Here is a 57,671-nt window from a genome sequence, read left to right as displayed (position 1 = left end):
TGGAGCAGAGGAGTTAGCTGTGAGAATTCGAGAAGCACACCCTAGTGCAAAGGTTTCTATTAGCTACTTCGGCCCGGTGATCGGTACTCATTTAGGAGCGGGTAGTTTAGGTGTTGCATGGAATAAATTTAATTAAGCATCTTAAGAGGTTGTTCTATCATTGGGGTAGGACAGCCTTTTTTATGGAACCAATTGAACGGGGAGCCTCCTTTTGCTATTCGTCAGGTAAGGATCACTTAAAAAACCTCCTAATGATAGAATCTCCCTTCATAAAATACTATGAAAATACGAATATAATCACTTATAATCAACAACCCCTATTAATTATAAGCTAGTCTTGTCATCTAGAGTGAAATAGTAGAAGTATTATAACTCTGAAAGCAGGTGAAATACATTGCACAGTCTGATTGGAAGGAGGCTTTTGCAGTCGGAAATTCCATTCGATGATGACCAGATTGCTCGTTTCATAAAAAAAGGCATGCTAATTAATGAGAGAGCTCTTGTGGATCGTGGCTCAATAACGTGTCTCCGTTGTGGTAATCAAGATCCACATTTATTCGCAAGTCATTTTTGTGCCAAATGTCAAAAGATGTGTACGTATTGTCGTCATTGCCTACTGTTAGGGAAGATAAGCGAGTGTCAAATGCTTTACCGTTGGAATGGCCCAGAGCTATCGTTTCCACAGCATGAACACCCGTTGCAATGGGAGGGGAAGTTATCGAGTGCACAGAAGCGTGCATCAGATGCCGTTGCCAAAACGGTCCAGGAACAGAAGCAATTATTATTATGGGCCGTTTGTGGTGCAGGGAAAACAGAAGTGCTTTTTGAAGGGATAGCCCGGGCACTTTCTGCTGGTAAACGAGTGCTAGTCGCGACACCAAGGACCGATGTAGTGAAAGAGCTCTTTCCACGCTTCAAAAAAAGCTTTCCCCGTGTAACGATCACTGCTTTGTACGGTGGTAATCGCCATCGACGTTTTGATGCACAGTTTGTTGTGGCGACAACCCATCAAGTGATGCGCTATTATAAAGCGTTTGATTGGATTGTTGTTGATGAAGTTGATGCTTTTCCTTTTTCCTTTGATAAGAGTCTCCGTTATGCGATCAATGAAGCTAAAAAAGAAACCTCCTCGCTTATTTATTTAAGTGCAACCCCAAGCAAAGAATGGTTACGATCCCCCGATATTGAACAAATGAAAATTCCTAAAAGATACCATGGCTATCCATTGCCCATTCCAAAATTTAAATGGTGTGGTAATTGGCTGAAATCGGTTAAGAAAGGTCATTTACCAAAACCAATTCGTAATTGGTTAACAGCTAAGCTGAAGCAGCAGAAGCAAGTACTTCTATTTGTTCCTTCGATTCACATTCTTCGCACTCTTTCAGAAGTACTCCAATCCAATTCGTTTCAGCATGATACCGTTCATGCTGCTGACAACCGTCGTCATGCTCTTATCACAGATTTCCGTGAACAGAAAAGTTCGCTATTAGTAACGACTACAATTTTAGAACGAGGCGTGACGTTTCCCGACGTACAAGTTGGTGTCGTTGGTGCCGAACAAGATATATTTACAGAGGCAGCCCTTGTCCAAATTGCTGGTCGTGTTGGTCGTCATCGTGATTGGCCGGATGGAGATGTCATCTTTTTCCATTATGGTGTTTCTCTTGAAATGCGTCGAGCTTATACACATATAAATTTGATGAACCGAGAAGGAGGCTTTTAATGCGTTGTTTATGTTGTCATCAAACGTTTTATTCATTGCCAAGCTGGGCAAATGTACTGTTTTTGCAGGATGAAGAGCATGTTTGCTCAGAGTGTGAACAACAGCTTTTACCACTTGATGAAAAGGATCAATGTGTAAGCTGTAGTCGTTCATTAAGTCGCTTAAGATCAGAATTTCGAAAGGGGAAGCAATGTTTAGATTGTTGGCGTTGGGAGCAGGCTGGTGAAACAAAAGGTTTACTTGAAAAAAATGTGTCTTTGTATGAATATAACCCTTTTATAAAAGAATGGCTAACGGTTTATAAGTTTCGCGGTGATGCAATTGTTGCCACTTACTTTTCGAAAAAGCTATTAGCCGTTTATCGCAAGCACTATTTTGGTCATCTAGTGATTCCAATTCCGTTAAGTGCGGAGCGTTTAATGGCGAGAGGTTTTAATCAAGCTCAATTACTAATCGAGAATTGGAGAAATAGTGCCGATGTCCTTTCGCGGATAGAAGGTGAGAAGCAAAGTAAAAAAATCGAAAGGAGAGAATAGTCCAAGCTAGAAATCAACCTTTCCGTTTGAAAGTAGGGACGTGCCAGTTGGTCTGTAATCGCTCAATTATTCTTGTTGATGACATATATACAACGGGGGCGACTGTCCGTCAAGCGGCACGTCTTTTAAAAGAAGCAGGTGCTACACAGGTATCGTCATTAACGATTGCGAGATGACGATATAAGAGCGTCGTCTTTGTTCCTTGAATGAAAGAAGGTAACAGCAGACGACGCATTTACTTATTAAAGATGATAAATAGAAAAACTATAAGGCTCTAAAGTAACAGATTTAGATAAAGATACCGTTTCATTTGTCCATAGGTTCGTTCGTTGCTGCCCATTGAACTCAACTGGTAATGCAACTTCAACACTAGTATCATTCCTGTTTAATAGAAACAAAATTTGTTGTTTTTTGTACATGATAACATCGCTTTTTGCTGGTTCATAATAAAAATGTAAGTCTTGATCCGTACGAAAGGCTTTGTACTTAGCCCTTAATGAGATAAGCTGTTTCATAAATGCAAGCATATCTTGATCCTGCTTCTTTTCATCCCATTCCATACATTTTCGGCAACCGGGGTCTTGTTCACCGGTCATGGCGATTTCATCACCGTAATAAATACAAGGTGTACCGGTCATTGAAAACAATAATAGCATTTGAAGCTTAACGATATCTTTGTTTCCTTTACTAACCGTTAAAATACGTGGTGTATCATGGCTACCTAGTAGGTTAAACTGAACTTCATTTACCGTTATTGGATATGAGTTTCTTACAGATTGAATCGAGTGAATCAGCTCTTCAGAAGTAATACGCTGATGGGCAAAATAGTCGATAATGGCTGATGTGAATCGATAATTCATCACAGCATCGAACTGATCGCCTTGCAGCCATGGCATTGAATCATGCCAAATCTCTCCTAGAATGTAGACATCACGTTTAATAGAGTGAACTTCTTTTCTGAATTCGTGCCAAAATGAATGGTCAACTTCATTTGCGACATCGAGACGCCAGCCGTCGATATCAAATTCTTCGATCCAATAACGAGCTACTTTTAATAAATAATCTTTTACTTCGTCATTTTCTGTGTTGAGTTTAGGCATTGACGGAACATAAGAAAATGTATCATAGTTTGCTGGACTCGTAGTTTGAACCGGGAAATCATGAATATGGAACCAATCTTTATAAGGAGAGCTTTCTCCATTTTTCAAAACATCTTGGAATGGTGGGAAATAGAATCCACTATGATTAAATACGGCATCAAGCATCACATATATACCACGCTTATGACATTCCTGAACGAGTTTTTTGAAAGTCTCCTTATCACCAAATTGGGGATCGATTTCTAAATAGTCAATTGTGTCATATTTATGATTTGAGAACGCTTTAAATATTGGTGTGAAATATATCCCTGTGATCCCTAAATCGTGTAGATAGTCAAGGTGATCGATAACTCCTTGAAAATCACCACCAAAGAAATTGCTTGGTGTCGGGTTAGCTGAGCCCCATTCAAGTGTATCTTTAGGATTAAGTGACGGGTCGCCGTTAGCAAAACGTTCAGGGAAGATTTGATACCAAACGGTGTCCTTAACCCAATTAGGAGGAGAAAATACATCGACACGGTTTAAGAATGGGAAACAAAAATAGTAGCTAGCGTCTTTAGGAGCTTTCGTATAAAATCCTTTCTCTGTATAAAAAAGTGTTTCTTCCTTACTACTCAGCTTGAAACCATAACGCATGCGGCGGTGTTTTGGTTGAACCCGGGCGATCCAGTAATCATATAATTCATCGCTTCCGTTATGCTTCATCTCTTTTTCGGATGAAATCCAGCATTGTTCATCTGGGTTAAAATCATATGGATCACCAAAGATCAATATAATATGATCAAGTTCATCCTTTTTAGTTCGTATGCGGATATGAAGAGTTTGATCATCTGCCGCATAGGCATACTCGTTTTTTGGCCGATGGTAAATCGCTTCTTTTAACATAACATCACGCTCCTATTATGAAATTAGTTAGAAATCTCTCTTTATCATAAACATACCTTTATAAAATAAGCTTGTCAATCGTTTGCGCGTTATGAAAGTAAGGAGGGATTTATCAAATTTTATTACAATGAAAAAAAAGTATTGATTAATGAATGAACAGACTATATAATGAGTGTAATCAATCGAGTGCAATCGCTTTCACTATTCGACGCTTCTTGTTTGATTTTTTTATTATCGTTTATGCAAACGATTGCTCTCTTTTGCACTACCTTTCCTTCAGCATATAAAGTCAATGATTACAAACACTATAAGATAGTTTGAAGGAAAAAGTGAAATAATCAAAATTATAGGGGGAATAAGGAGATGTTAAGAAAAAACAAATGGTTAATGATGATCGCTGTCTTTGCTCTAATCGGATTATTAGCAGCGTGTGGTCCTGATCGAGATGAGGAGCCAACTCCAGCACCAGAGGATAGTGGTGAGGAAACAACGGGTGATGGGGAAGCTACTGCTGATAAGCCAGAAGTTTTGACGATGTGGGTAAATGATGAAGAATCACAGTTAGATGCATATGAAGAGATTGTTGCTCGTTATGAAGAGGAAACAGGAATAACGGTAGAAATTACACCGTTTTCAATGCTCGATCAAATCGATGCTCTATCATTAGATGGCCCTGCTGGTACAGGACCTGACCTGTTTTTCCAGCCTCATGACCGTCTAGGTGAAGTTTACTTACAAGGGCTTGCTGCTGAGCTGAACTTAACAACAGAGCAATTAGAAGGTTATACGGAAGGAGCTATTGATGCATTTTCTTATGAAGGTGGTCAATATGGAATCCCTGCTGTAACAGAGACGTATGGTCTGTTTTATAATAAAGCACTTGTTCCTGAAGCTCCAGAAACAATGGATGATTTAATGGATATAGCTGAAGAGTTAACGAACGCATCAAATGATGAGTATGGTTTCCTAATGGAAGCAGGAAACTTCTATTTTAACTACCCGTTCTTAACAGCTACAGGTGGGTATGTGTTTGGAGAAAATGCTGATGGATCTCTAAATGCCGATGATATCGGTTTAGCGACCGATCCTGTTGTTGAAGGAGCAGAGATGATCCAGTCTTGGTATGAGAATAACTATATTCCTCAAGGTATTAATATGGATATTATTAATGGATTATTCCAAGATGGAAAAGTAGGTGCTGTTGTAACAGGTCCATGGGCAATTCCTGATTATCATAACGCGATTGGTGATGATCTTGGTGTTGCACCACTTCCAACAATCGATGGCGAACCATTAAACTCGTTCTCAGGTGTAAAGGGTTGGTTAGTTTCCGAATATAGTGAGAACAAAGAGTGGGCTACAGACTTAGCGTTATTTATTACAAATACTGAAAACTCGTTTACGTATTATGAAACTGCAGGGGAATTACCTGCCCGTACAGATGTTGAAATTGACGATGAGTATCGTGCACCGATTTTAGAGCAAGCAGAATTTGCGATTCCGATGCCGAACATTCCTGAAATGTCACAAGTTTGGGAACCGATCGCTGATGCCTTTGAGTTTATTTCGCAAGGTGATGATGCTCGAGAAGTATTAGAAGAAGCGGTTGAAGATATCGAACTACAAATTTCTTCAATGGGTTCAGCTCAATAAGATCGCTCTCGTATTGGGTTTGATCTAAAGGGGACCTTTTATCCCCTTTAGGCAAGCTTCAATCTTTTAGCAGGAGGAAGCTCAAAATGGCTAAAAAGCAAGATCAAAAAAACGTCGGCAAAAGTCAGCAACATCATAATCCAAAAGTTGCGACATTACTTTCGATTATTCCTGGCTTTGGACAAATATATAATAAGAGATATGTCAAAGGTGCAGTCTTATTTATTCTCTTTGCTGCTTTTTTTATTGTGTTTATGCAATTTTTAGAGATGGGTTATTGGGGATTAATGACACTCGGTACTCACCCTGGTTTAGATGATTCACGTGTTCTTCTGTCTCAAGGGATTTTGTCGCTTATTCTAACGGGTTTTGCTGTGACCTTTTATGTGGCGAATATGATGGATGCGTACAAGGACGCAAAGAGAATACAAGAAGGTTGGACCGTAACGTCGCTTCGAGAAGGGTTTCGGAACGCATGGGATAAAGGCTTCCCTTATGTAATTGTTGGACCAGGCCTTTTATTACTCATCTTTGTAGTTGTGTTTCCGTTACTATTTATGTTTTTCTTGGCCTTTACAAATTACAACTTATACAATGCACCACCACGTAACGTCTTAGATTGGGTCGGATTCCAAAATTTTATAGATCTCGTTCGAATACCGATTTGGCGAGATACGTTTTTCTCGGTGTTAGCTTGGACGTTAATTTGGACGTTTGTTGCAACAACATTACAAATTGCACTCGCTCTCTTTTTGGCATTAATCGTCAATGATCCGCGTGTCAAATTCAAGCGTTTGATACGTACGGTATTTATTTTGCCTTGGGCTGTTCCGGCATTTGTAACGATATTAATTTTTGCGGCGATATTCAACGATAACTTTGGTGCGATTAACCGTGATATTTTAACTCCTTTATTCGGATCGGGGCTTCCGTGGATGACTGACCCGATGTGGGCGAAGGTTGCTTTAATTATGATTCAGACTTGGCTTGGGTTTCCATTTGTTTTTGCCCTCTTTACAGGTATATTGCAAAGTATTTCGTCGGATTGGTATGAAGCTGCAGATATGGATGGTGCATCACGGTTTCAGAAGTTTTCTAATATTACATTGCCTCACATTCTATTTGCGACCGCACCGTTACTGATCATGCAATATGCAGGGAACTTTAATAACTTTAATATTATTTACTTGTTTAACCAAGGTGGGCCACCGGTACGGGGGCAGAATGCTGGAGGTACAGATATTTTAATTTCATGGGTGTATGGCTTAACGTTTGAAACGCAGAATTATAATATGGCTGCAGCAATATCAATAATAATTGGGTTAATGGTTGCTACATTCGCTTTCTTCCAGTTCCGTCGTACTCGTTCCTTTAAAGAAGAGGGGGAAATCTAATGTCACGTAAGCTGAAAAATAGGCTAGAATTAGTCGGGATTTACTTTGTTATCATTGTTATGTTTATTGTTATTGGGTATCCGTTGCTCTGGACAATCGGACTTTCCTTAAACCCGGGGACAAGTTTATATGGTGCAAGTATGTTTCCGGAAAATTGGTCGTTGGATCATTACCGCTGGTTGTTTTTTGACCCGCGCAGCAACTATTTAACATGGTATAAGAATACGTTAATCGTCGCGACTGCAACGTCGTTTCTATCAGTTGTGTTTGTTACGTTAACTGCATATGCATTTTCGCGCTATCGTTTTGTCGGAAGAAAAAATGGCTTGTACACGTTTTTAATACTACAAATGTTTCCTGTATTAATGGCGATGGTGGCGTTATATATTCTTTTGAATACAGTGAATTTACTAGATACTTTAACTGGTCTGATCATCATTTATGCTGGTGGAGCGATCCCAATGAATGCCTTCTTAGTTAAAGGGTATTTTGATACGATTCCTCGAGAGCTTGATGAATCGGCAAAAATCGATGGAGCCGGGCATTTTCGTATTTTATTTACAATTATGCTCCCTTTAGCTAAGCCGATTATAGCCGTTGTCGCTTTATTTAATTTTATGTCACCATTTATGGACTTTATTTTACCGCGAATTATATTAAGAAGTCCGGAAAACTATACGCTGGCACTTGGTCTCTTTAACTTTGTTAATGATCAATTTGCCAATAACTTTACCCGTTTTGCAGCCGGAGCAATCTTAATTGCAGTCCCAATTGCGGCAATATTCCTATTTTTACAACGGTACTTGATCTCTGGATTAACAGCAGGTGCGACGAAGGGATAATTAAAAGAAGGGGGATGGGAGAAGAAGTCCTATCCCTTTTTTATGGGAAGTACGATTACAATGAAGGAAATCACTTTGAATAAGCTCATAAGAGGGTTGACTAAATGAAAATCAGAGGTCACTATCTTTTTATTGAGTTTAGTGGGGGACATCGTTAAAATAAGTTTACAAGTTGAATGTGAAGGAGGTTGGTACGAATGGCGATTACGATCAAGGAAGTCGCTAAACGGGCCAATGTTGCACCGTCTACGGTATCCCGTGTGATAGCTAATAGTTCGAGGATAAGTGAAAAAACGAAGGAACGTGTGCGGGACGCGATGAAGGAGTTAGGCTATCATCCAAATTATAACGCTAGGAGTTTGGCGAATAAAAGTACAAAGACAATCGGAATTGTGATGCCAAATTCAGCTAAAATATCATTTCAAAATCCTTTTTTCCCAGAAGTTATTCGGGGAATAAGTATGAAAGCATATCAATCTGGATACGGTTTGTATTTATCGACAGGTCATACAGAAGATGAAATTCTTGAAGAAGTTAAGCAAATGGTCTTTGGTGGGCGTGTTGACGGAATTGTCCTCCTTTATTCGCGCGTGAATGATAAGGTGATGCCATTTTTAATAGAGCAAGAGTTTCCGTTTGTTCTAATTGGTCGCCCTTATCAAGTGGATGAGAATTTAGTAACCTACGTTAACAATGATAATTTTAAGGCAGCTAAGCTTGTTACGGAATATTTACTGTTACTAGGTCATGAGAAAATTGGATTTATCGGAGGGAACTTAGAGTTTGTTGTGACGATTGACCATATGAAAGGGTATGAGCAAGCATTAACTAATGCCAATATTCCAATCAATGAAAGCTATAAAGTTTATCATGATGAATTAAAAGAAGGTGGACAAGATGCCGTCATTGAATTAATGTCGAATGAACACCCACCAACAGCTTTAATTGTAGCCGATGATATTATGACATTTGGTGTCATTCGGATGCTCGAAGATATGAATATGAAGGTACCTGATGATATGTCGATTGTCAGCTTTAATAATGTTATGATCTCAGAACTATCGTCGCCGCCAATGACAACGGTTGATATTCATATTTATGATCTCGGCTTTAAAGCAACGGAATTATTAATGCATAAGCTGGAAGATTCGAAAAAAGAAGTCCAGCATATTATTATTCCGCATAAATTAGTGAAGCGTCAGACGTGTAAGCTCGATATGCATACTCCAAAAGTTTAACTACTTTTGGAGTTTTTGTATTTTTGTTATTGCAGTAATGATGATCTTCGTATGACAATTTCAGGAGGTAACACAATTTTTCGATTATTTCTTTCGGTATTTCCCTCGATTTTATCCACTAACATTTGAATGCCTAAATAGCCAAAATCATAGGCTGGTTGTACAGCCACTGTATAAAAATCGTTGATTGGTTCAAATCCATCAAAGCAAACAAAGGCCATCTCTTTCGGGATGTTCATACCCTTTTCCCTGAGCTTTTTCACCATCGTAGCAGCAATAAAGTTATTAGCGGCAAAAATTGCAGTCGGTTTACGGTCTGGAGGTAGTGCTAGTAGCCTATCGATGATCGTTGTTTCCGATTGTTGTTTATAATCCGTTTCAAAAATAAGTTCTTCATCAATCGGGATTTGGTAAAACTTTAGTGATTCTATGTACGCCTTTTTTCTTTCCCGTGCAGTTGATATGTAAGATGGCCCATTGATTAAGGCTATTTTTTTATGGCCATTTTCAAAAAGATGGTCCATTAACTTTCGTGTTCCTTCGTGGTTATTACCAAGCACAATATCTGAATCTACGCCTTCGATTTCCCGGTCAAGCATGACAAAGGGAATCCGATTTTTGATCAGCTTCTGTATGTTTTTCTTTGAATCATCGCCAGAAGGGGCAATTAAAACACCATCAACTCGTGATTCTAAAAGCATTTGTATATATTTTGATTCCTTTTCAATATCCTCGTCACTATTGCTGAATATAACTTGATAACCAAGCTGGAGTGCTTTATCTTCCGCACCACGTGCGACTTTCGTGAAAAAAGGGTTATTAATATCAGTAATTAATAATGAAAGTATCTTCGTTGATTTAGAAATGAGACTTTGTGCAGATTTATTAGGAATATAATTTAACGTTTCAATTGCTTTTTCTACTTTTTCCTTCGTTGATTTGCTAATAGGGCCCTTTTGATTAATAACACGTGATACGGTCATTGGTGATACATCGGCTAACTTAGCTACATCATAAATAGTTGCCATAAAATACGTCCTTTCTAAATACCGCTTATGACCTTATGGTGAATGTTTCACCCAAATGAAATTCCCATAATTAAAATGAAACGGAGGTCACAATCATTAACATCCTGTGTTCATATTAATTCATTCATTTGTATCAAAATGTTCATCAAATAACCTAACATACGTTCTATTAGGAGTCAATGATATATGATTGTCCAAGTAGCTTTACGATTTATTAGATGATAAATCTATAGTTGACAAAAAAACGGCGTTTGTTATTTTTGTGTTATCGGTAACATAATAATAACAAAACAGTTTGATAGAAATCAATGAAGTTTTTGTTTTAGAGAAGAACTAAGTGTGTTCAAGTTTGGAGAAACAGGCACGGCGTTTCTCGTTACGTTCATGAAATAAGAAGTTGTAATAGCTCGTATCGTACTTAAAAAAAAGTTAAGAGTATTTCTAATTGTAAGCGTTTAATAAAGGAGGGAATAGAATGGTAGATAACGTGTTTAATGCTGGCATAGCCTGTATCGTGATGAATGAAAAGGATAATGTAGTGACTTTATTAAAAGATGTTAAGAAGGGGGAAGAAATTAGCTTCTCCATTAATGAAGTAGAGCGGACATTGTCCGTTAAAGAAGATGTAAGATTCGGTCATAAGCTTGCCCTAAAAGAGATTCTAGCAAGGGAGACTATTTATAAGTATGGTGAAGCGATTGGCATAGCAGCAAAAACGATAAATGTAGGGGAACATGTTCATGTTCACAACCTTCTCGGAGTGCGTGGAAATGGAGAAATGAACATGAAAGGAAGGGAATAGGAAATGACAACATTTAAAGGTTACCGTCGACAAGACGGAAAAGTAGGTATTCGCAATCATTTATTACTATTACCAACCGTAGTATGTGCCAATCAAGTCGTTAATCGTATTCAACAGCAGATTCCAGGTGCCGTCGCGATTCCTCATCAGCACGGTTGTAGTCAGGTTGGAGAGGATAAGGACCAAACACATAACGTGCTCGTCGGAATGGGGAAAAACCCGAATGTTGGGGCCGTTCTTGTTGTTAGTTTAGGTTGTGAAGTAATGAATGCTGAGCAAATACGTGACGAAATTGCTGAAACGGGGAAACCAGTTGTTTGGATTGATATTCAAGATGAAGGGGGATCGGTCAATACGATCAAAAAAGGAGTGGAACTGGCTCGTGAACTCAATCAACAAATTTCCACTATTCCTGTCGAAGAATTTCCTTTATCTGAATTAGCCGTAGGTGTGAAGTGTGGTGGATCAGATGCAACCTCTGGGTTGTGTAGCAATCCTGCTCTCGGAAAAACATCTGACCGTATCATTGAAAATGGCGGAAGTATTATTATGGGTGAAACGACAGAGGTAATTGGAGCAGAGCATATTTTAGCAAAGAAGGCTGTCAACGAGCAAGTAAGTCAAAAGCTATTCGCATCGATTAAAAGGTTTGAGAACGAAATTGAGCGTATGGGTGTAGATATGCGAGGTGGCAATCCTAGTCCAGGTAACATTGAGGGAGGACTGTCAAGTATAGAAGAAAAATCATTAGGCTGCATTAGTAAAGCAGGAACAGCTCCATTAAAAGGCGTGTTTGAATATGCCGACCCCATTCCAGGGAAAGGATTTTATTTTATGGATTCACCTGGTAATGATATCGAATGTGTGTCGGGAATGGCTGCAGCAGGTGTGCAGGTCGTTTGCTTCACGACAGGGCGGGGGACACCAACCGGAAATCCAATTGTCCCAGTTATAAAAATAACGGGAAATGAATTAGCAGCCAAAAATATGGCGGATAATATTGATGTTGATACGAGCTCGGTATTAAGAGGGGAAGAAACATTAACGCAAGCTGGAGAACGAATTTTTAAAGAAATTGTTGAGGTCGCATCTGGTAAAGAAACTAAGGCTGAAATTCTCGGTCATCAAGAGTTTAGTATTAATCGTATCGGGATTAGTTTATAAGGGGAGGAGAGAGTGTATGAGTCGCCTATTAAATAGAACAGCATTAGTGACTGGTGGTAGTCGTGGGATAGGAAAAGCGATTGTGTTAAGACTAGCAGAAGAAGGTGCTAATGTCGCCATTAACTACCATTCAGACCGTTCGCAAAAAAGTGCAGAGGAAGTCAAACGAGAAGTTGAACAACTCGGTAGAAAAGCAGTCGTTGTAAAAGCTGATGTTGGTAAAAAAGTAGAAGTAGAGCAAATGATGGATAAAGTTGAGAGAGAATTAGGAGAGGTTGAAATTTTAGTTAATAATGCTGGAATTGCACCGTTTGAACCGTTTATGAAAGTGACGGAGGAAACGTGGGATCGAACGTACAATACAAACGTAAAATCGATTTTTCTCGCATCGCAGCTAGTTGCTAAGAAAATGATCCCAAAACGGTACGGCAAAATTATAAACATATTATCGACAGCTAGTTTAATGGTTACGAGTCCAGTTATTCCACATTATCAATCTTCAAAAGCAGCTGGACATATGTTAACAAAAGGAATGGCCATTGAGTTAGGACCTTACAATATAAATGTTAACGCTGTAGGGCCAAGTACTGTTGATACAGACATGTGTACCGATTTTTTAGCGGATCCGCAAATTCGGAAGAAAGAAGAGGAAGCAAATCCGATGAAGAGGTTAGGAACTGCTAAGCAAATTGGTGATTCTGTTGTTTTTCTCGCATCGGATGAAGCAGAGCAAATAAACGGTCATTTGCTTATGGTTGATGGAGGATTAACTGTAAAAGCAGCTCAACCAGAAGATCATCTAGAAAGGAGTGAGTAGATGAGATTAAAGGAGAAAGTGATATTAATTACCGGTGCAGGCTCGGGTATAGGAAAAAGTACCGCACTATTATTTGCAAAAGAAGGCGGAACAGTGATTGTCAATGATTTACATGTTGAAAACGGTATGCAAACGGTAGAAGAAATTCGTTCTCTAAATGGTGCTGCACATTTTATTCAAGCTGATGTGACGGATGAAGATTCAGTTAAATCAATGGTATTAGAGGCCATTGGAAAATATGCTAGAATTGATGTTTTGTTTAATAATGCTGGGATTAGTGGTGTCGGGAAGCTCCATGAAATGGACATAGATGCATGGAATAAGACAATCAATGTAAACATAAACGGTGTTATGCTTCCAAGTAAATATGTGTTGCCACATATGATGGAGCAAAAACGTGGTTCGATTATTAACATGTCATCTTGTATTGCTGAAATAGGTCTTGCAAGTCGTGCATCATATTCGACGACAAAGGGGGCCATTTTGGCTTTAACGAAGTCAATGCAAGTTGATTATGCTGCATATAACATCCGAGTTAATGCCATTTTACCGGGAACAATATTTACCCCCTTTGTTGAGAATTATTTGAAAACATCGTACGATGATCCAAAGGAAGCAATTAATAAGATTAAAACACGTCAATTAAGTGGAGAACTAGGAAAACCGGAGGATGTAGCGTATGCAGCACTCTTTCTCGCGTCGGATGAATCTAAATTCATGATGGGATCACCGCTATATATTGATGGTGGAGTCGTGTTCGGGAAAGATGCTTAAAATTTACTATTAGGAGGAAGAAACAATGAAACTAGTAACTTTTATGAAGGACGATCATCTAGCTTTAGGTGTTAAATTAGAAGGGGGAATTCTCGATCTTGAAGCGGCATTAAAACAGCAGCCAAACGAAGACGTTCCTACTAGCATGATGGAAGTGATAAATAAGGGGAGTGAAGCGATTTTAGCAATTGAAACTTACATAAATCGTTTATCAAATCCTGCTTTGTTAAGTGAAAATAAGATAGAATGGGGTCCTTGTGTAACAGAACCAAATAAAATCATTTGTGTCGGATTAAATTATCGAAAACATGCCGATGAAACGAATGCCCCATATCCGGAAGTACCGATTTTATTTAATAAATTTAATAATACGTTAACAGGGCATCAAAAGAAAATAGCGATTCCTAAAGTAACGGAAAAGCTCGATTACGAAGTGGAATTAGGCGTTGTTATTGGGAAGGAAGCTAAATACGTTAAAAAAGACGATGCTCTAGATTACGTATTTGGCTATTGCACAGCGAATGATTTGTCTGCTAGAGACCTACAATTAAGAACTCAACAATGGCTACTAGGTAAGACGTGTGACGATTTCAGCCCAATTGGACCGTATTTGGTGACTGCTGATGAAATTGAAAACCCAAACAATTTAGCTGTCAAAACCATTGTTAATGGAGAGGTAAGGCAGGATTCGAATACGTCTGATATGATTTTTTATGTTGATGAAATCGTCAGCTATATTTCTCAACATATGACATTAACACCAGGGGACATTATTTTGACGGGAACACCAGAAGGAGTAGTACTAGGTTACCCGAAAGAAAAACAAGTTTATATTCAACCTGGAGATGTTGTAACAGTTGAAATTGAAAACTTAGGAACACTTACGAATCAATTTGTAGAAGAAAAATAATGAAGAACAGTCAAGCTTGGTTAGTCGTACTGACCAAGCTTTTCGTTTAAAGATATGAGGGGAGAGGGATTTAAATGAGAATCGATGCTCACCAGCATTATTGGCAGGTTGATCGTGGCGATTATGACTGGATTACGCCGGACATGAGTGCACTTTACCGGGATTTCCTCCCAGCTGATTTAGAACCAATATTGAAAAAGCATAATATAGATTATACGATTGTAGTCCAAGCAGCTCCTACGTTAGAGGAGACAGAGTTTATGCTACAATTAAGTGAAAACGTAGACACGATCATTGGTGTAGTTGGTTGGCTTAATCTTGAAAATGACAACTATAAAGAGCAGTATGAAAAGTTTTGTAAACATCCGAAGTTTGTTGGCTTTCGTGTTATGATTCAAGAAATGGAGGATGCATCCACTATCTTAAGTGAACAATACATCAAAGCTTTAACATACTTTGCCGATTGTGATGTACCAATTGACTTGTTAGTAGAGCACGAGCAGCTTGAAGTGTTAGTTCGTTTGCTCGAGAAAATCCCTCATTTAAGAGGAGTGATAGATCACATTGGCAAACCAAACATTGCATCTGGCGAAATGGACAATTGGAAAAGGAGTATGAACAAGCTAGCTTCATTTGAGCAGATGTATTGTAAGCTTTCTGGGATGATAACCGAAGCTGATTATCATAGCTGGCAAACGCATGAATTTGTACCTTATATTGATTTTATCATGAATACGTTTGGAGTAAATCGTGTTATGTTTGGAAGTGACTGGCCGGTTTGCCATTTAGCAGGAACGTATGATGATGTTGTGAATATTCTCAATAATGCTTTATCTAACTCGTTACTAGATGAGGATGAGAAGTTACTTTTTGGGTATAACGCAAAGGTTTTCTATAAATTGTAAATAATAGAGAGGAAGATCCGAATACCAAAATCTAACGGTTATTCGGATTTTTCCCTCTTTTCCACCCTCTTTTTGCTACCTTTTTAGAAAATTATAGTTGAAAAAGAAATAGTTTCATAGTATCGTTTTATTAAGAGGAAAACGTTTGCATAAATTAATTTGAAGAGGTACTAATATCTCAGTAAATTGCTGGATTTTTTTTAGTTCTCCGTGCAAACGTTTCCACAAAAAGGAGGATGATCAAAAGGTGAAAAGAAAAATGATGTCAGTATTTCTTACCTTTGTGCTTCTGTTTAGTATGTTTACAGGCTATATCCCTATGTCAGCACAAAGTGAAAGTCCGGTTATCCATGATGACCGAACGGTGGAATTTTACTTGGAAGCAAATCATGCAGAACGAGTGCGAGTAGCTGGTAGTTTCACTGAATGGCAAGAACATGCCATCGAAATGGAGCCACTTGGCAATGGGGGATGGCTAGCGAAGACAGAATCGTTAATACCTGAAGTATATGAATATAAATATATTGTCAATGACGATGAGTGGATTGTCGACCCGATAAATGAGGAACAACGCAATGGAAATAGCGTCTTCGTCGTTCCTGGGCTAAACCTAGAGCAGATCCCAGCTCAATTAACAATCGGGAGTGATCAGTCTCTAATCGTTACGAATGTATCGACTAATGGAGAAATCACTGAACCAGATGGGGTAAATTGGTCTTTAGCTGAGTTTGTTGCTGGTATTGAGCTTCAAGGTTCAACATTACGTATCACTGAAGAAGCGGAAGTCGGTTCTATCGTGACACTTGTGGCAGAATTTGAGGGATCCAATGCAACGAAAGAGATCGAAATCATCGATCAACTATATTCTTATACGATTCATTACCATCGCATAAATAATGAATTGTCAGGTTGGAACGATTTATGGATTTATAATAGTGGATATGACCCGAATGCATATTCGTTTGTCGAAACGTTAGGAGATGAATATCATTTTGCTACGGGGACGTTTGCCTTCCCTGAAAATGAAATCGAGGTAATCCCGCGCAAAGGGAACTGGGAAGCTCAAGATGTCAATCGAGTTATTTCCATACCAGACGGGGCGTCTGAAGTTGAGGCGTGGCTCATTGAAGGAGATCCAAACATTTACAATAGTGAAGAAGAGGCGATTGCAGCATTGACTCAAACAACGCCTGTTGAGCGGTATATTCGTTTCGTTTATGACCGTAAAGATCGAAAATATGATGGCTGGAATCTTTGGGTGTGGGGAACTGGAAAGCAGGACGATCAAATTAATTTTACCGATTGGTTTGGGGAATTAGCGGTAGCGAACATTGAGGTAAGTGCCACAACTGATCGGGTTGGATTTATTTTAAGAGATTCGGAGGATTGGGATACAGCCCAAAAGGATGTTGACCCTGATCGTTTTATTCAAGTAAATCAAATTGACCCTATTACGAAGGTTTTTGTTAAAAGTGGTGAAGTAGAATTTCATACAGTTCCTGAGGTGACGGGCCCTATCGTAGCAAATGGCGATGTAACGTTTTATTACCGTGATCCTGACTTGTATTTGACAGATCAAATGGATACGATTGAACAGGTTGAACTAGCGATATTCGGTGAACGTTATAAAATGTCATATGAAGAGGCTAACGAGCGTTTCACTTTTGAATACGAAGGATCTTACATGGTTCACATGAGTATACATTTTTTGTCACAATTGGTGGACAAGAGTATGAGGTGACAGATCCATATAATACGGTTGACGGCAAATCGGTCGTAGTGTATGTACCTTCAGAAGTCGAGTTAACTGGAGAAGTTTACCCGAAAGCGATTAATTATAACGAAAATGCCGTTCTTAGTGTTCATATTGAAAAGGACGAAGAGTTATCGTTACGTGAACTATACGTTGATTTACGTGAAGTAGGTGGACCGGAAAAAATGCTAATTGATCTCGAATTAGAGGAAATCACGATAGCTGTCGATCATTCATCTACTGCTGGCTTGAAAGCGCTACCGTTAACAGCTATTGATCAATTTGGCAATGCTCATTATGGTGAGGCAGAGGTTGAAGTGAAGACAAGACAGTTTGTCGGTGATGCTGATTTTGATTGGGATGAAGCAAGAATTTACTTTATGCTAACAGATCGCTTTTTTGATGGTGATTCAGCGAATAATGATCCATATGGAATCGGTTATGATAGAGGGAAACCAGGAACGTATCAAGGTGGCGATTTTAAAGGAATTACGGATAAGCTAGATTATTTAGACGAACTAGGCATTAATACGATATGGATAAATCCGATCGTGGAAAATATCCGTTACGACGTACGTCATGAACATACGGATACACCTTACTATGCGTATCATGGCTATTGGGCGAGCAACTTTGAGGAATTAAACCCACACTTTGGGACGATGGAAGATTTCCATGAATTAATCGATGAAGCACATGAGCGTGGAATGAAGATTATGGTGGACGTTGTACTTAATCATACGGGGTATGGATTGAAGCCAGACGATGCCCATCTTGAAGAAACAATTCCACATTTTCCAACAAATGTAGATCGCAACCGTTTTGCAGGAATGCTCCGTGATGGTGGGACAGATACTGTTCAAGGTGAGCTAGCAGGCTTACCTGACTTTTTAACGGAAGTTCCAGAAGTGCGTGCACAAATCATTCAATGGCAAGTAGATTGGATTGAAAAATCTCGGACAGAAAAAGGAAATACAATAGATTATTTCCGTGTAGATACTGTAAAGCATGTTGAAGATACAACTTGGATGGCATTTAAAAATGAATTAACGAGAGCGATGCCTGAATTTAAGATGATTGGGGAGTCATGGGGGGCGGGTCCACATGATGATCATGGTTATCTACAATCAGGGATGATGGATTCGTTGCTAGATTTTGATTTTTAAATATCAAGCTTTTGATTTTGTCGAAGGTGAAATTGAACGTGTTCAAGCTAATTTAGAACAACGAAATCGTGCCATTTCTAATGGAGCAACGTTAGGGCAATTTCTTGGTAGTCATGATGAGGCAGGATTTTTATATTCTGTTGATGATGATGAAGGAAAGCTGAAGCTTGCTGCTGCCTTGCAAATGACTGCAAAGGGACAGCCTGTCATTTATTACGGGGAAGAGATTGGGTTATCAGGACCAGATAATTACCCTTATTATGAAAATCGCTATAATTTTGATTGGGAGTTAGTAGAGGATAATGAGATACTTGAACACTATCAAACGTTATTAAATATCCGTGCAGATATTCACAGCTATTTTCTAAAGGACACCGTTCGATGGTAGCTGGTAGTGACGAAGAAGGATATCTCGTTTTCGAGCGTTCCTTTGAAGGGGACTCAGTTGTCATTGGTTTAAATACGAATGAGGAAGTAAGTGAGGTAACATTTGCGACGCCATTTACGGAAAAGGCTGTTGATCTATACTCTGGGGCTGTTATTGAGGTTGAAAATGGCCAAGTAACCGTAGATCTACCGAGTATGGCTGATGGGGGAACGGTCATTTTGGCACAATTTGATCAAGAGATTGATCAGCCAAAACAGCCTACGCCAGGACAACCTAAACCAGAAGGGGATCAAGAAAAGCGAACACCTCCTGTAAATAATAATAATGACGTTGATAAAGATAAAATTAAAGATCAACCAACAACAAGCCCTGTAAAAGAAACAGATGAAACGCATCTAGAGGTCATAGGAGAGACGGATGAAGGCGAAGTGCTACCTATTACCGCGACAAATGTATATCAATGGCTTTTAGTGGGTATGTTTCTAGTAGCAATAGGTATTACGATCATGGGAATGAAAAAAGAATGACGAAGGCGTAAATGGAGTGAACGTCCAAGAGGTTACGGAGCCCTTGGACGTTTATAAAATGTAGATCATTTCGGAGGAGTTAGGCTCAGATCAATGTAATCGTTAAAACGTTTAAGTGAGAAACTAAAATAATTGCACATTAAGTGCAATCGATTGCACTATTCGATCAAATGTGCTATTTTATAAGACATAAGGAAAACGTGAGGCGTTTTTTAAGGTGAGCTTTTTACTGGCTTTATCTGTAAGCGTATTCGCTAAGCTGTAGGAAAAATTGCCGCTAACGTTTTAGAGGGGGATGTCTTATGAATAGAACATGGTGGAAAGAAGCAGTTGCCTATCAAATTTACCCTAGAAGCTTCAACGATTCGAATGGTGATGGAATTGGCGATCTAAAAGGGATCATCGAGAAATTAGATTATTTAAAGGAGTTAGGAATTGATGTTATTTGGATCTGTCCAATGTACCGTTCTCCTAATGATGATAATGGTTATGATATAAGTGATTATCAAGATATTATGGAAGATTTCGGGACGATGGATGATTTCGATCAACTTTTAAAGGCCGTCCATGAACGTGGAATGAAGCTAATCTTAGATTTAGTTATTAATCATACATCAGATGAACACCCATGGTTTATTGAATCACGTTCATCAAAAGATAATCCGTATCGTGATTATTATATTTGGCACCCTGGTAAAGACGGAAAGGAACCAAATAATTGGGAATCGATATTTGGAGGGTCAGCATGGGAGTATGATGAAAAGACAAAGGAATATTATATGCATGTCTTTTCTCGTAAACAGCCTGACTTAAATTGGGAAAACGAAGAAGTTCGCCATGCACTATATGAAATGGTTAATTGGTGGCTTGATAAGGGAATTGACGGTTTCCGAGTTGATGCGATTTCGCATATTAAGAAAGTACCAGGTTTCCCAGATTTGCCGAATCCTGAAATGAAGAAATACGTGCCTTCCTTTGAAGGGCATATGAATCGAGAAGGTATTCAGTCATTTCTTGAAGAGTTGAATCGTGAAACGTTTGCGAAATATGACATTATGACAGTTGGAGAGGCAAATGGTGTCCATGTTGATCAGGCAGATCAATGGGTCGGCGAAGAAAATGGCTACTTTAATATGATTTTTCAATTTGAGCATTTAAGTCTTTGGGGCAAAAGTGCGACAGGTGGATTAGATTTACCGACTTTAAAGGAGACGTTAACTAGATGGCAAGAAGGCTTAGAGGGGCTCGGCTGGAATGCACTATTCTTAGAAAATCACGATCAGCCTCGTTCGGTTTCAACGTGGGGCAATGATAAGGCATACCGCATCCAATCGGCGAAGTCGTTAGCTGCTCTTTACTTCTTTATGAAAGGTACACCTTTTATTTATCAAGGACAAGAAATTGGGATGACAAATGTTCAATTTGATTCTATTGATGATTACAATGATGTTGCAATTAAAAATCTATACCACAATGAGCTTGAATATGGAAAGTCACATGAAGAGATCATGCAAGTTATATGGAAAAACGGACGTGATAATTCACGAACGCCAATGCAGTGGAGTAGTGAAAGTAATGCCGGTTTTACAACAGGAACCCCTTGGTTAAAGGTGAATCCAAATTACAAGGAAATCAATGTTGAAAATGAAAAACAGAACCCAAACTCAATCTACCACTTTTACAAAAATATGATCGAATTGAGAAAGCAATCTGAAGCATTGACTTATGGAACGTACGAATTAGTGGCGAAAGATCATCCAAGCGTTTACGCATATACTCGGAAAACGACGGATGAGAAAATTTTAGTATTATGTCATTTGTTTGAAGGTGAGACTGAATTAGAATTACCTGATTCGTGGAAAGATCGTGAACGGGAACTGTTGCTTCATAATTATGAAGTAATGGAAGCAGGGTCACGAATAAAGCTTAGACCGTATGAAACGAGGTATATCGCTTGAAATAAAGACGGATTTCAGCCTCTCTTTTATGAGTTTTTACAAGTAAATGTTTACTACGGAAGGCTTACGTTTAGTAGGCTAGTTATCCGTATCTCAAGCTGTCTAAGGAGGCCTGATTACAGGCTTTTCGAGACAGCTTTATTTTGTTTTAGGCAACGGGTAAAATCGATCATGTCAATACAGTACACTTTTTTCGTCAATAGAGTAAGTGTTCAGATATGTGAGACGCCCTATAATTAGTTGTATGAAAGCGATTACAAAGCGAGGGCGGTGATGCAAATGAATACAGAAATAAAAACAAGTCAGCCGAATACGAACGGGCCAGTTGTGCACCGAAACATCATGACCAAAGCAAAATGGGAAAAGGTGTTATCTTATATGGCATTCGTAGGACCTGCACTTCTCTTCTTCGTCGTTATTCAAATAATTCCATTTTCATGGGGTCTATTATTCCTTTACATCCTGGAATGGCATTAGCTCAACAATAGAATGGGTTGGATTTGAAAATTATAAACGGATCTTTACGAATGATCAACGTTTCTTTGATTCTTTTCTATTTACGACGAAATTTATGTTTGCGGCAGTAGCGATTAGTAACTTAATTGGGTTTTCTTTAGCCTTGTTATTGAATACAGCAATCAAATCTAAAAATATTTTACGTACGGCCTTTTTCTTACCGAATGTAATCGGGGGGTTATTATTAGGATTCATTTGGCAATTTATTTTTGTTCGTGGTTTTGCGGCAATTGGTGAACTGACTGGAATTTCATTTTTTCAGCTAGCGTGGCTCGGTGATTCGACGACAGCGTTCTGGGGAATTGTCATCGTTTTCGCCTGGCAAATTAGTGGCTATATGATGGTTATATACATTGCTGCTTTACAAGGAGTTGATACGTCATTACTAGAAGCGGCCAAAATAGATGGAGCGAATGCATTCACGATTTTACGTCGGATCATTGTTCCACTTATTTTACCAGCGTTTACAATTTGCTTTTTCTTAACGATATCAATGGCCTTTAAAATCTTTGATTTGAACCTATCGTTAACAGGGGGAGGGCCGTTTAATTCAACTCAATCAGTAGCAATCAATATTTATCAGGAAGCATTTACGAATAACAACTATGGGGTCGGTTCAGCGAAAGCGAATATTTTCTTCATTATTGTGATGATTTTTACAGTCGTTCAAGTATCACTGACAAAAAGGAAGGAGGTTGAGGCGTAATGAACAAATATACGAAGCGGACATTTCTAGTCGAAATATTTGCGATCATGCTAGCAATCTTCTTCTTAATCCCGTTTTATTTTGTCATTGTTAACTCAGTGAAAAGTTTCTCTGAAATATTAATTGATGCTGCGGCACTACCGACGGAAGTACTGCTTTCCAATTATGCGGAGGTTTGGCATATTCTTGATTTTCCGCGAGCATTTTGGAATTCGTTTATCATAACAGTTATTAGCAATATCGGTATCGTTATTATTAGTTCAATGGCTGCATGGAAGCTAGTACGCACACCTTCAAAATGGAGTAAGTTCCTATTTTTATTCTTTGTGGCAGCAATGGTCATCCCGTTCCAGACCGTCATGATCCCACTTGTGAAAATTGGAGGAATACTCGGTCTCATTAATAGCATTCCTGGCATTATTATTATGTATTTCGGCTTCGGTGTTCCTCTTTCATTATTTCTCTATCATGGATTTGTGAAAACGATACCAATTGAAGTTGAGGAGTCTGCAAAAATCGATGGTTGTTCACAGTTTGGTTTGTTTTGGCGTATCGTCTTCCCGTTATTAAAACCGATAACTGTGACAGTGATCATTTTGAACACACTATGGATTTGGAATGATTATTTACTTCCGTTACTCGTTTTGCAAGATGCTTCGTTACGGACTATTCCACTCGCAACGAGCTCGTTTTTTGCCCAATATACGAAGCAGTGGGATATGGGACTTGCTGCACTTGTTCTAGGGATTATGCCAATCGTTATATTCTTCTTATTTTTACAGAAACACATTATTAAAGGAATTGCCTCAGGCTCAATTAAATAGTGTTTTCTACTTTGCAGACTCGTTCTGCAGATTAAAATATATACTAAAAAGGGGATTAAAAGGAGGAACATTTCATGAAAAAAGCATGGATTCTTTGGATGTCATTCGTACTATTTGTCGGAATGTTAGCAGCTTGCACGTCAAATGATTCTAGCGGTGAATCAAATAATGACGAGGGTTCAAGTGAGAATGGAACATCTGAAGGCGGCGATGAAGAAGAGGTGACTTTAAATTTCTTTCAATTCAAAGTGGAGATCGCAGATGAATTACAAGCGATGTTAGATGAGTTTGAAGAAGAGCATCCACATATTAAAGTGAACCTTGAAACAGTAGGTGGAGGTGCTGATTATAGTGCAGCATTACGATCGAAATTTGCTTCAGGTGAAACACCAGATATTTTTAACAATGGTGGATTTAATGAATTAGAGCTATGGAAAGAGCATTTGGCTGACTTATCCGAAGAACCATGGGTTGAAAACTTATTGCCGATTGGAAGCGTACCAATGACAGATGAGGATGGCACGTTATATGGAATGCCTGTTAACTTAGAAGGATATGGCTTTATTTATAATATTGATTTATTTGAAGAAGTGGGAATTACAGAGCCACCTCGTACATGGTCTGAACTTGAAGAGGCAGTATTAGCACTAGAAGCAGCAGGGATTACAGCCTTTTCTGCAGGTTATGGAGAATGGTGGATTACTGGTCAGCACTTGTTGAACATACCATTTGCCAATCAGGATGATCCCGTTGCATTCATTGAAGGGTTATATGCGGGAGAAGAAACGCTTACTGGAAACACACAATTTGAAGAGTTTCAACGTGTCATCGACCTAGAAATACAATATGGAAATCCGAACCCTTTAACGACAGACTACAACACACAAGTAACATTATTTGCATCAGGTGAAACAGCGATGATTCAGCAAGGAAACTGGACAGAAAATATGATTTATGAAATTAATCCAGATATGAATATGGCGTTTTTACCTATTCCTTTAAATGATGATGAAGAGGCCAATCGCATTCCAGTTGGTGTTCCGAATAACTGGGTTGTTAATAAAAACTCTGAGCATTTAGAGGAAGCGAAGTATCTTCTTGATTGGATGGTATCGTCGGAAACAGGTCAGCGTTATTTAACAGAAGAATTTGCCTTCATCCCAGCATTTGATAATATCGAACCTTCAGGACTTGGTGCGTTAGGTGAATCCATTCTCGAGTACTCGGTTGCAGAACAGACGATTCCGTGGACATGGTTCAGATGGCCAGATGGTGCGAACCAGGATTTTGCCGCAGCCATTCAAGAATACGTTGCGAATCAAATCGGATATGAAGAAATGCTTGAAAAAATGGAGCAAACATGGGAAAGTTTAAAGTAAACAAATAGAGAGTGGAAACCCAAAAGCAATGTAAGTACATTCTTTTGGGTTCTCCTTTTTAAGAAACAAAAGGTGGGGAGGACTTCCAATGAAAATGAGCATACGAAATAAATTGATTATACTCTTATTACTCATTACTGTTGTTCCATTTGGAAGCTCACTTGTTTTTACCTTTTTGTATACGAAGGAATCGTTAAAGGATCAAGCAATTCAGGAAAATAAGCAATTGCTTTTTCAAGGAAAAGTCAATATGGAAACGTATTTACGTGATGTAAGCTTTGGGATGATATCACTTTATAATAATAGTGAATTTATGAGCTATGTTCGCAAAAGTGAGGTTGATGATCACGTATCACGAATGGTCGTTCACAATGTGATAAATACACTTTTGTACAGTGATGAAAGTGTTTATCAAGTTTCTATGGCACTTATTAATACAGGTGAGCGGCTGACAGCGTCAAGAAGATCAGCCGTTGTCCACACATATGATATAGATGATACCGCGTTATATGAACAACAGCTACTAAAGACGAAGGCCAATCTTTATATTGAACCGCAAAATGAATCGGGTAGATTAACGATTCATCGTGCTTTTAAAGATATCCCAGCGGACGATGACTTAGCCTATATTACAATAGAAATTTCAATGGACAAAATTGCTGAGCTCAGCCAATACTTGTATCATGAAGGCAAGGAAGAGCTATATATATTTACGAGGGATGGAGATATGATCATGCAGTCGTCGCCTGTTCTGCCTGAAGGTACTTCCGTCGACTGGATTGCTGACTTAGTAGAGCAAGAAGAATTTAGCGGGACGATGGTGTGGGAAGACGAAGCCTTCGATGGAGTGATCATCTATGATACTTTAGCTGATACGGCTGGAGGCTGGGTGGTAGCGAAGCGAATTCCGTCACAAACGTTATATGAAAGTGCATACGGTGTGGCAATGATTAATATTTTCTTCGGCTTGATCGGGTTAGCATTAGTGATTATGGCGACATTTTTCGTTTTCTTTTAAAATTACCTCTCCGATTCGAGTACTCGTCCAAAATATAAAACAAATTGAAGAAGGAAATATGAAAGTTCAATTTGGTTCACTAGGAAATGACGAAATTGGTGTACTCGGAGAACGCTTTAAATCAATGATCACAAAAATTAATACGCTAATAAATCGCGAATATAAGCTTGAGCTCGAAAATAGAACGAATCAATTAAAGGTACTTCATTCTCAAGTTAATCCGCATTTTCTGTATAATACTTTACAATCAATCGGTACATCCGCATTAAAGAAACAAGTACCTGAAGTGTATACGTCTCTCACTGAGCTTTCGCATATCATGCGTTACAGTATGAACATGGATGAAGATGTTGTCAGCCTACAGCAGGAGTTAAATTATACGAATGCTTATTTACTTTTGCAGAAGCAGCGATTTGATGAAAGCTTTCAGTATACGATAGATGTTGATGATGACGTATTATCTTGGCGTGTGCCGAAAATGATTATACAGCCAATTATTGAAAATTATTTTAAACATGGCTTTGATACGAGAGAACACGTAGGAGAGCTGATGATTGTTGGTTTTGAAAAAGAACATGAGCTAACGATAATAATTAGCGATAATGGTGCTGGAATCTCAATGGAACGGTTAATGGAAGTGTATTCCTATATTTACTCGAATCAACAACGTAATAACGCTGGTTCTAATATCGGTTTGAAAAATATTTACGCTCGACTACAGCTTTATTACGGCACAAGGGCTGAAATGTTGCTCGATAATCGTGATGAAGGTGGCTTAATCGTGACGATGCGGCTTCCAAAAGAAATGGAGGAATGGCAATATGAAAGCAATGATCGTTGATGATGAAAAACATGTTCGAGAAGGCTTGCTTTTACTTGCGGAATGGGAGCGATTCGGGATTAAAACAGTTATTGAGGCTGCTGATGGCGAAGAAGCGATGAAGCTTGTGGCAAAAGAGCGACCGCAAATCATTTTTACAGATATGCGTATGCCGAAGAAGGATGGCGTCGCCTTGCTTCAATGGCTTTACACGTCTAATTGGAAGACGAAAACGATCGTTGTCAGTGGCTATGATGACTTTCGCTATTTAAAAGAAACGATTACGTATCAGGGATTCGATTATTTATTAAAGCCGATCAACCCGACTGATCTTAATAAAACGTTGCAGCGGGCAGTCACTGCTGGAATGAGCAATATGGCAGTGAATGGCAGACGGTCATTGATGAATCAATTTATAAAAAGGAACCAAATATCGTTGAAACAATTGCTGATTATTTGCGAAAAAATTACAAAGAAGAATTAAAGCTTCAGGACATTGCTGATCGGTTCTACTTAAGCCGTGAATATATCTCCCGGCGTTTTAAGCAGGAATTCAACGAGACGATTACCGACTTTATTATAAGCATCCGTATGAAGAAGGCAAAGGAGTTACTGCGTAACCAAGAGTTGAGAATTTATGAGGTTGCCGAGCTGTTGGATACTCAAATGATAAATACTTCGCCAAACTTTTCAAAAAACATGAGGGACTGACCCCGAAGGAGTATCAGCGACGGCAGGAGGAAAGCTAGGTGAGGGGGCGGTTCTTGTCGGAATATGTAATGTAAACGTTTTATCGTATTTTTGCAACGCTTTCACCTGAATGGTATACGCTTTCACATAATTTGTGCACGCTTTCACCCGAGACTGAAACGTTTTCAAACCTAACATCCTCAATCTATAAAAAAAGATGTCTTTTCGTATTGTCATCCTGCTCAATATCCAGTAAAATATAAACGTAGGTAACAAGAAAGCGTTACCACATTGGAGGATGGAATATGGCGACGATAGAGGATGTAGCGAAATTAGCTGGTTTGTCGCGTTCGACGGTGTCGCGGGTTATTAATAACCACCCATATGTTACAGAAAAAAAGCGACAGCTCGTCTATGATGCGATGCGAAAACTGGATTATCATCCGAATTCTTCGGCGCAAAGATTACGAACGCAGAAAACAAATACGATAGCTGTGTTAGTCCCACGTTTAACGAATCCTTTTTTCCTTTATTGGTGGAAGGGCTTGAGGAGATTGCTGTGGAAAACGGCTATCAACTGCTAATATGCCAAACGCAAGCGAGAAAAGAAAAAGAACTGAACTTCCTGCATATGTTGACGACGAAGCAAGTAGACGGACTCATTTTCACTTCAATTGAAAATGAGTGGAAAACAGTTGAACCTTATTTGCAAAGTGGTCCGATTGTGCTTTGTAACGAATATATTTCCGAAGCGAAAGTGCCGATTGTTCGCCTTAATCAGGTGAAGGGAAGTTATCTCGGAACGAAATGTCTCATTGAAAAAGGTCATAAAGCGATTGCGTATTGTGGTTCTAACTATAGTGAACTCGGTCGTGACCGTGAAAAAGGGTTCATTCAAGCGTTAGCAGAATTCGGGTTAGGATTGAAAAAGGAATGGTATTTTGACAATTTTTATAGCATTGATTGTGGAAAAAAGGTACTCCAATCGATTCTCACAATGGAGCCTAACATGCGTCCGACGGCTATTTTTACGGGCAGTGATGAAGTTGCGGCTGGAATTATTAAAGAAGCACGCCAAAGAGCTGTTCCAATTCCTGACCAATTAGCAGTAATTGGCTTTGATGATCAACCAATTGCCGAATTGCTCGAGCCGACATTAACGACGATCCGCCAACCAACGAAGGATATGGGGAGACGGACGATGGAAGTGATGCTATCGATGCTGGCAACGGAACAAAGCAATATGCAGGTTGACCAGACAATTGTTGAACTACCAATTGAATTAATAATAAGAGAATCAGTTTAGTACTTGTGAGAACGATCTCACAAGTAGTTGCTAGCATTGAAGTAGAAGCACTGGCTTTGTATAGTGCAGTGCTTCAAATTAAAAGTGCCAATACACTATGAGATCGATTTCAGAAGCTGGAAGGAGAAGGAGGATAAAGATGACAACAAAAGTAACAGTATGGAATGAAAACCGCCATGAAAATAAGAATCCGGTTGTTCGTGACATATACCCTGAAGGAATCCATGGAGCAATCGCGAATGTTTTAAAGGGTGCAGGATATGATACGAAAACAGCAACGCTAGATGAACCTGAGCACGGACTAACTGATGAGGTGCTTAATGCAACCGATGTTCTAATTTGGTGGGGACACCTTGCCCATGATGAGGTGGCTGATGACGTAGTTGAAAAGGTGAAAAAGCGTGTCCTTGAAGGTATGGGTTTAATTGTCCTTCACTCAGGCCATTTCTCAAAAATCTTTAAAAACCTGATGGGAACGTCATGTGATTTGAAATGGCGTGAAGCAGATGATAAGGAACGCCTTTGGGTCGTCGATCCGAGCCATCCAATTGTAAAAGGAGTTGGCGAATACATCGAGCTTGAAAAAGAAGAGATGTACGGGGAGCATTTTGACATACCGACACCGGACCAGCTCGTTTTTGTAAGCTGGTTTGAAGGTGGGGAAGTGTTTCGAAGTGGCTGCACATACCAACGTGGAAACGGAAAGATTTTTTACTTCCGACCTGGACATGAGACATACCCAACATATCATAATGAACAAATTCAACGTGTCATTTTAAATGCAGTTGAATGGACAACGCCACTTGGTCGTGATTACCCGACCTATGGAAATGCTCAGCCATTAGAAACTATTAAAGAAAAATAACGGTTAAATTGAGAGGAGAATGTCAAATGAGTAAAGTTAAAGTTGGAATTATTGGTTGTGGAAGCATTGCAAAATATCGTCACATTCCTGAATTTGCGAACAATGAGCAAGCGGAAATTGTGGCTGTCTGTGACATTGTTGAAGATCGTGTAAATGAATTTGCTCAAAGCTACGGGGCAAAGGCATATACAAACTACGAAGAGCTTTTAGCAAATCAGGAGATTGATGCAGTGAGTGTTTGTCTACCAAATGCGTTACATGCACCTGTATCGATTGCAGCCCTACAAGCAGGTAAGCACGTTTTATGTGAAAAGCCAATGGCAACTTCAAAAGAAGAAGGAAAAGCGATGATTGCCGCGGCAAAGGAAAGTGGCAAGAAATTAATGATTGGCCATAACCAACGCTTCGTGCCATCTCATCAAAGAGCTCGCCAAATGATTGCAAATGGAGAGTTAGGAAAAATTTACAGCTTCCGTACAGCGTTTGGTCATGGTGGTCCTGAAGGATGGAGTGTTGATGGGAAGGAGAGCTGGTTCTTCCGTAAAGAGGATGCATTTATCGGGGCGATGGGTGACTTAGGCGTTCATAAAACAGACGTTCTTCGCTACGTTTTAGGCGAAGAAATAGTGGAAGTTGGTGCATTTGTTGAAACAGGTGCAAAAGAAAACTCTGATGTCGATGATAATGCTGTATGTGTACTAAAAACAGAAAGTGGCATTATTGGAACGCTTGCAGCGAGTTGGTCATATGTTTCAAAAGAAGATAACTCAACTATTATTTACGGTGAAAAGGCGATTGCTCGCTTAGAAGATGATCCAGTTAACTCGCTCGTTGTCCAATATAAAACAGGTGAAGTTGCAAAATATGAACTTGGCGGGATTCAAACAAACGATTCAGGTGGCCAAACAAGTTCACACGTTATCGATCACTTTGTTGATGCAATTGTAAACGATACCGAGCCACTTATTACAGGCGAAGAGGGCTTGAAGTCACTTGAAGTTGTTCTTGCAGCTCTTGAATCAAGTGACACGAAAAAGATTACATCATTATAAGCGGAGACTTAAGGGGATCGATGCTTACTGGGGATAGCTCCAAAAAAACAATTCATAACACATTAACGGCATTTATAGAGGATTAAAGCGACTTTGTCATTTACATTGTCGCTTTTCTTTATTCATATGAAAAAGTCTAGAAAGTCAACAATTCAATTTTTTGCCGATATATATATTATCATAGTTGGTAAGAGAGGTGAGGCTGATGAAGGACGTGATGAACTGTCCGAAGTGTGGTAAGATTTTTGTTAAAGCTTTCCGCCCAATATGCCCAAATTGCTATAGAGAAGAAGAAGCTCATTATGAAAAGGTATCAACGTTTTTAAGAAAGAAGCAGAATCGTATGGCATCTGTACAAGAAGTGCATGCAAAAACAGACGTTCCGCTAGAATTAATTCACCAATTTGTCCGTGAAGGACGTATTATGAGAAGTCAATTTCCAAACTTAGGCTATCCGTGTGAATCGTGTGGAACAACGATTCAACAAGGTCGCGTTTGTAACAATTGCCGTGATCATATATCAAGTGGTTTAGAGGAAATAGAAAGAGATCAACAGCTTAAAGAAAAGATTCGCGATAACGAACAAGAACGCATCTATACTTATACGACTTTACAAGATCGAATTAACAAAAAGGATTAAAAAATTTCATGAACGTGCCGATATATATATTGATATAGTCGGTGCGTTTTTGCGGGATAAAGTGTTAAAAAGAGAAATCGATATTTATTTAGAGATAAGCAATATTCGTTGTTTGAGAGAAGAGGTGTAACAGTGAAGGTCAATCCATATCAATCAATTCAGCAAAACGTTTATAAAAAGCAGGTTGATAAAGTAGGTAAGAATGAATTTGCTAGGAAGAAGCAAGATGAGGTACAAATTTCCTCTGAAGCATTTCAAAGGCAACAGGAAACACAAGATCCAGAACGTGTAAAGAAAGTAGAAGCATTGAAGCAGCAAATTGAATCTGGTCAATATAAGGTCGATCCGAAAGCCGTGGCCGCGAAGTTTTACGATCATTGGAATCAATAATTTTAGAGGAGAGATAGACAGATGTCGATGCAGACTCTCATTCAACTAATGGGGCGACTAGACGAAATACAGCATGAATTACTAAAAATAGCGAAGCAAAAGGTTGAACCAATTAAAAAGGGGAATCCGAAAGAAATCGAAGCACTTGTTCGAAATGAAGCAAAGCTGATTCGACAACTTGAAGCAACAGAGGTGCTGCGAACAAAAGCGGTTAAATCCTTTTTGCATGAACAAGGTATCAGTAAAGAGATGGCTACTGTCAGTGAGTTACTAAAATGGGCTAACGAGGAAGATGCACAACGTTTAACGACATTACAACAGTCGTTACTTGATACTACGGATAAGCTTAAACGACAAAATCAATTTAACCAACAGCTCATTGATGAGTCGCTTCAATTTGTCACGCTCTCACTAGATTTAATGATGCCACAAAAAGAAGATATCAGCTACAGCCCGAATGAGCGCCAGGATGAGCTACTCGGAACCGGTCGGTCTCTGTTTGATTCTAAAGCGTAAATAAGGAGGAAGACAAATGCAATCAACATTTCATGGGTTAGAAACGGCACGCCGTGCTATGATGACGCAGCAATACGCTCTACATACAGTAGGCCAAAATATTGCGAATGCGAATACGCAAGGGTATACAAGGCAACGAGTGAATTTCGCACCAACTGAACCTTATCCGAATGTAGGAAGAAATGCACCACGTATACCAGGTCAAATTGGGACAGGGGTACAAGCTGGTAGCGTTCAACGGATACGAGATCAGTTTTTGGATATTCAATTCAGGAACGAATTTAACAAGGAAGGTTACTGGGCTACTAAAGTTGTCGCTTTCGAAAAATTAGAAGATGTGTTAAACGAACCTTCTAATGAAGGATTAAAACATCAAATAGATGAATTTTGGAAGGCATTTCAAGAGCTAAGCACAGATCCAGAAGATGCAGGTGCAAGACGAATTGTAAGGCAAAGAGCGGTCGCTGTTACAGAAACCTTTCATCATCTTCACGATTCATTAACAACGATTCATAATGATTATAAGGAAGAAATTGAAGTGACAGAAAAAGAAATAAATCGTCTGTTTAAAGAACTGGAGGATATTAACCAGAAAGTTCGTGAAGCAGAGCCACATGGATATGTAACGAATGATTTGTATGATAAGCAAGACCTAATTTTAGATAAGCTATCAAGTATGCTAAACATACAGGTGAAACGAGAGGAAAGTAGTGGCGATCCGAGTGCTGCTGCTGAAGGTGCAGTAACCGTTATTTTAATTGATGATTCAGGCAAGCAAATGCTAGGTAATGACGGTGAACCGATCGTCCTCGTTGATGGAACTGGGCAATTAAGCTATAAGAGGTTAGCGATAGAATTTTCTGAGGATGAATCATTTGTTAGTCGCTTCACGTTGGTAGATGAAGATGAAAACGAATTAGCTAATATTGACTTAGATACAATGCCAAGAGGTGCTATGAAAGGTTTAATAGAAGCATTTGGCTATGGAGCATCTATTGACGATGTGAAAGGGATTTTACCCGATATGTTTGCTGAAATTGATTTATTAGCTGAGACATTTGCAAATCAAATTAACGAAGTCCACCAAATTGGCTTCACATTACCAGATCTAAATGGCAATGTTGAGCTGGGTAGTGAATTTTTTGACTTGTCAAAATGGGTGATGGAGTTAGAGCATCAAAAGCAATTAGCGTCCATCAAAATATTGAAGATAGCTTAGACAATATTGCAGCTGCCGGAGTTAGTTTAGACGATCTTGCTGAAGGAAAGAAAGAGGAGTACGAGAACCTATTAAATGCTGAACGCGATGAAGCATATTATGAAAACATTCGCAACTTCCTAAATGACCCTTCAAGTTATAGTAACGGTGTACCTGTTGCCTATGAAGGAGATGCGACAAACGCCCGTCGTTTAGCAGATGTAAAAGACTTAACATTGCAGCTCGGTGAAAACACTGCAACGATTGGAAGCTATTATCAAGGAATGATAGGAGATTTAGGTGTAAAAGCGTCTGAGGCGATTGGAATGAGAGATAATGCGGAAGGGCTAAAGGCAGGTATCTCCTATCGTCGAGATGCGGTCAGCAGTGTTTCTTTAGATGAAGAGCTGACGTTATTAATTCAGTTCCAGCACGCTTATAATGCAGCAGCACGTAACATTACGTTAGTCGATGAAATGTTAGACCGGATTATTAATGGTATGGGTGTTGTAGGTAGATAAGAAGGGTAGGTGAGCGAAATGCGTGTAACTCAAGCAATGCTATCAAGTCATACGTTACGTTATATTAATCAAGGATACAATGGTTTGGCAAGACTTCAAGATCAATTAGTAACCGGAAAGAAAATCTCTCGTCCGTCGCAGGACTGTCATTGCAATGAAAGGGATGCGTTATCGTACAGAAGTAACAGAGATCGAGCAGTTTAAACGTAATATCGGCGAGGTTCATAACTGGCTTGAAACAGCCGATTCTGCACTAGATCAAGGAACTGAAATTTTACGTCGTATTCGAGAACTTGCTACACAAGCTGCTAACGATTCCTACGATGCATCTGAACGAGCAAATATAGCCAAAGAAATAAAGCAGCTACGCGAGCATATGCAGTCTATTGCCAATACAAAAAATAGCAATAAATATATATTTAATGGAACGAATACGATGACCCCACCAATTGTTAATTTGGAGGAGATGTTTTACGGTACGGTTGATTTATTTAATGGGACCATTGAGCCTAACGATACTGATATTGTATATGATGGTCAAGTATTTCGGTATGTCGGGGAAGTAGATGGACAACAAATTTATCAAGATATTAGACAAACAGAACCGGAGTTTGGGGATCAAACTTTTGAGACAGAGGCATTTCGCCTTGTAATTGAGGATGAAGGTGGTTCGGTCACTTATATAAAACCAGACACAAATCAAGATGGTGAAACGATAACAACTTCAGTTCGTACAAACGATGTAGTGGTCGCTAGTCGTAACGCGGTCTCCTACAACACTCAAAATGTTGAGATCGAAATATTTAAAGGCGTAACCGTTCCTGTTAATATTAATCCGAGTAATATATTTAACAATGCATTATTTGGCGATATGATTCGTCTCGAACAGGCATTAGAGGATGATACGGTTACAGGTGAAGAGCTAACGTCGTATATCGACAATTTTTACGACCATATTGATCACTTCGTTTCAGAGCGTGCTGAGCTTGGAGCAAGGGTAAACAGAGTAGAAATGATGGAAAATCGAATTCTTGATCAAGAAATTACGGCAAAACGAATTATGTCTGATAACGAAGATGTAGATATAGAAAAGGTGATCATGGAATTACTTATTCAGGAAAGTGTCCATCGTGCCGCTTTAGCATCAGGCTCTAGAATCATTCAACCGTCGTTAATTGATTTTCTAAGATAAAAAAGTTATAGGAGGTGCGAAGATGCAGCAAGTCCAATTACATATTGATCAAACGTTGGCACAAACTGGTCTTCGTTCCGTTCAACCACCAATGCAAATAAAACAGCATCAAGCTGATCTACAAATTAGTCAAGAGCATACGAACTTAGTTGAAATAAGTACAACAGCGAGAAGATTGTATATTGACCAAACGGAAGCCTTTGCTGATGCGAACTTAAAAACTCCTTTACGTCTTAGCAATGAGTTTTATCAACGTATTCGCGGAACTGTCATGAACTATGTTGCGAAGACTGCTCGCGAGGGAGAACAGCTTAAAAAAATTGAAAATGGAAATCATGCGATCACGCATATTGCCGCCCAAAGAGGGAGTAGACCCCAAAAACAAGCGAACATCGCCTATATGCCAAATTCAATGTCGAAAGTGTCGTTTGACTATCAGCCAAGTGAAGTACATATCCGTGCTAGAAAAAGTGAAGCAAACATTCACGTTACACCGCAGAAACCGGAGATTGACATTCCGAAATGGGGCGTAGATATTTATTTGCAACAAAAAAATCAAATTGCTTTCCAGGCAGTTGGTACTAACGTAGACCGAGGGTTATAAGGCTTCCAATGAGAATGGGAGCCTTTTTTGGATAATAGTTAATCAAGGGAAGCGGGTAATAAGCATATCGACTGATGTAATTTTTCTTGATACACTAAAGGCAATGAACTAGAAGTTTGATCAATGAGGTGTAAGGAATGAAAATACAAACGAAATATATTGGTGAAGTCGAGATTAACAAAGAGCAAATTATCACATTCCCGACTGGAATCCCGGCATTTGAAGAGGAGATGTCGTTTGTTCTTTATCCACTCGAGGAGCAATCACCCTTTCTCGTATTACAATCAACGAAAACAGTCGAGATTGCCTTTATTCTCGTAAACCCATTTGATTATGTTGATAACTACCAAGTAAAGCTCCAAGATGCAACAAAAGAACAGCTACATATTGAAAAACCTGAAGAAGTAGCAACATACGTCGTCCTAACGGTAAAAGAACCATTTTCGGAAACAACGGCAAACCTACAAGGTCCAATTATCATTAATGCACGGACAAACGAAGCGAAACAAATTCTCATGAGCGACAGCGATTATACGACTAAGCATAAAATTTTCAAACAAGCTGCTAAAACTGGGAAGGGGGAGTGACCATGCTTGTGCTCTCTCGTAAAGCAACAGAAGCCTTGAAAATCGGTGATGATATCGAAATTAAAATTCTCTCGATTGAAGGCGATCAAGTGAAAATTGGCATCGAAGCCCCAAGACACGTTGACATCCACCGTAAAGAAATTTATATCCAAATTCAAGAGGAAAACCAAGCAGCTGCACAAACCGTGTCGCTTGATGTATTAAAGGGGTTTGGGAAATAGTGGAAAACCCTCTCTGAATGGGCGGGGGGAGTTTTTTGCTATGTCCGTCTATCGAAAGCATTCAGACAAGATAAATGACCAATTATTTCAACTGATACAAAAGATTCGCGAAAAAAGAACTAAAAAAAATAAAAAAATTCTTCAAAAACTATTAACTTTTTTAATCATTATCCGATATAATAGATAAGCATGAAGCAAGGGATGACGGCCGCATTTCTTGCCGATGGCTCTATTATACTTATCCAACCACAAGGACGTGGGCGGGAACACAATTCAAGGAGGAAATTTATTATGATTATTAATAACAATATCCCTGCGTTAAATACGCACCGTCAAATGGGTATCAACCAAAACCACATGCGATCATCAATGGAGAAGCTTTCTTCAGGACTACGTATTAACCGTGCTGGTGATGACGCTGCTGGACTTGCAATCTCTGAAAAGATGCGTGCTCAAATCCGCGGTTTAGACCAAGCTAGTCGTAACGCTCAAGATGGTATTTCAATGATTCAAACAGGTGAAGGTGCTCTTGATGAAACGCACAGCATTCTTCAACGTATGCGTGAACTAGCTGTACAAGCTGCGAACGATACGAATGTTGAAGTTGACCGAGAAGAACTTCAAAAGGAAGTTGCACAACTAATTGATGAAATTGATCGTATCGCAAATAACACTGAGTTCAATACGCAAACATTATTTAATGGTGAATTAGCAGAATCTGGTGTTGTCTTCCATATCGGAGCAAACTCTGAACAAAACATTACAGTTGAATTTGCTGAAATGACTTCTGAAGCGTTAGGAGTAAATGGACTTGAAATTGCTACTCAAGAAGGAGCAGATCAGGCTATCACTACTATTAACGAAGCAATTGAAAAGGTGTCTGCTGAACGTTCGAAGTTGGGAGCGGTACAAAACCGTTTAGAACACACAATTGCCAACTTAGATAACGCTTCTGAAAACTTACAAGCAGCTGAATCTCGTATTCGTGACGTTGACATGGCCCGTGAAATGATGGAAATGACTCGTGCGAATATTCTTTCACAAGCTTCTCAAGCAATGCTTGCACAAGCGAATACGCAACCGCAATCAGTACTTCAACTTCTTGGTTAATTTTAATATTGAATTTATGGAGGATATCATTTTCGATATCCTCTTTTTTTCTCTTAAAAATACGCTCTAAATAATTGTGGTTTTAGACCGCATGTTCAACTTTTTATAAATATAAATGGTCATGCCCTTGTCTACTTTTATAGGTTAGAATTTAGTTCGAAATACATAATATATTTTATTGATATTCATTTTAAAGTAATAAAATATGTTAAACTTTAATTAGTTACGTAGGAAAAAAGGAGTGCAGACATTGGCTAACTTAAATAATAAACAATTAAAACAAATACAAAACGTTTCACACACACTATTAGAAGCTATTGGGCATTTTACTATATTAGCAAAAGAGAAAAATATAAATGAGTGTATTTTTACATTAAGTACAATCGTTGATGGTTTTAGGTCAATCAACAAAACTTTGCAGTTTTCTGATTTAGGAGTAGAGGAAAGAAGACAGATAGAGAAGAGCTTACATTTAATAGTTAAAAAGTTAGAACAAGGTCAATTACTAAAAGTCATTGAAATTGTCCAATTTTCTTTACAACCACAAGTAAGGAATTGGAACCAATTATTAGATAAACTACTCGTGGAAGATGCAAATAAAAGTGAAATGATTATAGGGGTTTATTTATGTCAAGAGAATCCAAGGAGGGTTTATCCTGAAGGGAGAATTAAAGCCCTCGTTGAGGAAGGGCAAAAACAAGGGGTGAAAATGATCTTTTTCTCTTCGAAGGATGTTAATTTTAAAAAGGAAGAAATTGAAGCAGATGTTTTCAAGAATGGAGAATGGGTCAAGGAAATTTGCCCTTTTCCAAATGTGATTAATAACCTTCCTAAAGTACGTGTTCAACAATCATTTACGGAAAGAAAGTTAAGAAGGCAAATACCGTTTACAGGATTTGCTATAGATGGAAAATTAACTTTGCCGAAGAAGTTAATAGAATCAAAGAAGTATTTTGATTTGCTCGCTCCATTTAAAATAACTGATCATGAAAATAATATATACTCGTTTATAAGAGAACATGAAATTGCCGTATTAAAACCAATTATGGGTAGACGGGGATTAAATATTTATTTTGTTGAAAAAACAGAAAAATGGGTATTCTGTTCTTGACCACAAAAAAAAGTTTGTATTAAATGAGTTAGAGTTTAATAAGTGGATACATGAAGAAATTATTAGTAAGAGTAGACTTTTTATGATACAAAAATACATTAAGAGTCGAACGAACCAAGGGGAACCGTTTGATATTAGAGCACATGTTCAAAAGGATGGTCAAGGAAAATGGCAAATAACAAAAATATATCCGCGTATCGGTAATAAGAAAAGTATTTTAAGTAATATTAGCCGTGGCGGAAGAACTGAAGAGTTAACTCAATTTTTAACGACTCAATATGGAACCAAAGGTAAGGAAATGTCAAATGAGCTAAGAAAGTTAGCTATGGGAGTAACAAAACATTTAGATCAACTATATGGGGCTGCAATAGATGAGCTAGGCCTTGATTTAACTATAGATGAAGACGGTAAATTTTGGATGCATGAAGTAAATAATGGACCACAATCAGCTTATCATGAACATGAAAGAGCTGCCAATACGATTGCCTATGCCATTTATTTAGCGGAAAATGGACTGTTTTTCTCAAATAAGTTTGACAAGAGGGATAAAAATAGGGAATTTATTGCTGAAACTTCTAATTTAGAAATAGCTAAGTTAAATGAAGATCAAATAAAAGTTGGAATGTTAGTAAATGAAAAGGAAATTAATAAACTAGTAGAAGCTTGTGCGTATGTTGCAAAATTTGAGGAACAAACTTTTTATTACTTTACACCAAAAGATATTGATTATGAAGAAAAAGTTATCCGAGGCTATTTCTATGAAAATAAAGAATGGGTGCCAAAATTAGTAGAATATCCTGACGTTATTTACGACCGCTTAAGAACTAGAGGGCTAAAAGGGTTTGAAATGGTTTATAGAGAGTTAGAAGAGATTCCATTTACGAATGAGTTTTTTGGAAATTCAATTAGTAAACTTGAAGTATATAATCAATTACGTTCTACTGGTATGTTAGATGATTATATTATTCCTTATAAAAAGGTAGAGCGTGTGAAGGATATTTTTCACTATTTAAATAATTATGAAAGAATCATCTTAAAACCCGAAGTAGGTTCGTTTGCAAATGGTGTACATTATATTGAGAAAGTCGATCATAGTAACTATTTAGTAGCTTTAAAGGAACAAAAGAAAGAGTATAGTGAACTAGGTTTAAATGATTATCTTCGTTCACTGGTGAAAAAAGGAGTTTTCATCGTCCAAGAATATATTGAAACTCGGACAAAAGAAGGTAATCCATTTGACATTAGAGTACACCTGATGAAGGATGGCAGTGGGGATTGGTCGTTTGTTGAGAGTTACCCTAGAATTGGAGTTGGGTTTGCTACGATACTCGTTCCAAGTAAAGGAGGGTATATGAGTAAATTAACGGGCTTTCTACAAAGGAATTTTGAAAACAAATACAGTTATTTAGAATCAAAGATTAAAGAGGTATCACATAAAATTGCTGTTGAATTTGAACATTTGTATCAAGAAAACGTCCAGGAAGTCGCACTTGATTTAGCTATCGACCCAAATGCGGAAATTAAACTTATTGAAGTAAATGTCAATAAACCAGGAATCAACTATTACGAGTTTGAAGTTGCCAAACACGTAATCCCATATGCGATTCAATTAGCAAAAAAGTACAGAGGATGAAATATACAAATGTTTCATTAAAAATGTTGATTAGATAGAATTCGTAATTTATAGAGGGACTATGTTTCAGTGGTCCTTTGTACATATGGTTGAATCTTACTTGAACAAATGGCAAAGGAAGTATTACTAAATTATTGCTGGTTCCTTTAATCATTTACAGGAGTTATTAAATATTCCTTAATCATATAGGGCGTTTATACTATTATGATTCCAATGATTGAAGGGGCTCGTATTACCTTTAATGAGATGTGGAATGAAGTAAGTGCTGCTGTCAATTGCTCTCTTACGAAAAGCACGTATCTTTGTGATCGGAGTTGAGATAATTCTTCCGCTAATGATTCTGCCATTACTTGTCGATATAATCTATAGAAAATTGAATAAAGGAGACAAGCGCCATGTTGATTCAATCTAATCGTATGGCATTTATGGCTTATCGTCACTATCAACGTCATTCCTTTGCCATGTTTCAATCGATGGAACGTCTTGCATCAGGAAAGAGAATTAATCGAGCTAGTGATGATGCGGCAGGGTTGGCGATATCAGAAAAAATGCGAGCACAAATTCGTGGCTATGAACAAGCGATTCGTAATGCAAATGACGGGATCTCTCTAGTACAAACGGCTGATGGTGCATTAAGTGAAACGCAACAAATTCTCCAACGGATGCGTGAATTAACCGTACAGGCAGCTAATGATACAAATACAGAAAGTGAGAGATTGATCATTCAACAAGAATTGACCCAGCTTACAAAGCAGATTGATCATATTTCTGAGCATACAGAATTCAATACGAGGAAGCTGTTGGCGGGAGATGGTGATGAACCATTAAAACTGAAATTGCAAATAGGTGCAAATGCTGGTCAGTCGGTCGAGCTCCACTTTCAATCGATGGGTGGACAAGCACTTGGATTGGATGATGCTGATGTAATTGATGTTACATCAAATGAAAAAGCTAATGCATTTCTTGAAAGGTTGGATGATGCAATCGGGAAAGTATCATCTGAGCGTGCAACTTATGGTGCGTATCAAAATCGATTAGAGCACACGGTTTCGAATTTATCAAATATGGCTGTAAATATGTCCGCCTCTGAATCTAGAATCCGTGATGTCGATTATGCTCGGGAAATGATGCATTTTATGAGGGCACAAATATTGTCGCAAGTGTCAATGGCAATGATGGTGCAGGCGAATCAACAAACGTCCCGGTTAGTAGAACTGCTCAGGTAAGATAATAGCGGGAAAACACAAAAGGTAATTAACGGTGATACTTCCTGAACAATTGCAATGTTAGTTGAGACGAAATGTATTCTAGTACACCGTAAGTAATAGAAAGGTGGGAGTTAATGGATATCGCATTATTGTCAATGGGAATGAGCCAAATACAAGTGAAGCAGCAATTGTCCATTGCAGTCATGAAACAATCAATGGATTATGTTGAACAACAAGGAAATGCTGTTCAGAGCTTGCTTGAATTTACTGATATAGCTAAACTGCAACAAACAGTCCAACCTCATTTAGGTAGTATGATTGACATGAAACTATAATATTTTATCAAATTAGAACTAATTCATAGAAATATAGAATTAGTTCTCTTTTTGAAAATCTGTCTCTTTTTTGTCATCATTTACTATAAATTAACTATGTGTTTGCCGATATAATCATTAGAAGATTATACGGAGGTGTAGAAGATGGAAGTGAAAGGTCCATCATTATCAATACAAGCGGATTTCACGAGTACGAAAAGTACAAAGCGTACACCAGCGATACATGGAAAATCGCCTGTGGCCGACAAAGTTGGAGAGAAATTTCAAGAAATAAATGAAAGACAAAATTCTAAAGATATTTTGATAAAGCAAGTTACAAACATGAATGAGCTTTTTGAAACAAGTCGTACTTCTATCAAATTTTCAATCCATGAAGATCTTGGCAGGACGTATGTTCAAGTAGTAAATCAGGTTGATCAAGAAGTCATTAAAGAAATCCCTTCAGAGGAATTTCTTGATATGATTGCTTCGATGTTAAAGTTTGCTGGATTAATTGTTGATGAACGAATATAGAGTGAAAAGAGGCGATTAATAATGAGATTATCCGGGTTAGCAACAGGAATGGATACAGAACAAATGATTCGCGACATGATGCGTGTGGAACGTTTGCCAGTAGATCGAATGATGCAGCAACGACAAACGCTTCAATGGAAGATGGAGGATTATCGAGATATCAATCGGATGTTTAATACATTTCGTACCAATATCTTTGATACGGTTATGCTACAGTCTAATATGCTAGCTAAGTCGGTCTCAAGTTCTAATTCAGGACTTGTAACAGCAACAGCCAACTCCTCTGCCGGTAACATGAACGTACGTATTGATTATGTTGAATCATTAGCTAGATCAGCTTCCTTCCATAGTACAGGGAGACTTTCAGCGACTCAAGGCGAAAAAGTCAACCCGTCAGCTGCATTAGGAACACAAGCGTTTGCTGATGATATTGAATGGAGAAGTGGGGTCGTTAATACTCAATCCTTTACGATTAATTCTGCAACAGCACCGATGCAATTAGAGCATCAGCCTGTTAACCTTAATGATATGGTTATCAAAGCGAACGGGAAAGCATTTGAAGTCGTTACAGAAGGTACTCCTGAGATAGGACAAGTTTTAGTAACTGCTGATGGTGCGTTGCAGTTTAACTCAGAAGAATCGATCACTAATGGTACAACTGTATCAGTTACATATTTAACTGAAACGACAACACAGGACTTTAGTGTTAAGGAAGCAAAAACGACATTCCAGCTAAGTAAACGTGGAATTGATGAATCATCTGTTACTATTCAAGCAGGTGGTGTTGAATATAGTTTAGAAAATAATAATCTAGTAACTGACCGTAGCCAGTTAAATGGAAATAATGCCTTTCTTAATGTGAATACAGGACAAATCATTTTTGGATCTGCACAATCAGACATTTCAGTTGAGTATGCACAACGATATATGACTGCTGGTATAAACGGTTATAATGAACAAGGCGAAGTAAGCGATAAATTTATTTTTACCGCTAATCAAACATTAACTAATGTCTTTACTGAACTAAATCGGTCATCCGTTGGTGTAAGTGCTTTTTACGATTCTCATGAAGATAAAGTTATTATGACGAGAACGCAAACAGGGGTGTTTAATCCAGATGGTGATGAATTAACGTTTTCAGGGTTTTTCAGTAATTCGTTAAAACTGGATGGTTCAGTAGATAGCGGTGCGTCTAACGCTGTCTTTTCAATCAACGGAATGTCGACAGAAAGACAGAGTAATACGTTTACTGCTGGTGGAATGACAATCACCTTAAATAGTACGTTTGAAAATGAAGTGAATTTAAGTGCATCAACAGATACTGATAAAGTATTTGATACGATTATGGAATTTGTAAATGAATATAACGAAATACTTGATTTTGTGAATGGTAAGTTAACAGAAGATCGTAACCGTTCGTATTTGCCACTAACAGATGAACAAAAGGATGCAATGTCTGAACGGGAAATTGAAAAGTGGGAAGAACAAGCACGTTCGGGATTACTACGTAACGACGCAATTTTACGTTCACCACTGGATCGTATGCGATTAGATATGTATGGTAGTGTGAACTTAGGGATAGATTCAGCTTTTAACCACCTGTCCGCCATTGGTATTACAACATCAACTGATTATCTTGATCGTGGAAAACTTGTTGTGAATGAAGATAAACTTCGACAAGCTATTGAAGACGATCCAGAAGCGATTTATCAACTATTTGCAGCAGATGGTGAAAGCAATGAAGAAAAAGGAATTGCTAGAAGACTACGTCAAACACTCGATCAAGGGATTGAGTCAATTGCAGAACGTGCTGGAGGATTAAGAGGAAAAAATCTAAATCATCAATTTACACTCGGACGCAATATTAACAATTTAAATGACCAAATTTCGAATTTTGAACGTCGCCTTCAACAGATTGAACAACGTTACTGGCGTCAATTTACGGCAATGGAAACAGCTATTCAAAGAGCTAACAGCCAAGCTGAAATGTTCTTTGCACAAATGTATCCACAAGGTTAAAAAAAGGGGAGAGGGAGAGCATGGCTACAAACTTACAGAATGCATACAAACAGAACTCATTGAAGACTGCATCTCCAGGTGAATTGACACTCATGCTGTATAACGGTTGCTTGAAATTCATTAAACAAACGAAACAAGCAATTGAAGCAGGAGAAATCGAGCAGCGTAATACAGCAAATATGAAAGCACAAAATATCATTCGTGAATTAATGGTTACATTAAAAGTCGATTCCGAAGTTGGACAGAATATGTTGACGATGTATGACTTTATTTTGAATCGTCTTGTAGAGGCTAATATTAAAAATGACGTACAAATGCTATTAGAAGCAGAAGAAATGGTAACAAGTATGCGCGATACGTGGAAAGAAGCGATCCAACTTGACCGAAAGCAGCGTCATGGTTCAGGAGCAGGCGGAACAGTATAATGAAAGATTTATATGTGGAAACAGAAGAGCTTGTGACTTTTGTAAAACAAGCATTACCTAACGACCATGATGAAAGAGATGCTTTTTAGCAGAGCTCGACGATAGATTGCAAAAACGCGAAAGCCTGTTAAAGAAAGTTGATGGTGCCTCATTGTCATCGGCTGAACGAAAGCTAGGCGATGAGATCATTAAGCTTAATAAACAGTTAAATGAACACCTCGAACAAATCCAGATGGAGATCAAAAGAGATCTTGCTAGTTTAGAGGAAAAGAAAAAAACAGGCCGCAAATACGAAAACCCATACGATGGTCCAACTTCAGAAGGAATCTTTTTCGATAAGCGTGGTGTGTAGATGTAAAGCTTAATTCCAGTGTGTATATCGCTGGATTAAGCTTTTTTACGTATAGCGATTCCTCAGGAGTATTCGATGTAAGATGAAGTGTGCTTACAACCTTGTATGCTATACTGATATGAACAAAGCAAGGGAGAGATTGTCATGAAAAAAGGTGTGACGATTTACGATATCGCGAAGGAGGCACAAGTGTCGCCAGCGACGGTATCACGTGTGTTGACGGGAAATGCGAGGGTCAGACCCGAAACGATGAAAAGAATTACAGCGGTCATTGAAAAACATCACTTTCAGCCCAATGGCTTAGCCCGCAGCTTATTGCATAAGAAGACGAAGATGATTGGATTTATATTGCCTGATATTAATCATCCGTTCTTTTCGACCTTTGTGTTAAAAGCAGAGGCGCATGCATTGAGCGCTGGTTATACGTCGTTTGTTTGCAATACGTTAAATGATAGCGAAATGGAATCGAAGTATTTACACGCCCTCCTTGAAAAGCAGGTTGATGGGATCCTATTTTGGGTGGAAGAATAAATGAGGTTGAAGTAAATCCTTCGTATGTAACGGAAATGGCACAAGTGATGGAGCGTATTCCCGTGTTGTTTGTTAATGGGGAGATGGAAGGAATAGACGCACATATGATTCGAACGGATGAGGGAGACGGGATTGCCAAGCTTGTTGACATGTACACGAATCTTGGGCATTGTCACATTGGCTTTTTAGGCGGTGTACGGGGAATTACGTCAACCGAGCTAAAAATGGAAACGTATAAAGAGGAACTACAAAAACATGGGCTAGATGTCGTGGAAGAGTGGATCATTCCATCAAATTTTACGATTGAATCCGGAGAGGAAGCAGCTCAGCAATTAATGAAGCTAGAAACGAAGCCAACAGCTGTCATTTGCGTCAATGATTTTGTTGCGATTGGAGCGATTAATACGTTTAAAAAGTATGGTTTGACCGTGCCGAATGATGTCGCTGTTTCTGGATTTGATGATATTTATTTAGCGAAGTATTTTCCACCAGGTTTGACGACGATATCACAAAATTATGATCAATTAGGGGAAAAAGCGATTAAGCTTTTAGTGGATTTAATGGATGGGAAGGATGTTCCAAAGGAAACGATCATACCTACGTCACTAGTGATTCGCGAGTCTTGCCATTTTTCGTAAAAAAAGATTGACAACTTACGATTCTGTTATGTTACGATAAATGAAATGGGTTTCATAAGCTGTTTTTTGAAACCGATTTCATATGAATTGAGGTGAGCTATGAATCGAACCGAATTAACACAAATCATAAAGCCTGTCGCACCTATTCATTACTGGTTTCCTTCTGATGAAGACAAACATCTTTTTTTTCAAAGTATTCGAGAACATAAAAGTCATAGAGCTTACGTCCAAGAAATCAAAGAAGAAGCACAGCGGTTGGAAAGATTACCTGTTATGGAGTTGCCATTCTCGCTTTTTCAGCTTTTTTCGGAAACGGGTTCACGAAAGGAATACGAGACACCCTATTTCCAAAAAAGAAGATGCTTAAATACGTTTGCGATCATGACACTACTCGAACCTGATAAGAAGGAACATCTAGTAAGCTTGCAAGAAGTTATCTGGTCGATTTGCAATGAGCATACGTGGTGTTTACCGGCACATTTTCCGGAAGTGAGTGAAAAAAGTGAGTCACTGCAAATACGTGTTGATAAGGAACCGATTGATTTATTTGCCGCGGAAACAGCATTTGCTTTAGCGGAAATTGCTGTTCTACTTAGATCAGAGCTTGAACCAAAGATTAGAATGCGAATTGAAGAGGAAGTGAGAAAACGAGTTTTACAACCTTTCTATCATCATACCTATCATTGGGAAAAGGCTGATCATAACTGGGCAGCTGTTTGTGCCGGATCAATTGGGTCAGCAGCAATCTATATGGTAGATGATCATGAAGAATTATCAGTCATATTAGAACGTGTGTTATATGCGATGGATGCCTATTTATCTGGTTTCCATGATGACGGTGCTTGTTTAGAAGGGTATGGGTACTGGCAATATGGATTTGGTTTTTTCGTTTATTTTGCTGATTTGCTCAAAAAGAAGACGAACGGGAAAATAGATTTGATGCAATCAGAAAAAGTCCATCAAATTGCCTTGTTTCAGCAGAAAATCTTTTTGACTAGTAATCGGATTGTTAATTTTTCAGATTCGCTTGCAAGCGGTAAAGTTTGGATCGGGCTCACTCATTATTTACGTCAATCGTTTCCTGATATTGATTTACCAAAGGAAGAATGGCGGGCTAGTTATATGGACGATCATTGTAGTCGCTGGGCTCCTGCTATTAGGGAAATTCTTTGGCTGCGGGAAGACTTCGAAGGAATGTCATGGACAGCAAAAAGCTATTTGTTAGAGCAAGCACAATGGTTTGTGTCACGCTATCAAATGGAAGGGGAAATGTATGCGTTTGCAACAAAAGGTGGTCATAATGACGAGCCCCATAATCATAATGATATTGGTCAGTGGATCGTTGCATCAGACGATGACGTTTTTCTATCTGATATAGGGAGTGGCGAATATACGAAACGTTATTTTAGTGATGATCGCTATTTGAATTTATGTACTGGATCGCAAGGGCATTCAGTTCCAATCATCGATGGTCAATATCAATGTGCTGGAGCATTGTACCGTGCTTCGTCCTTTCGTGTTAAAAAAAATGAACGGCGTGATCAAATCGAACTCTTTTACGCTGGTGCTTATGAAGTAGATGGGTTACGTGAGCTCACTCGTTCCTTTACATGGATGAAGGAGGGACTGCCGATCTTACTAGTCGAGGATGCTTTTTTTGCAGAGAGGAAAATTTCGTTTATTGATCGGTTCATTACACCGCTGCAAACGACGCAAAAGGAACCAGGGAATGTTGTATTAAAAGGAAAAAAGCAGCAGCTGAGAATTGTTTATGATGAGCACCAGCTTACAGTTAAGGAGAAAGTGTTGACGTATTCAAATCATTTTGCAAAGGAAGAACAAGTTCTAGCCTTGGATTTCCATTTGAACAATCCAACGGAACGAGGAAATATTAAATTTACATGTCTTTTTGAGGAGAAAGGGTGAGTAGAATGACAGAACAGTGGGTTGAGGATGCATGGTCAAGAATAACAAAGAAGCTAGCTAGAACATCGCAAAAGATTGGTTCACGATTTCCCCATGTTAGTGTCAATGGAACGTATGAATGTGCTGAGCCACATTGGTGGACGGCTGGCTTTTGGCCGGGTCAGCTATGGTTAGTTTATAGAGAAACAAAGGATGAATCATTGAAGGCGATTGCGGAGGAATGTGAACGAAAGCTCGATGACGTTATCGTTGGATTTGATCGACTTGACCATGATATGGGCTTCATGTGGACGTTAACGAGTGTGGCACGTTATAAGTTGCTAGCGGAGAAGGATTCGAGACGTCGAGCGTTATTAGTCGCTAATTTGTTGATGGGGCGATTCAATGCCAATGGGAATTACATCCGGGCCTGGAATCCGTGGTTTGAAGGCGATCAAAATACAGGCTTTGCGATTATTGATTGTATGATGAATCTGCCGTTATTATTTTGGGCTTCAAAGGAAACAGAAGACCCTAGGTATAAAGCAGTCGCCATTCGTCATGCAAATACGGTGCTTGAACATTTTATTGAAGAGGACGGCTCAGTCCACCATATTGTTAACTTCGATCCAGAAACGGGTGAAAGAGTTGAATTTATTGGCGGGCAAGGGTATGGACCGCATTCGGCATGGTCAAGAGGAACTGCATGGGCATTATATGGTTTTACACTCGCATATGTTCATACGAATGACGAGAAGTATTTACAGGCAGCCAAGAAAGTAGCTCACTTCTTTATTGCCCATTTGCCTGATGATCATGTGCCTTATTGGGATTTTCGTCTACCAGAAGATGTGCCACATTATCGTGATTCTTCTGCGGGGTCGATTGCTGCGTGTGGGTTACTACTATTAGCGGATCAAGTGGCAAAAACGGATTCATCTTCTTATCAAAATACAGGAGTGAAGATTTTACGCTCACTGCATGAGAACTATACGGATTGGGACAATGACGATGGGCTACTTTTACACGGAACTGGGCATTTCCCAGAGCAAAGCAATGTCGATAAACCGCTTATTTATGGCGATTATTATTTTGTTGAAGGGATTGCCAGGTTGCGAGGATATAAGGACTTATTTTGGCTTTAAAGGATCAGAATTTCAGAAGAAAAGAGGGATTTTTATGCTAAAACGAGCGACTAAATTTCAGTACATACCACCGGAAAATGGTTATCCGGAATGGAACAACAATCCGGAAGTTTTCCAATTAAACCGACTACCAGCACATGCAACTGCCATTTCGTATGAAACGGTAGAAGAAGCGTTAATAGGGAAACGTGAAGATTCATCTTACTACAGTTCATTGAATGGAACGTGGAAGTTTCGTCATGTGGAGAGACCAGCAGATCGGAATGTCTCATTTTATAAAGAGGATTTCGATTGTGCTCTTTGGATGATATAAATGTTCCTGGCCATTGGCAGCTCCAAGGCTATGATTATCCACATTATACGAATGTCCGTTATCCGTGGGAGGGGAAAGAGGACATTAAACCTCCGTTTGCTCCGACAGAATATAATCCGGTTGGACAATATATTCGTACCTTCACAGTCCCCAAACAATGGAGGGATCAGCCTGTATATATTAGCTTTCAAGGAGTAGAATCAGCCTTTTATGTTTGGGTAAATGGCGAGCTTGTTGGATATAGTGAGGATACGTTTACCCCAGCTGAATTTGATTTAACTCCTTATTTACAAGAAGGCGAAAATAAACTAGCGGTTGAAGTGTATCGCTGGTGTGATGCAAGCTGGTTGGAGGATCAAGATTTCTGGCGGTTAAGTGGAATATTCCGTGATGTTTACTTATATTCTACACCGATCGTTCACGTACAAGATTTTTTTGTGCGAACGGAGCTAGATGAGGAGTATCGCGATGCTTTTTTACAAGTAGATGCAAATGTAACACATTATGATAGTGAGACATTAAAAGGGGTTACGTTCAAGGTGACCTTATATGATCAAGAGCATAAGCAAGTTTTAACGGATCAGGTCGAAGCCGCTAACCAAAAGCAATCGATTCGAACGTTTGTTGAAAATCCTGAGAAATGGAGTGCTGAATATCCAAATTTGTATACGCTCGTCATAACGCTTGAGGATGAGAAGGGACAGATTATTGAAGCACAAAGCTGTAAAGTCGGCTTTAGAACCGTTGAGATTAAAGATGGTTTAATAAAAGTAAACGGCAGGCGTGTCGTCTTTAAAGGAGTAAACCGTCATGAGTTTGCTGCTGATAGAGGACGTGCCGTCACATATGAGGATATGGTTTGTGATATTCAGTTAATGAAGGCTTATAATATTAATGCAGTTCGTACGTCACATTACCCTAACCATCCGCTTTGGTATGATTTGTGTGATGAATATGGCTTATATGTCATTGATGAAACGAATTTAGAAACACATGGAACATGGAAATATGGGCAAAAGGGTCTTGAGGAGACGGTTCCAGGTAGTCGCCCTGAGTGGACAGAGAATGTGATTGACCGTTGTAACTCCATGATGCAGCGTGACAAAAATCACCCGTCTATTGTGATGTGGTCTTTAGGAAATGAATCGTTTGGCGGTGATAATTTCTTGGAAATGAGCCAGCATTTAAAAGAACAAGACCCGACACGCATCATTCATTATGAAGGAACGTTTCATTATCGTCAGTCAGATGCAGCATCTGATGTTGAAAGTACGATGTACATCCGCCCGCACGCTGTCGAAGATTACGCCAAGCAAGCTGAAAAAGGCGAAAATGAAGCAAAGCCGTATATTTTATGTGAATATAGTCATGCTATGGGGAATTCATGCGGAAATTTATTTAAATATACGGAGTTATTTGATAAATATCCAATTTTGCAAGGTGGCTTTATTTGGGATTGGAAGGATCAAGCGTTAAAAACAACAACAGAAGATGGTACTGAGTATTTAGCGTATGGAGGTGACTTTGGTGAATCACCACATGATGGCAATTTCTCGGGAAATGGCTTGATTTTTGCCGATGGTCAAGTAAGTCCGAAGCTCGTTGAGGTGAAAAAGTGTTATCAAAATGTTCGTTTCGACAATGTTGATGCGAAAAACGGTCAAATACATGTAAAAAATCTTCATGTATTTACTAACCTATCGGACTTTATTTTGAAATGGCAATTGTTAAAGGACGGAATAGAGATTGAAACAGGCGAACAAACTATTGAACTTGCTCCGGGACTATCAAAGGATATTCAGCTTGAGGGGCTTCAAGTAGGTACAAATGATGCCGAGTATGTCGTAACGGTTTCTCTTCTGTTAAAGCGTAACACGATATGGGCTAAAGCGGAGCATGAAATAGCATTCGAACAATTTGTTATCCCAGCAGCAGAAGTTTCAAGTGAGAGAGAGCCAAAGAAGGATTCGATCATTTCTGTGAATAACCTATCAGATATTTTAGTAATAGGTACTGATCAAGCGGTGATTCGTTTTTTAAAGGAAACTGGTGAAATGACATCTTATTGGTTTGCAGGAGAAGAACTGTTGAAATCAGCTCCTCAACCGTATTTTTGGAGAGCAATGACTGATAATGACCGAGGAAACAAGTTAAATGAACGTAGCCAAACATGGCAACAGGCGAGTGAGAAAAGAGAGCTTGAATCCTTTACGTATGTAGAAGAAAAAGGTGCAGTTGTTGTCAAGCGACGTTTACACTGCCAACAACCAACAAATCCATATGCCATTTAACATATACTGTCAATGCAAATGGAACTGTCCAAATAAAGCAACAGCTAGTTCCTGGAAAGGAGCTACCGGAAATCCCGGCAGTAGGTATGATGTTTACCCTTGATCAGTCATATCAACATTTATCTTGGTATGGAAAGGGCCCTCATGAGAGTTATAGCGATAAAAAACTAAGTGCAAAGCTAGCAATACATGAAGGTACGGTCGAAGAGCAGTTCGTTCCATATTTAAAGCCACAAGAATGTGGGAATAAAACCGATGTGCGTTGGGCAATGCTTTATAATAAGAAAGGAATTGGCCTTATGATGAAAGGTTTGCCTGTAGTTGAATTTAGTGCATTGTCATATACGCCTAAGCAATTAGAAGAGCATGATCATGCTTATAAGCTGCCAAAAAGCGATCACGTTTGTATTCGGATAAATGATAAGCAGATGGGTGTCGGTGGAGATGATAGCTGGGGAGCAATAACACATCCAGAATTCACGCTTTATGCAGACAGGACGTATACGGTTATGTATGAATTAAAAGGGGTAAGGAAGTAGTAAGAATGTAAAAACAACCGCTGCTTAGTTTAGGAGCGGTTGTTAAATGCATAAGAGTATGTACGGGGTTAGGCTCAACTGAGGATCTTATGCATAAAATACTCGAGATGTAGGCTGTGAAACCTACAGTGACAAGAGTATGGAAAGCATATTGGGTAAAAGTTTATTATAATAATTTGAATTATGTATGATTATAAGTCGATTATACTGGTTAAAATGATATAAATCAATACAAATTATGTAATTTTGTAAAATAAATGAAGAGAAAAAGAGTTGTTATCTTATAAGAAAGTTAGGAATAAGAAGGAATAAGAAAGCGTTACCATATATATTGTATAACTTTGCCGAAATACGCAGAATATCGCGATTTTTTAGGTCTTGAAACCGTTTGACATTGCTTTAAACCGCTGTTATAGTAAAGGTGTGGATATACCACAGTATTTTAGTTACGAAGGGAATGTGAAAGCATGCAAGGAAAAGTAAAATGGTTTAATGCAGAAAAAGGTTTTGGATTTATCGAGCGCGAAGATGGAGATGATGTATTCGTACACTTCTCAGCTATCAACTCTGAAGGATTCAAATCTTTAGACGAAGGTCAAGACGTTGAATTTGAAATTGTTGAAGGTGCTCGTGGACCTCAAGCTGCGAACGTAGTTAAGCTTTAATTCACATTCCTGATTGGAAATGAATGAGCTAAACAAACAATAGGCCTATTCTGGTTACCAGGATAGGCTTTTTCGTGTGTGACCGGTACGTGTGATAGCTATTGGAGTGAGATTGCTGCAGGCTTTGTTTGTGGCGGTTCAAGTCGCCGATTCGTTTGATAGAGGAATGGTGTTGAAAACGATTCGAATTTGACAGTAACTATCTCTTTTGAAATGGCATTATGAATTTTGCCAATTGCCTAGTAATACTTAGCCATCATCGATTGTTTCTTTTAATTTCTCTTCTTCAAAGTTCCACCGAATAATAATGAACAAAATGCTAAACTATTCACTTAATTCAAAATTTTCTAAAAAAATAATATGTTTAAGAAGGACTTTAAAAGGGGTATATAGAATATATAGATTAGAAAAGGAGGAGTTCAAGATGAAATACAATATTCGTGGTGAAAACTTAGAAGTAACTCCAGCGTTACGCGATTATGTGGAGAAAAAGGTAGGGAAGCTTGAGCGTTATTTTGATACGACGCCTGTAGCTGATGTAAATGTAAGAATGCAGGTTCTTAATAACCAACATATGATTGAAGTGACAATCCCTATGCCACAATTATTATTACGCGGGGAAGAGAAGCAAACGGATATGTATGCTGCTATAGATATCGTTGTAGAGAAGCTTGAACGTCAAATCCGGAAACACAAGACGAAAGTAAATCGTAAATTTCGTCAAGAAGGCAGCTTGAAATATATGTTTAAAAATAATTTAGAGCCGATTGAAGGAAACGCCGATTCACTTAAAGACGAAGATGAGTTAGAAATTGTCCGCAAGAAGCGTTTTAATTTGAAGCCAATGGATGCAGAGGAAGCGATTTTGCAAATGGACATGCTTGGTCACAATTTCTTTGTGTTTTCAGATGCAGTGAATGGCTCAACAAATGTCGTTTATAAACGTAAAGATGGAAAATATGGTTTGATCGAGCCGGAAGCGTAAAAATAAAATAATAACATAAACCTCCGCTATGTAAGTGGAGGTTTATTAGCATCAAAAAAAGTCGATCAGTGCATTTCTTTATGTCAATGCTTGAAAAAGCCTTGATTCCATTAACACAGTATCGATTGGACAAGTTGCTGCATCTCGACCATATTGCCATGCCCATACATTTGCTTCACAGTTTGGGCGACTAGGTTGAAAATTCCTTGGAGCCCCTTGTTTACTCGTTGGTTCAAGCTCTGGTTCCGCACTCCATATGACGGATTGTTCTAAGACTAGGCTACTCCTTTCTGTTGACTCGCAGTAAGCTTCATTAAAAGGTCCTTCATCGGGATCGGCATACATCGCAGGACGATACGGGCCTGTCTGAAAGGCTTCTACCCAAGCAATTATCCAATCGGCATCAACATTAAAGAAATTTTCTATGTTAGCAAAAATAAACGTGCCTTCCGTAATTCCTAATTGTCTTGCCCTAAATATTGCATTTCGGGCAGCAACTGTGCCAGCACGTGAGCCAATTGCGTCAGTAAAGTTGTTATAAATCGGCATTAATTTTATTCCATTATTCTGTATTAATCGTATCTCATCGCTAGTTAGACCATCACTGACATTTTCAATCGTGTGTAAATACCGCCCCCAAAAATCAGGCTGGCCAAATTGTGTTCGAACACACTCTAACAATTCCTCTGTTACAGCACTAGCAGAATCCACTCCCCAGTTTACGATCATTACAACGTTCCCTCCTTTTTAGTTAACTTATGCGAATGTACATAATGTTGATATTGTATATTAAATGTTAGATAGTTAAGTTTTTACACAAACGAAAAAGTGTAGCAGCATAAAACAGTAAAGGTTCATACATAGATTGCTAAACGTTAATGCTCATTATCTTGTAAGAGTATACGATTATTGATAAAATGATGAATAAGTATAGCTTCAAGTTTACACGTTAAGTAAACGAAAAGAGAGAGGACGAATACGATGCTAGGACTATTAAAAAAAGTGATTGGTGATCCAAGCCAACGTCAGCTTAAGAAAAATGAAAAGTTGGTTGAAGAAATAGAAGCACTTGCTCCAGAAATGAAACTGAAATCTGATTCCGAGCTTAAACAAAAAACTGAGGAATTTAAAGAACGTTATGAGCGCGGTGAAAGCTAGATAGTATGTTAGTTGAGGCATTTGCAGTTATTCGTGAAGCATCCACTCGAGTATTGAAGATGACCCCATATCCAGTACAACTACTTGGTGCAATTGCTTTGCATCAAGGTAATATAGCAGAAATGAAAACAGGGGAAGGGAAAACGTTGGTTGGAACATTACCTGTTTACTTAAATGCGATTACAGGAAAAGGTGTACATGTTGTTACAGTAAACGAATATTTAGCACGTCGAGACTGTGAAATGATGGGTGAGTTGTTCGAGTTTTTAGGTTTAACCGTTGGATTAAACCAGTCAGGATTATCAAAAGAGGATAAACAAAAAGGCCTATGCAGCAGACGTTACATATAGCACAAATAATGAACTAGGATTTGATTATTTGCGTGATAACATGGTGCTATATAAAGAACAAATGGTACAACGACCTCTACATTTTGCTCTAGTCGATGAAGTGGATTCAATATTAGTCGATGAGGCGAGAACACCGCTAATCATTTCTGGTTCTGTTGAACGCTCAACCCAGCTTTATCAGCAGGCCAACCAATTTATACGTATTTTGAAAAACGAAGAAGACTATACGTACGATGAAAAGACGAAAAACGTTCAGTTAACGGAAGAGGGCGTTAATAAAGCTGAACGGGCTTTTGGGATAGAAAATTTATTTGATCAAAAGCACGTTCAATTAAATCACCATTTAACTCAGTCGTTAAAAGCACATGTTGTGATGCAACGTGATGCTGACTATGTTGTTGAAGAAGGCGAAGTCGTGATTGTTGACCAGTTTACCGGTCGTTTAATGAAAGGACGTCGTTACAGTGATGGTCTCCATCAAGCGATCGAAGCAAAGGAAGGCTTGCAAATTCAGAAGGAGAGTATGACGTTAGCCTCCATTACCTTCCAAAACTACTTCCGTCGTTATCAAAAGCTTGCCGGGATGACAGGTACTGCTAAAACGGAGGAAGAGGAATTCCGTAATATTTACGGAATGGATGTTATGGCCATTCCAACGAACAAACCAATTGCTCGTGATGATCGTCCTGATTTAATTTTTAAAACGATGGAGGCAAAATTTAGAGCGGTTGTCAAAGAAATTGAAGAGCTTCATAAAAAAGGACAGCCTGTACTCGTAGGTACGGTTAACGTAGAAACATCTGAGCTTGTGTCTACTATGTTAAAGAAACGAAGAATTCCTCACCACGTGTTAAACGCAAAAAACCATGAGCGTGAGGCAGAGATCATTGAAAATGCTGGTCAAAAAGGTGCCGTTACAATTGCAACAAATATGGCTGGTCGTGGTACAGATATTAAGTTAGGAGACGGGGTTAAAGAGCTCGGTGGTTTACATGTTTTAGGGACAGAGCGTCATGAAAGTAGACGAATTGATAACCAGCTACGTGGACGTTCTGGCGTCAAGGTGATCCAGGTTCAACGCAGTTTTATTTATCGATGGAAGATGAGCTCATGCGCCGCTTCGGTTCTGATAATATGCGTACGATGATGGAACGTCTTGGAATGGAAGAGGATCAGCCGATAGAAAGCAAGCTTGTTTCGCGGGCAGTTGAAACGGCTCAGAAACGTGTTGAAGGGAATAACTTTGATGCACGTAAGCAAATTTTACAATATGATGATGTCATGCGTGAGCAACGTGAAATCATTTATAAGCAGCGGATGGAAGTATTAGAGTCTGATAACTTACGTAGCATCGTTGAAAACATGATTAAATCAGTTGTCGAGCGTACCGTTCATTTGCATACTCCTGAGACAGAAGTACCTGAGGATTGGGATCTTACGGCGATTGTTAATTATATGAAAGGGAATTTGCTCGTTGAAGAGGATTTAACTGATGCTGAATTAAAAGGAAAAGATCCAGAGGAAATGATTGAACTAATCATTGAGAAAATCACAGCAGATTATAATAGGAAGGAAGAATCCTTTACAACTGAGCATATGCGTGAATTTGAAAAAGTGATCATGCTACGTACGGTGGACCGTAAATGGATGAACCATATTGATCAAATGGATCAATTACGTCAAGGAATCCATTTACGTGCATATGGACAAAATGATCCTCTACGTGAATATCGCTTTGAAGGATTTGAAATGTTTGAAGCAATGGTCGCTTCAATTGAAGAGGAAGTATCGATGTATATTATGAAAGCCCAAGTTCAGCAAAATCTTGAACGTCAGA

60 protein-coding genes and 3 pseudogenes (2 of these 63 cut by a window edge) are annotated in these 57,671 nt (G+C 38.8%); 60 read left to right on the top strand and 3 right to left on the bottom strand.

Features of this window, described 5'->3' with window-relative positions; genetic code table 11:
* From JCM19034_RS12740 to JCM19034_RS24145, 4 genes are all read left to right on the top strand, one after another.
* Window positions 1-136: the final stretch of a DegV family protein gene (locus JCM19034_RS12740; RefSeq protein ID WP_062050269.1), read on the top strand. The gene continues 719 nt to the left of window position 1, outside the view; only the last 136 of its 855 coding nucleotides appear in the window; its start codon lies off the left edge, out of view; its stop codon occupies window positions 134-136.
* 285 nt (window positions 137-421) lie between these two features.
* The gene (locus JCM19034_RS12735; protein WP_062050267.1) at window positions 422-1,723 is read left to right on the top strand and encodes a DEAD/DEAH box helicase; all 1,302 of its coding nucleotides are present in this window, start codon (window positions 422-424) and stop codon (window positions 1,721-1,723) included.
* A complete protein-coding gene (locus JCM19034_RS12730) occupies window positions 1,723-2,259 on the top strand; it encodes a ComF family protein (RefSeq protein WP_062050265.1) in 537 nt (178 codons plus the stop codon). The genes JCM19034_RS12735 and JCM19034_RS12730 overlap by 1 nt, the downstream gene beginning before the upstream one ends.
* 47 nt (window positions 2,260-2,306) lie before the next feature.
* Window positions 2,307-2,435, top strand: a complete 129-nt coding sequence (locus JCM19034_RS24145) for a ComF family protein (protein WP_269431700.1) — start codon at window positions 2,307-2,309, stop codon at window positions 2,433-2,435.
* Between the two features lie 66 nt (window positions 2,436-2,501).
* Here JCM19034_RS24145 and JCM19034_RS12725 read toward each other — a convergent pair whose 3' ends face one another.
* Window positions 2,502-4,244: an alpha-glycosidase gene (locus tag JCM19034_RS12725; protein WP_062050263.1), complete on the bottom strand. Its 1,743-nt coding sequence runs from the start codon at window positions 4,242-4,244 to the stop codon at window positions 2,502-2,504.
* A gap of 363 nt (window positions 4,245-4,607) precedes the next feature.
* Here JCM19034_RS12725 and JCM19034_RS12720 point away from each other — a divergent pair, with 363 nt between their 5' ends.
* From JCM19034_RS12720 to JCM19034_RS12705, 4 genes are all read left to right on the top strand, one after another.
* Window positions 4,608-5,897, top strand: coding sequence for an extracellular solute-binding protein (locus JCM19034_RS12720; RefSeq protein WP_062050261.1), 1,290 nt, complete (start codon window positions 4,608-4,610; stop codon window positions 5,895-5,897).
* An 86-nt stretch (window positions 5,898-5,983) separates the two neighbouring features.
* A complete protein-coding gene (locus JCM19034_RS12715; RefSeq protein WP_062050259.1) occupies window positions 5,984-7,291 on the top strand; it encodes a sugar ABC transporter permease in 1,308 nt (435 codons plus the stop codon).
* Complete coding sequence (locus JCM19034_RS12710; RefSeq protein WP_062050257.1) at window positions 7,291-8,133, top strand: sugar ABC transporter permease; 843 nt, start codon at window positions 7,291-7,293, stop codon at window positions 8,131-8,133. The genes JCM19034_RS12715 and JCM19034_RS12710 overlap by 1 nt, the downstream gene beginning before the upstream one ends.
* Before the next feature lie 197 nt (window positions 8,134-8,330).
* Window positions 8,331-9,371, top strand: coding sequence for a LacI family DNA-binding transcriptional regulator (locus JCM19034_RS12705; protein WP_062050255.1), 1,041 nt, complete (start codon window positions 8,331-8,333; stop codon window positions 9,369-9,371).
* Between the two features lie 26 nt (window positions 9,372-9,397).
* Here JCM19034_RS12705 and JCM19034_RS12700 read toward each other — a convergent pair whose 3' ends face one another.
* A complete protein-coding gene (locus JCM19034_RS12700) occupies window positions 9,398-10,399 on the bottom strand; it encodes a LacI family DNA-binding transcriptional regulator (RefSeq protein WP_062050253.1) in 1,002 nt (333 codons plus the stop codon).
* Between the two features lie 475 nt (window positions 10,400-10,874).
* On the opposite strand from JCM19034_RS12700, the gene JCM19034_RS12695 reads away from it, so the two are divergent.
* The 51 genes and pseudogenes from JCM19034_RS12695 (at window position 10,875) to hpf (ending at window position 54,326) form a co-directional block, all read left to right on the top strand.
* Window positions 10,875-11,201: a UxaA family hydrolase gene (locus tag JCM19034_RS12695; RefSeq protein ID WP_062050251.1), complete on the top strand. Its 327-nt coding sequence runs from the start codon at window positions 10,875-10,877 to the stop codon at window positions 11,199-11,201.
* Window positions 11,202-11,204: 3 nt separating this feature from the next.
* Entirely contained in the window at window positions 11,205-12,365 is a 1,161-nt protein-coding gene (locus JCM19034_RS12690) for a UxaA family hydrolase (protein WP_062050249.1), read from the top strand.
* 16 nt (window positions 12,366-12,381) lie between these two features.
* Window positions 12,382-13,182 carry an SDR family NAD(P)-dependent oxidoreductase gene (locus JCM19034_RS12685; RefSeq protein WP_062050247.1) on the top strand — a complete coding sequence of 267 codons (801 nt, stop codon included), beginning with the start codon at window positions 12,382-12,384 and terminating at the stop codon, window positions 13,180-13,182.
* The gene (locus JCM19034_RS12680; RefSeq protein ID WP_062050245.1) at window positions 13,183-13,956 is read left to right on the top strand and encodes an SDR family NAD(P)-dependent oxidoreductase; all 774 of its coding nucleotides are present in this window, start codon (window positions 13,183-13,185) and stop codon (window positions 13,954-13,956) included.
* Between the two features lie 25 nt (window positions 13,957-13,981).
* Complete coding sequence (locus JCM19034_RS12675; RefSeq protein WP_062050243.1) at window positions 13,982-14,866, top strand: fumarylacetoacetate hydrolase family protein; 885 nt, start codon at window positions 13,982-13,984, stop codon at window positions 14,864-14,866.
* Between the two features lie 74 nt (window positions 14,867-14,940).
* Window positions 14,941-15,771, top strand: a complete 831-nt coding sequence (locus JCM19034_RS12670; protein WP_062050242.1) for an amidohydrolase — start codon at window positions 14,941-14,943, stop codon at window positions 15,769-15,771.
* A 247-nt stretch (window positions 15,772-16,018) separates the two neighbouring features.
* Window positions 16,019-17,512 (top strand): pullulanase-associated domain-containing protein, encoded by a 1,494-nt coding sequence (locus JCM19034_RS23280; RefSeq protein WP_062050240.1) that lies wholly within the window; start codon window positions 16,019-16,021, stop codon window positions 17,510-17,512.
* Complete coding sequence (locus JCM19034_RS24140) at window positions 17,509-18,690, top strand: alpha-amylase family glycosyl hydrolase (RefSeq protein ID WP_062050238.1); 1,182 nt, start codon at window positions 17,509-17,511, stop codon at window positions 18,688-18,690. The genes JCM19034_RS23280 and JCM19034_RS24140 overlap by 4 nt, the downstream gene beginning before the upstream one ends.
* Window positions 18,680-19,078, top strand: a complete 399-nt coding sequence (locus tag JCM19034_RS24135; protein WP_062050236.1) for an alpha-amylase family glycosyl hydrolase — start codon at window positions 18,680-18,682, stop codon at window positions 19,076-19,078. Before JCM19034_RS24140 ends, JCM19034_RS24135 begins: the two co-directional genes overlap by 11 nt.
* A complete protein-coding gene (locus tag JCM19034_RS23270) occupies window positions 19,072-19,605 on the top strand; it encodes a hypothetical protein (protein WP_062050233.1) in 534 nt (177 codons plus the stop codon). The genes JCM19034_RS24135 and JCM19034_RS23270 overlap by 7 nt, the downstream gene beginning before the upstream one ends.
* A 302-nt stretch (window positions 19,606-19,907) precedes the next feature.
* Complete coding sequence (locus JCM19034_RS12645; RefSeq protein WP_062050231.1) at window positions 19,908-21,563, top strand: alpha-glucosidase; 1,656 nt, start codon at window positions 19,908-19,910, stop codon at window positions 21,561-21,563.
* Between the two features lie 342 nt (window positions 21,564-21,905).
* Window positions 21,906-22,785: pseudogene (locus tag JCM19034_RS12640) on the top strand (carbohydrate ABC transporter permease).
* The gene (locus tag JCM19034_RS12635; RefSeq protein WP_062050229.1) at window positions 22,785-23,609 is read left to right on the top strand and encodes a carbohydrate ABC transporter permease; all 825 of its coding nucleotides are present in this window, start codon (window positions 22,785-22,787) and stop codon (window positions 23,607-23,609) included. The pseudogene JCM19034_RS12640 and the gene JCM19034_RS12635 overlap by 1 nt, the downstream one beginning before the upstream one ends.
* Window positions 23,610-23,683: 74 nt before the next feature.
* Window positions 23,684-24,988, top strand: coding sequence for an ABC transporter substrate-binding protein (locus JCM19034_RS12630; RefSeq protein WP_062050227.1), 1,305 nt, complete (start codon window positions 23,684-23,686; stop codon window positions 24,986-24,988).
* A gap of 88 nt (window positions 24,989-25,076) precedes the next feature.
* A complete protein-coding gene (locus JCM19034_RS23265; RefSeq protein ID WP_231686941.1) occupies window positions 25,077-26,006 on the top strand; it encodes a cache domain-containing protein in 930 nt (309 codons plus the stop codon).
* Between the two features lie 58 nt (window positions 26,007-26,064).
* On the top strand, window positions 26,065-26,847 hold the full coding sequence (locus JCM19034_RS23260) for a sensor histidine kinase (protein ID WP_231686940.1): 783 nt from the start codon (window positions 26,065-26,067) through the stop codon (window positions 26,845-26,847).
* Window positions 26,828-27,310 (top strand): response regulator, encoded by a 483-nt coding sequence (locus tag JCM19034_RS25085; protein ID WP_370621947.1) that lies wholly within the window; start codon window positions 26,828-26,830, stop codon window positions 27,308-27,310. The genes JCM19034_RS23260 and JCM19034_RS25085 overlap by 20 nt, the downstream gene beginning before the upstream one ends.
* Complete coding sequence (locus JCM19034_RS25080) at window positions 27,283-27,537, top strand: helix-turn-helix domain-containing protein (RefSeq protein ID WP_370621946.1); 255 nt, start codon at window positions 27,283-27,285, stop codon at window positions 27,535-27,537. Before JCM19034_RS25085 ends, JCM19034_RS25080 begins: the two co-directional genes overlap by 28 nt.
* Window positions 27,507-27,575, top strand: a pseudogene (locus JCM19034_RS25075) (hypothetical protein); the annotation flags it as partial. The gene JCM19034_RS25080 and the pseudogene JCM19034_RS25075, both read left to right, overlap by 31 nt.
* A gap of 246 nt (window positions 27,576-27,821) precedes the next feature.
* Window positions 27,822-28,100 (top strand): LacI family DNA-binding transcriptional regulator, encoded by a 279-nt coding sequence (locus JCM19034_RS25070; RefSeq protein WP_370621945.1) that lies wholly within the window; start codon window positions 27,822-27,824, stop codon window positions 28,098-28,100.
* A complete protein-coding gene (locus JCM19034_RS12615; protein ID WP_370621964.1) occupies window positions 28,052-28,822 on the top strand; it encodes a substrate-binding domain-containing protein in 771 nt (256 codons plus the stop codon). The genes JCM19034_RS25070 and JCM19034_RS12615 overlap by 49 nt, the downstream gene beginning before the upstream one ends.
* A gap of 139 nt (window positions 28,823-28,961) precedes the next feature.
* A complete protein-coding gene (locus JCM19034_RS12610) occupies window positions 28,962-29,687 on the top strand; it encodes a ThuA domain-containing protein (RefSeq protein ID WP_062050225.1) in 726 nt (241 codons plus the stop codon).
* A 26-nt stretch (window positions 29,688-29,713) separates the two neighbouring features.
* A complete protein-coding gene (locus JCM19034_RS12605) occupies window positions 29,714-30,739 on the top strand; it encodes a Gfo/Idh/MocA family protein (protein WP_062050222.1) in 1,026 nt (341 codons plus the stop codon).
* Between the two features lie 205 nt (window positions 30,740-30,944).
* Window positions 30,945-31,379: a TIGR03826 family flagellar region protein gene (locus JCM19034_RS12600; RefSeq protein WP_062050220.1), complete on the top strand. Its 435-nt coding sequence runs from the start codon at window positions 30,945-30,947 to the stop codon at window positions 31,377-31,379.
* Window positions 31,380-31,511: 132 nt separating this feature from the next.
* Entirely contained in the window at window positions 31,512-31,769 is a 258-nt protein-coding gene (flgM, locus tag JCM19034_RS12595; RefSeq protein WP_062050218.1) for a flagellar biosynthesis anti-sigma factor FlgM, read from the top strand.
* A 21-nt stretch (window positions 31,770-31,790) separates the two neighbouring features.
* Window positions 31,791-32,285, top strand: a complete 495-nt coding sequence (locus JCM19034_RS12590; RefSeq protein WP_062050216.1) for a flagellar protein FlgN — start codon at window positions 31,791-31,793, stop codon at window positions 32,283-32,285.
* 16 nt (window positions 32,286-32,301) lie between these two features.
* Window positions 32,302-33,504 carry a flagellar hook-associated protein FlgK gene (gene flgK, locus JCM19034_RS12585; protein WP_062050214.1) on the top strand — a complete coding sequence of 401 codons (1,203 nt, stop codon included), beginning with the start codon at window positions 32,302-32,304 and terminating at the stop codon, window positions 33,502-33,504.
* Window positions 33,441-34,004: a flagellar basal body rod C-terminal domain-containing protein gene (locus tag JCM19034_RS25065; protein ID WP_062050212.1), complete on the top strand. Its 564-nt coding sequence runs from the start codon at window positions 33,441-33,443 to the stop codon at window positions 34,002-34,004. The genes flgK and JCM19034_RS25065 overlap by 64 nt, the downstream gene beginning before the upstream one ends.
* An 18-nt stretch (window positions 34,005-34,022) precedes the next feature.
* On the top strand, window positions 34,023-34,208 hold the full coding sequence (locus tag JCM19034_RS23255) for a hypothetical protein (protein WP_231686939.1): 186 nt from the start codon (window positions 34,023-34,025) through the stop codon (window positions 34,206-34,208).
* Window positions 34,159-35,196 carry a flagellar hook-associated protein FlgL gene (gene flgL / locus JCM19034_RS12575; protein WP_231686938.1) on the top strand — a complete coding sequence of 346 codons (1,038 nt, stop codon included), beginning with the start codon at window positions 34,159-34,161 and terminating at the stop codon, window positions 35,194-35,196. The genes JCM19034_RS23255 and flgL overlap by 50 nt, the downstream gene beginning before the upstream one ends.
* A 22-nt stretch (window positions 35,197-35,218) precedes the next feature.
* Complete coding sequence (locus tag JCM19034_RS12570) at window positions 35,219-35,800, top strand: DUF6470 family protein (protein ID WP_062050211.1); 582 nt, start codon at window positions 35,219-35,221, stop codon at window positions 35,798-35,800.
* Window positions 35,801-35,937: 137 nt separating this feature from the next.
* Window positions 35,938-36,387, top strand: a complete 450-nt coding sequence (gene fliW, locus JCM19034_RS12565; RefSeq protein WP_062050209.1) for a flagellar assembly protein FliW — start codon at window positions 35,938-35,940, stop codon at window positions 36,385-36,387.
* A 2-nt stretch (window positions 36,388-36,389) separates the two neighbouring features.
* Complete coding sequence (gene csrA / locus JCM19034_RS12560; protein WP_062050207.1) at window positions 36,390-36,608, top strand: carbon storage regulator CsrA; 219 nt, start codon at window positions 36,390-36,392, stop codon at window positions 36,606-36,608.
* 291 nt (window positions 36,609-36,899) lie between these two features.
* On the top strand, window positions 36,900-37,718 hold the full coding sequence (locus JCM19034_RS12550) for a flagellin (protein WP_062050203.1): 819 nt from the start codon (window positions 36,900-36,902) through the stop codon (window positions 37,716-37,718).
* A 250-nt stretch (window positions 37,719-37,968) separates the two neighbouring features.
* Window positions 37,969-38,829, top strand: a complete 861-nt coding sequence (locus JCM19034_RS12545) for a hypothetical protein (protein WP_062050202.1) — start codon at window positions 37,969-37,971, stop codon at window positions 38,827-38,829.
* Entirely contained in the window at window positions 38,792-40,462 is a 1,671-nt protein-coding gene (locus JCM19034_RS12540) for a YheC/YheD family protein (protein WP_062050200.1), read from the top strand. Before JCM19034_RS12545 ends, JCM19034_RS12540 begins: the two co-directional genes overlap by 38 nt.
* Before the next feature lie 395 nt (window positions 40,463-40,857).
* Entirely contained in the window at window positions 40,858-41,688 is an 831-nt protein-coding gene (locus tag JCM19034_RS12535; RefSeq protein ID WP_062050198.1) for a flagellin, read from the top strand.
* Window positions 41,689-41,804: 116 nt separating this feature from the next.
* Window positions 41,805-42,005, top strand: a complete 201-nt coding sequence (locus tag JCM19034_RS12530) for a YjfB family protein (protein ID WP_062050195.1) — start codon at window positions 41,805-41,807, stop codon at window positions 42,003-42,005.
* A gap of 144 nt (window positions 42,006-42,149) precedes the next feature.
* A complete protein-coding gene (locus JCM19034_RS12525; RefSeq protein ID WP_062050193.1) occupies window positions 42,150-42,518 on the top strand; it encodes a flagellar protein FlaG in 369 nt (122 codons plus the stop codon).
* Window positions 42,519-42,539: 21 nt separating this feature from the next.
* The gene (gene fliD / locus JCM19034_RS12520) at window positions 42,540-44,537 is read left to right on the top strand and encodes a flagellar filament capping protein FliD (protein ID WP_062050191.1); all 1,998 of its coding nucleotides are present in this window, start codon (window positions 42,540-42,542) and stop codon (window positions 44,535-44,537) included.
* Between the two features lie 20 nt (window positions 44,538-44,557).
* Complete coding sequence (fliS, locus tag JCM19034_RS12515) at window positions 44,558-44,962, top strand: flagellar export chaperone FliS (protein WP_062050189.1); 405 nt, start codon at window positions 44,558-44,560, stop codon at window positions 44,960-44,962.
* A 106-nt stretch (window positions 44,963-45,068) separates the two neighbouring features.
* The gene (locus tag JCM19034_RS12510; RefSeq protein WP_062050187.1) at window positions 45,069-45,314 is read left to right on the top strand and encodes a flagellar protein FliT; all 246 of its coding nucleotides are present in this window, start codon (window positions 45,069-45,071) and stop codon (window positions 45,312-45,314) included.
* A gap of 144 nt (window positions 45,315-45,458) precedes the next feature.
* Window positions 45,459-45,845: a LacI family DNA-binding transcriptional regulator gene (locus JCM19034_RS21050; protein ID WP_082394037.1), complete on the top strand. Its 387-nt coding sequence runs from the start codon at window positions 45,459-45,461 to the stop codon at window positions 45,843-45,845.
* Window positions 45,830-46,483 (top strand): LacI family DNA-binding transcriptional regulator, encoded by a 654-nt coding sequence (locus JCM19034_RS21045; protein ID WP_082394035.1) that lies wholly within the window; start codon window positions 45,830-45,832, stop codon window positions 46,481-46,483. The genes JCM19034_RS21050 and JCM19034_RS21045 overlap by 16 nt, the downstream gene beginning before the upstream one ends.
* A gap of 99 nt (window positions 46,484-46,582) precedes the next feature.
* A complete protein-coding gene (locus JCM19034_RS12500; protein WP_062050185.1) occupies window positions 46,583-48,409 on the top strand; it encodes a heparinase II/III family protein in 1,827 nt (608 codons plus the stop codon).
* Window positions 48,410-48,414: 5 nt separating this feature from the next.
* A complete protein-coding gene (locus tag JCM19034_RS12495; RefSeq protein ID WP_062050184.1) occupies window positions 48,415-49,533 on the top strand; it encodes a glycoside hydrolase family 88 protein in 1,119 nt (372 codons plus the stop codon).
* Window positions 49,534-49,567: 34 nt separating this feature from the next.
* Window positions 49,568-49,846, top strand: coding sequence for a hypothetical protein (locus tag JCM19034_RS25060; RefSeq protein ID WP_370621937.1), 279 nt, complete (start codon window positions 49,568-49,570; stop codon window positions 49,844-49,846).
* Window positions 49,825-52,137 (top strand): glycoside hydrolase family 2 TIM barrel-domain containing protein, encoded by a 2,313-nt coding sequence (locus JCM19034_RS12490; RefSeq protein ID WP_370621935.1) that lies wholly within the window; start codon window positions 49,825-49,827, stop codon window positions 52,135-52,137. Before JCM19034_RS25060 ends, JCM19034_RS12490 begins: the two co-directional genes overlap by 22 nt.
* On the top strand, window positions 52,050-52,676 hold the full coding sequence (locus JCM19034_RS25055; protein ID WP_370621962.1) for a beta-galactosidase small subunit: 627 nt from the start codon (window positions 52,050-52,052) through the stop codon (window positions 52,674-52,676). The genes JCM19034_RS12490 and JCM19034_RS25055 overlap by 88 nt, the downstream gene beginning before the upstream one ends.
* Before the next feature lie 467 nt (window positions 52,677-53,143).
* The gene (locus JCM19034_RS12485) at window positions 53,144-53,341 is read left to right on the top strand and encodes a cold shock domain-containing protein (protein WP_012960443.1); all 198 of its coding nucleotides are present in this window, start codon (window positions 53,144-53,146) and stop codon (window positions 53,339-53,341) included.
* 424 nt (window positions 53,342-53,765) lie between these two features.
* Window positions 53,766-54,326 carry a ribosome hibernation-promoting factor, HPF/YfiA family gene (gene hpf, locus JCM19034_RS12480; RefSeq protein WP_062050182.1) on the top strand — a complete coding sequence of 187 codons (561 nt, stop codon included), beginning with the start codon at window positions 53,766-53,768 and terminating at the stop codon, window positions 54,324-54,326.
* Between the two features lie 78 nt (window positions 54,327-54,404).
* On the opposite strand, the gene JCM19034_RS12475 is transcribed toward hpf, so the two are convergent.
* Window positions 54,405-55,055, bottom strand: coding sequence for a glycoside hydrolase domain-containing protein (locus JCM19034_RS12475; protein WP_062050180.1), 651 nt, complete (start codon window positions 55,053-55,055; stop codon window positions 54,405-54,407).
* A 252-nt stretch (window positions 55,056-55,307) separates the two neighbouring features.
* Here JCM19034_RS12475 and secA point away from each other — a divergent pair.
* A pseudogene (secA, locus tag JCM19034_RS12470) lies at window positions 55,308-57,671 on the top strand (preprotein translocase subunit SecA); it runs 146 nt beyond the window's last position.

The sequence above is a fragment of the Bacillus sp. JCM 19034 genome (genome assembly GCF_001310635.1).
GTDB lineage: Bacteria > Bacillota > Bacilli > Bacillales > Bacillaceae_D > Halalkalibacter.
This window is presented reverse-complemented; position numbering and strand designations above follow the sequence as displayed.

Bases quoted from the DNA above. Each gene is read 5' to 3' on its own strand.
- JCM19034_RS12730 (WP_062050265.1), top strand. From the start codon at position 1,723: ATGCGTTGTTTATGTTGTCATCAAACGTTTTATTCATTGCCAAGCTGG.
- JCM19034_RS12725 (WP_062050263.1), bottom strand. From the start codon at position 4,244: ATGTTAAAAGAAGCGATTTACCATCGGCCAAAAAACGAGTATGCCTAT.
- JCM19034_RS12720 (WP_062050261.1), top strand. From the start codon at position 4,608: ATGTTAAGAAAAAACAAATGGTTAATGATGATCGCTGTCTTTGCTCTA.
- JCM19034_RS12715 (WP_062050259.1), top strand. From the start codon at position 5,984: ATGGCTAAAAAGCAAGATCAAAAAAACGTCGGCAAAAGTCAGCAACAT.
- JCM19034_RS12710 (WP_062050257.1), top strand. From the start codon at position 7,291: ATGTCACGTAAGCTGAAAAATAGGCTAGAATTAGTCGGGATTTACTTT.
- JCM19034_RS12705 (WP_062050255.1), top strand. From the start codon at position 8,331: ATGGCGATTACGATCAAGGAAGTCGCTAAACGGGCCAATGTTGCACCG.
- JCM19034_RS12700 (WP_062050253.1), bottom strand. From the start codon at position 10,399: ATGGCAACTATTTATGATGTAGCTAAGTTAGCCGATGTATCACCAATG.
- JCM19034_RS12695 (WP_062050251.1), top strand. From the start codon at position 10,875: ATGGTAGATAACGTGTTTAATGCTGGCATAGCCTGTATCGTGATGAAT.
- JCM19034_RS12690 (WP_062050249.1), top strand. From the start codon at position 11,205: ATGACAACATTTAAAGGTTACCGTCGACAAGACGGAAAAGTAGGTATT.
- JCM19034_RS12685 (WP_062050247.1), top strand. From the start codon at position 12,382: ATGAGTCGCCTATTAAATAGAACAGCATTAGTGACTGGTGGTAGTCGT.
- JCM19034_RS12680 (WP_062050245.1), top strand. From the start codon at position 13,183: ATGAGATTAAAGGAGAAAGTGATATTAATTACCGGTGCAGGCTCGGGT.
- JCM19034_RS12675 (WP_062050243.1), top strand. From the start codon at position 13,982: ATGAAACTAGTAACTTTTATGAAGGACGATCATCTAGCTTTAGGTGTT.
- JCM19034_RS12670 (WP_062050242.1), top strand. From the start codon at position 14,941: ATGAGAATCGATGCTCACCAGCATTATTGGCAGGTTGATCGTGGCGAT.
- JCM19034_RS23270 (WP_062050233.1), top strand. From the start codon at position 19,072: ATGGTAGCTGGTAGTGACGAAGAAGGATATCTCGTTTTCGAGCGTTCC.
- JCM19034_RS12645 (WP_062050231.1), top strand. From the start codon at position 19,908: ATGAATAGAACATGGTGGAAAGAAGCAGTTGCCTATCAAATTTACCCT.
- JCM19034_RS12635 (WP_062050229.1), top strand. From the start codon at position 22,785: ATGAACAAATATACGAAGCGGACATTTCTAGTCGAAATATTTGCGATC.
- JCM19034_RS12630 (WP_062050227.1), top strand. From the start codon at position 23,684: ATGAAAAAAGCATGGATTCTTTGGATGTCATTCGTACTATTTGTCGGA.
- JCM19034_RS23265 (WP_231686941.1), top strand. From the start codon at position 25,077: ATGAAAATGAGCATACGAAATAAATTGATTATACTCTTATTACTCATT.
- JCM19034_RS23260 (WP_231686940.1), top strand. From the start codon at position 26,065: ATGAAAGTTCAATTTGGTTCACTAGGAAATGACGAAATTGGTGTACTC.
- JCM19034_RS25085 (WP_370621947.1), top strand. From the start codon at position 26,828: ATGAAAGCAATGATCGTTGATGATGAAAAACATGTTCGAGAAGGCTTG.
- JCM19034_RS25070 (WP_370621945.1), top strand. From the start codon at position 27,822: ATGGCGACGATAGAGGATGTAGCGAAATTAGCTGGTTTGTCGCGTTCG.
- JCM19034_RS12610 (WP_062050225.1), top strand. From the start codon at position 28,962: ATGACAACAAAAGTAACAGTATGGAATGAAAACCGCCATGAAAATAAG.
- JCM19034_RS12605 (WP_062050222.1), top strand. From the start codon at position 29,714: ATGAGTAAAGTTAAAGTTGGAATTATTGGTTGTGGAAGCATTGCAAAA.
- JCM19034_RS12600 (WP_062050220.1), top strand. From the start codon at position 30,945: ATGAAGGACGTGATGAACTGTCCGAAGTGTGGTAAGATTTTTGTTAAA.
- JCM19034_RS12590 (WP_062050216.1), top strand. From the start codon at position 31,791: ATGTCGATGCAGACTCTCATTCAACTAATGGGGCGACTAGACGAAATA.
- flgK (WP_062050214.1), top strand. From the start codon at position 32,302: ATGCAATCAACATTTCATGGGTTAGAAACGGCACGCCGTGCTATGATG.
- JCM19034_RS25065 (WP_062050212.1), top strand. From the start codon at position 33,441: ATGGGTGATGGAGTTAGAGCATCAAAAGCAATTAGCGTCCATCAAAAT.
- JCM19034_RS23255 (WP_231686939.1), top strand. From the start codon at position 34,023: ATGCGTGTAACTCAAGCAATGCTATCAAGTCATACGTTACGTTATATT.
- flgL (WP_231686938.1), top strand. From the start codon at position 34,159: ATGAAAGGGATGCGTTATCGTACAGAAGTAACAGAGATCGAGCAGTTT.
- JCM19034_RS12570 (WP_062050211.1), top strand. From the start codon at position 35,219: ATGCAGCAAGTCCAATTACATATTGATCAAACGTTGGCACAAACTGGT.
- fliW (WP_062050209.1), top strand. From the start codon at position 35,938: ATGAAAATACAAACGAAATATATTGGTGAAGTCGAGATTAACAAAGAG.
- csrA (WP_062050207.1), top strand. From the start codon at position 36,390: ATGCTTGTGCTCTCTCGTAAAGCAACAGAAGCCTTGAAAATCGGTGAT.
- JCM19034_RS12550 (WP_062050203.1), top strand. From the start codon at position 36,900: ATGATTATTAATAACAATATCCCTGCGTTAAATACGCACCGTCAAATG.
- JCM19034_RS12535 (WP_062050198.1), top strand. From the start codon at position 40,858: ATGTTGATTCAATCTAATCGTATGGCATTTATGGCTTATCGTCACTAT.
- JCM19034_RS12530 (WP_062050195.1), top strand. From the start codon at position 41,805: ATGGATATCGCATTATTGTCAATGGGAATGAGCCAAATACAAGTGAAG.
- JCM19034_RS12525 (WP_062050193.1), top strand. From the start codon at position 42,150: ATGGAAGTGAAAGGTCCATCATTATCAATACAAGCGGATTTCACGAGT.
- fliD (WP_062050191.1), top strand. From the start codon at position 42,540: ATGAGATTATCCGGGTTAGCAACAGGAATGGATACAGAACAAATGATT.
- fliS (WP_062050189.1), top strand. From the start codon at position 44,558: ATGGCTACAAACTTACAGAATGCATACAAACAGAACTCATTGAAGACT.
- JCM19034_RS21050 (WP_082394037.1), top strand. From the start codon at position 45,459: ATGAAAAAAGGTGTGACGATTTACGATATCGCGAAGGAGGCACAAGTG.
- JCM19034_RS12500 (WP_062050185.1), top strand. From the start codon at position 46,583: ATGAATCGAACCGAATTAACACAAATCATAAAGCCTGTCGCACCTATT.
- JCM19034_RS12495 (WP_062050184.1), top strand. From the start codon at position 48,415: ATGACAGAACAGTGGGTTGAGGATGCATGGTCAAGAATAACAAAGAAG.
- JCM19034_RS25060 (WP_370621937.1), top strand. From the start codon at position 49,568: ATGCTAAAACGAGCGACTAAATTTCAGTACATACCACCGGAAAATGGT.
- JCM19034_RS12485 (WP_012960443.1), top strand. From the start codon at position 53,144: ATGCAAGGAAAAGTAAAATGGTTTAATGCAGAAAAAGGTTTTGGATTT.
- hpf (WP_062050182.1), top strand. From the start codon at position 53,766: ATGAAATACAATATTCGTGGTGAAAACTTAGAAGTAACTCCAGCGTTA.
- JCM19034_RS12475 (WP_062050180.1), bottom strand. From the start codon at position 55,055: ATGATCGTAAACTGGGGAGTGGATTCTGCTAGTGCTGTAACAGAGGAA.